At 74.1% G+C, this 55,963-nt stretch carries 51 protein-coding genes (2 of these 51 running past the window's edge); 21 read left to right on the top strand and 30 right to left on the bottom strand.

Annotated features, from left to right (window positions below; all coding sequences use genetic code 11):
- Positions 1 to 2,208: the 5' portion of a putative bifunctional diguanylate cyclase/phosphodiesterase gene (locus GA0070624_RS10915; protein ID WP_425413546.1), read on the bottom strand. The gene continues 222 nt to the left of window position 1, outside the view; only the first 2,208 of its 2,430 coding nucleotides appear in the window; the start codon lies at positions 2,206 to 2,208; its stop codon lies off the left edge, out of view.
- A 129-nt stretch (positions 2,209 to 2,337) separates the two neighbouring features.
- Between GA0070624_RS10915 and ilvD the strand changes: the two genes are divergently transcribed.
- Positions 2,338 to 4,185: a dihydroxy-acid dehydratase gene (gene ilvD / locus GA0070624_RS10910; protein WP_091339804.1), complete on the top strand. Its 1,848-nt coding sequence runs from the start codon at positions 2,338 to 2,340 to the stop codon at positions 4,183 to 4,185.
- A gap of 337 nt (positions 4,186 to 4,522) precedes the next feature.
- On the opposite strand, the gene GA0070624_RS10900 is transcribed toward ilvD, so the two are convergent.
- Positions 4,523 to 6,652, bottom strand: coding sequence for a putative bifunctional diguanylate cyclase/phosphodiesterase (locus GA0070624_RS10900; RefSeq protein WP_245718743.1), 2,130 nt, complete (start codon positions 6,650 to 6,652; stop codon positions 4,523 to 4,525).
- Between the two features lie 203 nt (positions 6,653 to 6,855).
- Between GA0070624_RS10900 and GA0070624_RS10895 the strand changes: the two genes are divergently transcribed.
- Complete coding sequence (locus GA0070624_RS10895) at positions 6,856 to 7,233, top strand: PH domain-containing protein (RefSeq protein WP_091348594.1); 378 nt, start codon at positions 6,856 to 6,858, stop codon at positions 7,231 to 7,233.
- Between the two features lie 10 nt (positions 7,234 to 7,243).
- Here GA0070624_RS10895 and GA0070624_RS10890 read toward each other — a convergent pair whose 3' ends face one another.
- The gene (locus GA0070624_RS10890; RefSeq protein ID WP_091339802.1) at positions 7,244 to 8,170 is read right to left on the bottom strand and encodes a 2-hydroxyacid dehydrogenase; all 927 of its coding nucleotides are present in this window, start codon (positions 8,168 to 8,170) and stop codon (positions 7,244 to 7,246) included.
- 79 nt (positions 8,171 to 8,249) lie between these two features.
- On the opposite strand from GA0070624_RS10890, the gene GA0070624_RS10885 reads away from it, so the two are divergent.
- Both GA0070624_RS10885 and GA0070624_RS10880 read left to right on the top strand, forming a co-directional pair.
- A complete protein-coding gene (locus GA0070624_RS10885; protein WP_091339799.1) occupies positions 8,250 to 9,425 on the top strand; it encodes a PQQ-dependent sugar dehydrogenase in 1,176 nt (391 codons plus the stop codon).
- A 99-nt stretch (positions 9,426 to 9,524) separates the two neighbouring features.
- Positions 9,525 to 11,123 carry a metallophosphoesterase gene (locus GA0070624_RS10880; protein ID WP_091339798.1) on the top strand — a complete coding sequence of 533 codons (1,599 nt, stop codon included), beginning with the start codon at positions 9,525 to 9,527 and terminating at the stop codon, positions 11,121 to 11,123.
- 220 nt (positions 11,124 to 11,343) lie between these two features.
- Here GA0070624_RS10880 and GA0070624_RS10875 read toward each other — a convergent pair whose 3' ends face one another.
- The 15 genes from GA0070624_RS10875 to GA0070624_RS10805 form a co-directional block, all read right to left on the bottom strand.
- Positions 11,344 to 13,710 (bottom strand): transketolase-like TK C-terminal-containing protein, encoded by a 2,367-nt coding sequence (locus tag GA0070624_RS10875; RefSeq protein ID WP_091339795.1) that lies wholly within the window; start codon positions 13,708 to 13,710, stop codon positions 11,344 to 11,346.
- A 114-nt stretch (positions 13,711 to 13,824) separates the two neighbouring features.
- A complete protein-coding gene (gatB, locus tag GA0070624_RS10870) occupies positions 13,825 to 15,324 on the bottom strand; it encodes an Asp-tRNA(Asn)/Glu-tRNA(Gln) amidotransferase subunit GatB (protein ID WP_091339793.1) in 1,500 nt (499 codons plus the stop codon).
- A 13-nt stretch (positions 15,325 to 15,337) separates the two neighbouring features.
- Positions 15,338 to 16,813 carry an Asp-tRNA(Asn)/Glu-tRNA(Gln) amidotransferase subunit GatA gene (gatA, locus tag GA0070624_RS10865; RefSeq protein ID WP_091339790.1) on the bottom strand — a complete coding sequence of 492 codons (1,476 nt, stop codon included), beginning with the start codon at positions 16,811 to 16,813 and terminating at the stop codon, positions 15,338 to 15,340.
- Positions 16,810 to 17,115: an Asp-tRNA(Asn)/Glu-tRNA(Gln) amidotransferase subunit GatC gene (gene gatC / locus GA0070624_RS10860; RefSeq protein WP_091339788.1), complete on the bottom strand. Its 306-nt coding sequence runs from the start codon at positions 17,113 to 17,115 to the stop codon at positions 16,810 to 16,812. The genes gatA and gatC overlap by 4 nt, the downstream gene beginning before the upstream one ends.
- Positions 17,116 to 17,319: 204 nt before the next feature.
- Complete coding sequence (locus tag GA0070624_RS10855) at positions 17,320 to 19,770, bottom strand: putative bifunctional diguanylate cyclase/phosphodiesterase (RefSeq protein WP_091339785.1); 2,451 nt, start codon at positions 19,768 to 19,770, stop codon at positions 17,320 to 17,322.
- Positions 19,771 to 19,933: 163 nt separating this feature from the next.
- Positions 19,934 to 22,069, bottom strand: a complete 2,136-nt coding sequence (gene ligA / locus GA0070624_RS10850) for an NAD-dependent DNA ligase LigA (protein WP_091339781.1) — start codon at positions 22,067 to 22,069, stop codon at positions 19,934 to 19,936.
- A 242-nt stretch (positions 22,070 to 22,311) separates the two neighbouring features.
- The gene (locus GA0070624_RS10845; protein WP_091339778.1) at positions 22,312 to 23,325 is read right to left on the bottom strand and encodes an ADP-ribosylglycohydrolase family protein; all 1,014 of its coding nucleotides are present in this window, start codon (positions 23,323 to 23,325) and stop codon (positions 22,312 to 22,314) included.
- A 47-nt stretch (positions 23,326 to 23,372) separates the two neighbouring features.
- Positions 23,373 to 23,741, bottom strand: coding sequence for a VOC family protein (locus tag GA0070624_RS10840; RefSeq protein ID WP_176731661.1), 369 nt, complete (start codon positions 23,739 to 23,741; stop codon positions 23,373 to 23,375).
- Positions 23,742 to 23,781: 40 nt separating this feature from the next.
- The gene (locus GA0070624_RS10835) at positions 23,782 to 24,786 is read right to left on the bottom strand and encodes a uroporphyrinogen decarboxylase/cobalamine-independent methonine synthase family protein (RefSeq protein WP_091339771.1); all 1,005 of its coding nucleotides are present in this window, start codon (positions 24,784 to 24,786) and stop codon (positions 23,782 to 23,784) included.
- A 45-nt stretch (positions 24,787 to 24,831) separates the two neighbouring features.
- The gene (gene mnmA / locus GA0070624_RS10830; protein ID WP_091339768.1) at positions 24,832 to 25,905 is read right to left on the bottom strand and encodes a tRNA 2-thiouridine(34) synthase MnmA; all 1,074 of its coding nucleotides are present in this window, start codon (positions 25,903 to 25,905) and stop codon (positions 24,832 to 24,834) included.
- 36 nt (positions 25,906 to 25,941) lie between these two features.
- Complete coding sequence (locus GA0070624_RS10825) at positions 25,942 to 27,117, bottom strand: cysteine desulfurase family protein (protein ID WP_091339765.1); 1,176 nt, start codon at positions 27,115 to 27,117, stop codon at positions 25,942 to 25,944.
- A gap of 365 nt (positions 27,118 to 27,482) precedes the next feature.
- Positions 27,483 to 28,442, bottom strand: coding sequence for an electron transfer flavoprotein subunit alpha/FixB family protein (locus GA0070624_RS10820; RefSeq protein ID WP_091339761.1), 960 nt, complete (start codon positions 28,440 to 28,442; stop codon positions 27,483 to 27,485).
- 11 nt (positions 28,443 to 28,453) lie between these two features.
- Entirely contained in the window at positions 28,454 to 29,233 is a 780-nt protein-coding gene (locus tag GA0070624_RS10815) for an electron transfer flavoprotein subunit beta/FixA family protein (RefSeq protein ID WP_091339757.1), read from the bottom strand.
- A 390-nt stretch (positions 29,234 to 29,623) separates the two neighbouring features.
- Positions 29,624 to 30,031 carry a hypothetical protein gene (locus tag GA0070624_RS10810; protein WP_425413500.1) on the bottom strand — a complete coding sequence of 136 codons (408 nt, stop codon included), beginning with the start codon at positions 30,029 to 30,031 and terminating at the stop codon, positions 29,624 to 29,626.
- A 2-nt stretch (positions 30,032 to 30,033) separates the two neighbouring features.
- The gene (locus GA0070624_RS10805; RefSeq protein WP_091339750.1) at positions 30,034 to 30,831 is read right to left on the bottom strand and encodes a GNAT family N-acetyltransferase; all 798 of its coding nucleotides are present in this window, start codon (positions 30,829 to 30,831) and stop codon (positions 30,034 to 30,036) included.
- A 41-nt stretch (positions 30,832 to 30,872) separates the two neighbouring features.
- Between GA0070624_RS10805 and GA0070624_RS10800 the strand changes: the two genes are divergently transcribed.
- Genes GA0070624_RS10800 through GA0070624_RS10790 form a run of 3 tightly spaced genes read left to right on the top strand, consistent with a single transcriptional unit; the run spans position 30,873 to position 32,003 of the window.
- Positions 30,873 to 31,259 carry a YidH family protein gene (locus tag GA0070624_RS10800; RefSeq protein ID WP_091339747.1) on the top strand — a complete coding sequence of 129 codons (387 nt, stop codon included), beginning with the start codon at positions 30,873 to 30,875 and terminating at the stop codon, positions 31,257 to 31,259.
- Positions 31,256 to 31,555, top strand: coding sequence for a DUF202 domain-containing protein (locus GA0070624_RS10795; protein WP_091339743.1), 300 nt, complete (start codon positions 31,256 to 31,258; stop codon positions 31,553 to 31,555). Before GA0070624_RS10800 ends, GA0070624_RS10795 begins: the two co-directional genes overlap by 4 nt.
- Before the next feature lie 28 nt (positions 31,556 to 31,583).
- On the top strand, positions 31,584 to 32,003 hold the full coding sequence (locus GA0070624_RS10790) for a PLD nuclease N-terminal domain-containing protein (RefSeq protein WP_091339739.1): 420 nt from the start codon (positions 31,584 to 31,586) through the stop codon (positions 32,001 to 32,003).
- 115 nt (positions 32,004 to 32,118) lie between these two features.
- Here GA0070624_RS10790 and GA0070624_RS10785 read toward each other — a convergent pair whose 3' ends face one another.
- The 4 genes from GA0070624_RS10785 to GA0070624_RS10770 all read right to left on the bottom strand — a co-directional run bounded on the left by GA0070624_RS10785 (position 32,119) and on the right by GA0070624_RS10770 (position 36,547).
- The gene (locus GA0070624_RS10785; protein WP_091339735.1) at positions 32,119 to 32,937 is read right to left on the bottom strand and encodes an ABC transporter permease; all 819 of its coding nucleotides are present in this window, start codon (positions 32,935 to 32,937) and stop codon (positions 32,119 to 32,121) included.
- Entirely contained in the window at positions 32,934 to 33,911 is a 978-nt protein-coding gene (locus GA0070624_RS10780; protein ID WP_091339732.1) for an ATP-binding cassette domain-containing protein, read from the bottom strand. Before GA0070624_RS10780 ends, GA0070624_RS10785 begins: the two co-directional genes overlap by 4 nt.
- 133 nt (positions 33,912 to 34,044) lie before the next feature.
- Complete coding sequence (locus tag GA0070624_RS10775) at positions 34,045 to 35,667, bottom strand: acetolactate synthase (protein WP_091339728.1); 1,623 nt, start codon at positions 35,665 to 35,667, stop codon at positions 34,045 to 34,047.
- A 106-nt stretch (positions 35,668 to 35,773) separates the two neighbouring features.
- A complete protein-coding gene (locus tag GA0070624_RS10770) occupies positions 35,774 to 36,547 on the bottom strand; it encodes an enoyl-CoA hydratase-related protein (RefSeq protein ID WP_091339724.1) in 774 nt (257 codons plus the stop codon).
- 98 nt (positions 36,548 to 36,645) lie between these two features.
- On the opposite strand from GA0070624_RS10770, the gene GA0070624_RS10765 reads away from it, so the two are divergent.
- Positions 36,646 to 37,161, top strand: coding sequence for a DUF6232 family protein (locus GA0070624_RS10765; protein WP_091339720.1), 516 nt, complete (start codon positions 36,646 to 36,648; stop codon positions 37,159 to 37,161).
- Between the two features lie 340 nt (positions 37,162 to 37,501).
- Here the strand turns inward: GA0070624_RS10765 and GA0070624_RS10760 are convergent, their stop codons facing one another.
- Complete coding sequence (locus GA0070624_RS10760; RefSeq protein ID WP_091339715.1) at positions 37,502 to 39,064, bottom strand: alpha/beta hydrolase; 1,563 nt, start codon at positions 39,062 to 39,064, stop codon at positions 37,502 to 37,504.
- 146 nt (positions 39,065 to 39,210) lie between these two features.
- Here GA0070624_RS10760 and GA0070624_RS10755 point away from each other — a divergent pair, with 146 nt between their 5' ends.
- The gene (locus tag GA0070624_RS10755; protein WP_091339710.1) at positions 39,211 to 39,981 is read left to right on the top strand and encodes a hypothetical protein; all 771 of its coding nucleotides are present in this window, start codon (positions 39,211 to 39,213) and stop codon (positions 39,979 to 39,981) included.
- 9 nt (positions 39,982 to 39,990) lie between these two features.
- Here GA0070624_RS10755 and GA0070624_RS10750 read toward each other — a convergent pair whose 3' ends face one another.
- Positions 39,991 to 40,443: a rhodanese-like domain-containing protein gene (locus GA0070624_RS10750; RefSeq protein ID WP_176731660.1), complete on the bottom strand. Its 453-nt coding sequence runs from the start codon at positions 40,441 to 40,443 to the stop codon at positions 39,991 to 39,993.
- A 72-nt stretch (positions 40,444 to 40,515) separates the two neighbouring features.
- On the opposite strand from GA0070624_RS10750, the gene GA0070624_RS10745 reads away from it, so the two are divergent.
- Complete coding sequence (locus GA0070624_RS10745; RefSeq protein ID WP_091339706.1) at positions 40,516 to 41,484, top strand: helix-turn-helix domain-containing protein; 969 nt, start codon at positions 40,516 to 40,518, stop codon at positions 41,482 to 41,484.
- Between the two features lie 9 nt (positions 41,485 to 41,493).
- On the opposite strand, the gene GA0070624_RS10740 is transcribed toward GA0070624_RS10745, so the two are convergent.
- Both GA0070624_RS10740 and GA0070624_RS10735 read right to left on the bottom strand, forming a co-directional pair.
- Positions 41,494 to 42,393 carry a ribokinase gene (locus GA0070624_RS10740; RefSeq protein WP_091339704.1) on the bottom strand — a complete coding sequence of 300 codons (900 nt, stop codon included), beginning with the start codon at positions 42,391 to 42,393 and terminating at the stop codon, positions 41,494 to 41,496.
- Positions 42,394 to 42,410: 17 nt separating this feature from the next.
- Positions 42,411 to 43,253: an ABC transporter ATP-binding protein gene (locus GA0070624_RS10735; protein WP_091339700.1), complete on the bottom strand. Its 843-nt coding sequence runs from the start codon at positions 43,251 to 43,253 to the stop codon at positions 42,411 to 42,413.
- Between the two features lie 131 nt (positions 43,254 to 43,384).
- Between GA0070624_RS10735 and GA0070624_RS10730 the strand changes: the two genes are divergently transcribed.
- Both GA0070624_RS10730 and GA0070624_RS10725 read left to right on the top strand, forming a co-directional pair.
- A complete protein-coding gene (locus GA0070624_RS10730; RefSeq protein ID WP_091339697.1) occupies positions 43,385 to 44,410 on the top strand; it encodes an ABC transporter ATP-binding protein in 1,026 nt (341 codons plus the stop codon).
- A complete protein-coding gene (locus GA0070624_RS10725) occupies positions 44,407 to 45,417 on the top strand; it encodes an ABC transporter permease subunit (protein WP_091339692.1) in 1,011 nt (336 codons plus the stop codon). Before GA0070624_RS10730 ends, GA0070624_RS10725 begins: the two co-directional genes overlap by 4 nt.
- A 103-nt stretch (positions 45,418 to 45,520) precedes the next feature.
- Here GA0070624_RS10725 and GA0070624_RS10720 read toward each other — a convergent pair whose 3' ends face one another.
- Positions 45,521 to 46,696, bottom strand: a complete 1,176-nt coding sequence (locus GA0070624_RS10720; RefSeq protein WP_091339689.1) for an ROK family transcriptional regulator — start codon at positions 46,694 to 46,696, stop codon at positions 45,521 to 45,523.
- 271 nt (positions 46,697 to 46,967) lie between these two features.
- On the opposite strand from GA0070624_RS10720, the gene GA0070624_RS10715 reads away from it, so the two are divergent.
- Both GA0070624_RS10715 and GA0070624_RS10710 read left to right on the top strand, forming a co-directional pair.
- Complete coding sequence (locus tag GA0070624_RS10715; RefSeq protein WP_091339686.1) at positions 46,968 to 48,419, top strand: glycoside hydrolase family 3 N-terminal domain-containing protein; 1,452 nt, start codon at positions 46,968 to 46,970, stop codon at positions 48,417 to 48,419.
- Positions 48,420 to 48,461: 42 nt separating this feature from the next.
- On the top strand, positions 48,462 to 49,658 hold the full coding sequence (locus tag GA0070624_RS10710) for a PP2C family protein-serine/threonine phosphatase (protein WP_091339683.1): 1,197 nt from the start codon (positions 48,462 to 48,464) through the stop codon (positions 49,656 to 49,658).
- Positions 49,659 to 49,702: 44 nt separating this feature from the next.
- Here the strand turns inward: GA0070624_RS10710 and GA0070624_RS10705 are convergent, their stop codons facing one another.
- Positions 49,703 to 50,065 (bottom strand): STAS domain-containing protein, encoded by a 363-nt coding sequence (locus GA0070624_RS10705; RefSeq protein WP_176731658.1) that lies wholly within the window; start codon positions 50,063 to 50,065, stop codon positions 49,703 to 49,705.
- Positions 50,066 to 50,216: 151 nt separating this feature from the next.
- Here GA0070624_RS10705 and GA0070624_RS10700 point away from each other — a divergent pair, with 151 nt between their 5' ends.
- From GA0070624_RS10700 to GA0070624_RS10690, 3 genes are read left to right on the top strand one after another with little or no spacing between them, the layout of a single operon-like run.
- A complete protein-coding gene (locus tag GA0070624_RS10700) occupies positions 50,217 to 50,708 on the top strand; it encodes a hypothetical protein (protein ID WP_245718742.1) in 492 nt (163 codons plus the stop codon).
- On the top strand, positions 50,705 to 51,208 hold the full coding sequence (locus GA0070624_RS10695) for a thiol-disulfide oxidoreductase DCC family protein (protein ID WP_091339678.1): 504 nt from the start codon (positions 50,705 to 50,707) through the stop codon (positions 51,206 to 51,208). The genes GA0070624_RS10700 and GA0070624_RS10695 overlap by 4 nt, the downstream gene beginning before the upstream one ends.
- Positions 51,150 to 51,848, top strand: a complete 699-nt coding sequence (locus GA0070624_RS10690; RefSeq protein WP_091339675.1) for a TetR family transcriptional regulator — start codon at positions 51,150 to 51,152, stop codon at positions 51,846 to 51,848. Before GA0070624_RS10695 ends, GA0070624_RS10690 begins: the two co-directional genes overlap by 59 nt.
- Before the next feature lie 529 nt (positions 51,849 to 52,377).
- Here GA0070624_RS10690 and GA0070624_RS10685 read toward each other — a convergent pair.
- Positions 52,378 to 53,133: a TIGR04282 family arsenosugar biosynthesis glycosyltransferase gene (locus GA0070624_RS10685; protein WP_091339673.1), complete on the bottom strand. Its 756-nt coding sequence runs from the start codon at positions 53,131 to 53,133 to the stop codon at positions 52,378 to 52,380.
- Entirely contained in the window at positions 53,130 to 53,504 is a 375-nt protein-coding gene (locus tag GA0070624_RS10680; protein ID WP_091339670.1) for a glycosyltransferase, read from the bottom strand. The genes GA0070624_RS10685 and GA0070624_RS10680 overlap by 4 nt, the downstream gene beginning before the upstream one ends.
- 235 nt (positions 53,505 to 53,739) lie before the next feature.
- Between GA0070624_RS10680 and GA0070624_RS10675 the strand changes: the two genes are divergently transcribed.
- The 4 genes from GA0070624_RS10675 to GA0070624_RS10660 all read left to right on the top strand — a co-directional run.
- A complete protein-coding gene (locus GA0070624_RS10675; protein ID WP_091339667.1) occupies positions 53,740 to 54,435 on the top strand; it encodes a response regulator transcription factor in 696 nt (231 codons plus the stop codon).
- A complete protein-coding gene (locus GA0070624_RS10670) occupies positions 54,428 to 55,456 on the top strand; it encodes a sensor histidine kinase (protein ID WP_091339664.1) in 1,029 nt (342 codons plus the stop codon). The genes GA0070624_RS10675 and GA0070624_RS10670 overlap by 8 nt, the downstream gene beginning before the upstream one ends.
- 64 nt (positions 55,457 to 55,520) lie before the next feature.
- A complete protein-coding gene (locus tag GA0070624_RS10665; protein WP_091348584.1) occupies positions 55,521 to 55,709 on the top strand; it encodes a DNA repair protein in 189 nt (62 codons plus the stop codon).
- Positions 55,710 to 55,772: 63 nt separating this feature from the next.
- Positions 55,773 to 55,963, top strand: the 5' portion of a protein-coding gene (locus tag GA0070624_RS10660) for a type II toxin-antitoxin system VapB family antitoxin (protein WP_091348580.1). 64 nt of this gene lie beyond the right edge of the window; 191 of the gene's 255 nt are visible here — the first part of the coding sequence; the start codon lies at positions 55,773 to 55,775; the stop codon falls past the right edge of the window.

The raw sequence follows: 55,963 nt of genomic DNA, 5'->3' as shown, positions 1-55,963 counted from the left end.
CGCGGGCCGCGCGCCGGGCGAGGTGGCCGCCTCCAGCATCGCCTCCAGATGCTCGGCCGGCACCCCCCAGCCGAAGAGCGCGCCCTGACCGAAGCGGCAGCCGGCGGCGACCACCGCGGCCAGCTCGGTCCGGCTGGTGACGCCCTCGGCGATCACCTCCAGCCCGAGCTGGTGGCCGAGGCGCATGACGATGTCGACCATCGGCGCGAAGGCCGGCCCGTCCTTCCCCACTGGCCGGACCGGCTCGTGCTCGGCCACCAGGCTGTGGTCGATCTTGAGGATGTCGATCGGCAGCCGGCGCAGCTGACCCAGCGAGGAGTAGCCCGCGCCGAAGTCGTCCAGGGCGATCCGAACGCCGGTGAGCCGGAGCGCGGTCAGCCGTCGGATCAGCTCGTCGAGGTCGGTGGCGACGGCGTGCTCGGTGACCTCCAGCACCAGCCGCTGAGGCGGCACGTGATGCGCGCGCAGCGCGTCGGCGACCTGGACGACGTACTCCGGGGCGTGCAGCTCGCGCGGCGAGACGTTGACCGAGACCCAGACGTCGTGGCCGTCGGCCAGCCAGCGGGAGAGCTGGTAGCAGGCCTCGTGCAGCACCCAGGCCCCCAGCTTGGCGATCATCCCACACTCCTCGGCCAGCGGGATGAACTCGTCCGGGCGGACGTTGCCCAGCTCCGGGTGGTGCCAGCGGAGCAGCGCCTCGGCGCCGACCGGACGAACCGACGGCAGCGACGCCACCGGCTGGAACGCCAGCCGCAGCTCGTCCCGCTCGATCGCGCCCCGCAGCTCGTGCTCGAGCAGGGTGCGCCGGCGCAGCAGCTGGTCGTACGCGGCGTCGTAGCGCTCGATGCGGTTCTTGCCCCGCTGCTTGGCGTAGCGCAGCGCCAGGTCGGCGTGGCGCAACAGCAGCTCCACATCCGGCTCACCGCAGTGCCCGGCCACCCCGATGCTGACCGACAGGAAGACCGGCCCGTCCGCCTCCTCGTACGGGCGACCGAGGACCCCGAGCAGCCGTTCGGCGACCCGGTCCGCGTCGGTCGCGCCGTGCAGCAGCACCGCGAACTCGTCGCCGCCGAGCCGGGCGGCCAGGTCCCCCGGCCGCAGGTTGCCACGCAGTCGCCGGCCCACCTCGGCCAGCACCGCGTCGCCGATGTCGTGGCCGCGCATGTCGTTGACGTTCTTGAAGCCGTCCAGGTCAAGACCGAGCAGTACGCAGGGCACGTCCGCCTCGGCGCAGCGGTACAGCGCGCGCAGCAGTCCGCGCCGGTTGGCCAGGCCGGTCAGCGGGTCGGTGTGCGCCAGCTCGCGGAAGTGCGCCTCCCGCTCGGCCAGCCGGCCCGCGTAGCCCCGCACGTCGTTGAGGGCCAGGTACTGCCGGGTCACCAGCGCAAAGCCCTCGACGCTGCCGGCGATGATGCCGAACGCGTCGAACCGGCCGCCCTCGACCAGGTGGTACATCGCCGAGGCGGCCATGGCGAACATCGGCACGAAGGCGTACTCGCCGTCCCGGCGGATCAGATCGACGTCCACCTGCCAGGGTGGGTCGACCCGCCGCACGGCGAGGGCGGCGGCGAGCAGCCCCACCGCCAGCACGGCCGCCCCGGTCAGGCCCATGGCCGGTCCGCCCTGGCAGAGCCCCGCGGCGAGGCCGAGCCCGCCGCAGGTCACCGCGGTGGCACCGGCGCCGAGCAGGACGAGCCGGTGCCGTGGCGGGGCGGTCCGCAGCACCATGATCAGGGTCAGCCCGGCGGTGAGCGCCGCGCTCACCGTGGGCAGCAGGATCGGTACGCAGGCCACCGGGGTGGCCGCGCCGAGCAGCAGGGTCGGCTCGGAGAAGAGCACCCAGCCGACGAACCAGAGCGCGGTCCCCATGATCACGCCGTCGAGGAGCAGCCGGGCGGTGGCGGCCGGGGTGGCCGCCGCGCCGGGCAGCCGGAGCAGGGCGGCACCGAGGGCCAGCCCGCTGATCGTCGTGCCGATCGAGACCACGGTCGCCCAGCCGGTGCGCTGCCCCTGCTGGTGCGCCCAGTGGTCCCCGCTGGCGAACACGGCGGTCACCCCGACGAGGAGGCTGAGCAGCGCCGCCCCGGCGGCTGCGGCGAGCAGCACGTGGGCCTGCCGGTGCGGTCCGACCCGGCGGCGGGCCGACGCGGCCAGCAGCGCGCCGCCGGTGGCGGCGACGAGCCCGCTCAGCAGCGCGACGACGACCATGCCCGGGGGGAAGTGCACGACCTCAACTGTGCCGGATCGGCGCCGCCCGTGGGGCACCGGGTGTGCAACTGTTGGGACACGGCGCGCGCGCCCGGGGGTCTCCGCGAGGACAGTGCCAGACTGGTAGCCATGCCTGAGCTGCGGTCGAAGACCTCCACGCACGGTCGGACGATGGCCGGCGCCCGGGCCCTGTGGCGGGCCACCGGGATGACCGACGACGACTTCGGCAAGCCGATCGTCGCCATCGCCAACAGTTTCACCCAGTTCGTACCCGGGCACGTCCACCTCAAGGACCTCGGCGGCCTGGTCGCCGACGCGGTGGCCGAGGCCGGCGGGGTGGGTCGGGAGTTCAACACCATCGCGGTGGACGACGGCATCGCCATGGGCCATGGCGGCATGCTCTACTCGCTGCCCAGCCGTGAGCTGATCGCCGACGCGGTGGAGTACATGGTCAACGCGCACTGCGCGGACGCCCTGGTCTGCATCTCGAACTGCGACAAGATCACCCCGGGCATGCTGCTGGCCGCGCTGCGGCTGAACATCCCGACCGTCTTCGTCTCCGGCGGCCCGATGGAGGCCGGCAAGACGGTGGCGATCGAGGGCGTGGTCCACTCCAAGATCGACCTGATCGACGCGATGATCGCCGCGTCCAACGAGGCGGTCAGCGAGGACCAGCTCGGCGCCATCGAGCGCTCCGCGTGCCCGACCTGCGGCTCCTGCTCCGGCATGTTCACCGCCAACTCGATGAACTGCCTCACCGAGGCGATCGGCCTGGCGCTGCCGGGCAACGGCTCGACGCTGGCCACCCACGCCGCGCGCCGGTCGCTCTTCGTCGAGGCCGGCCGCACCGTCGTGGAGATCGCCAAGCGGTGGTACGACGGCGACGACGCCTCGGTGCTGCCCCGCTCGATCGCCAGCCGCGCCGCGTTCGAGAACGCGGTCGCCCTGGACGTGGCGATGGGCGGCTCGACCAACACCGTGCTGCACCTGCTCGCCGCGGCCCGCGAGGCCGAGCTGGACTTCGGCGTCACCGACATCGACGCGATCTCCCGCCGGGTGCCCTGCCTGGCGAAGGTCGCCCCGAACTCGCCGCAGTACCACATGGAGGACGTGCACCGGGCCGGCGGCATCCCGGCCATCCTCGGCGAGCTGGACCGCGCCGGCCTGCTCAACCGGGACGTGCACGCCGTGCACTCCCCGAGCCTGGAGCGCTGGCTCGCCGACTGGGACGTCCGCGGCGGCAAGGCCACGCCGGAGGCGGCCGAGCTGTTCCACGCCGCCCCGGGCGGGGTGCGCACCACCGAGCCGTTCTCCACCACCAACCGCTGGTCGTCGCTGGACACCGACGCGGCCGGCGGCTGCATCCGGGACCGGGAGCACGCGTACTCGGCCGACGGCGGGCTGGCCATCCTGCACGGCAACCTGGCGCCGGACGGCTGCGTGGTGAAGACCGCCGGGGTGCCCGAGGAGTGCCTGACCTTCCGCGGACCGGCCCGGGTCTTCGAGTCCCAGGAGGCCGCCGTCGAGGGCATCCTCAACAAGTCCGTCGTCGCCGGGGACGTGGTGGTGATCCGGTACGAGGGGCCGAAGGGCGGCCCGGGCATGCAGGAGATGCTCTACCCCACCTCGTTCCTCAAGGGCCGGGGGCTGGGCCGCTCCTGTGCGCTGCTCACCGACGGGCGGTTCTCCGGCGGCACCTCCGGGCTGTCGATCGGGCACGTCTCCCCCGAGGCGGCCTCCGGCGGCCTGATCGCGCTGGTCCAGGAGGGTGACGAGATCGTCATCGACATCCCGGCCCGGTCCATCCAGCTCAACGTGCCGGAGGACGTGCTCCAGGCCCGCCGGGTCGCCGAGGAGAAGCGAGACCGGCCGTACACCCCGCTGGACCGGCAACGCCCGGTGTCCGCGGCGCTTCGCGCGTACGCCTCGATGGCCACCTCGGCCAGCGACGGCGCCTACCGCCGCGTGCCGGAGTAGGCGACCCCCACGTCGCGCCCCGACGCCGGTATCGTCCGGCGTCGGGGAGGCGATCATGATGCCGGGCTAGCGGCCGGTTGCCGGCGCGTCCGCGAGGGCGACCGTGCGGGCGTGCCGGATGGCGGCGGGGGTGTCGGGGAAGACCAGTCCTTCGCGGCGCAACTCGTCGGCGACCCCGAGAGCGCCCAGGACCTGGTCGTGGCCGGGAGTGATGCCGGAAAGCAGGACGGTGATCCCCCTCGCCCGCAGCCGGGTGATGGCGTCGCCGAGGACCTGCGCGCCGGTGGCATCCTGCGGACAGCAACCGGCCCAGGACCACCAGGACGGCGGCCATCCCTTACCGGGACACCGACCGGGACTCCGCGAACCAGGCCTCCACCCGCTCGGCGGTCGCCGGCCCGGCCAGCGCGAAACCCTGGCCGTACCGGCAGCCGGACCGGCGCGCCCCGGCCACCTGGACGTCGGACTCCAGGCCCTCGACCACCACCTCCAAGCCGAGCCGGCCGCCGAGGCTGACCACCACGTCGATCAGCAGGCGCTGCGGGTCCCCGGCCGGCCCGACCAGGTCCGGGCCGACCTTGAGCAGGTCGATCGGGAGCCGGCGGAGCTGGGCCAGGGAGGCGTGCTCGGCGCGGAAGTCGTCCAGCGCGGTCCGCACGCCCAGGGACCGCAGCCCGGCCAGCCGGGCCACCACTGTGGGCAGCTCGGCGCCGACGCGCGACTCGGCCACCTCGACCACCAGCCGCTCCGGCGACACGCCGTGTGCGGCGAGGGCGGTCGCGGTACGCGGCACGAAGTCCGGCGCGGCCAGCTCCCGCGGCGTGACGTTGACCGACAACCAGAGCTCGCGCCCGCCACCCGACCAGTCGGCGAGCTGTCGGCAGGCCCGGTCCAGCACCCAGCGGCCCACCTCGCCGACGAGGTCCAGGTCCTCCGCCACCGGCAGCAGCTCGGCCGGGAGCACGGTGCCCAGCACCGGGCTGCGCCAGCGCAGCAGCGCCTCGACACCCACCGGCAGCCGGTCGCTCAGGGCGAGCACCGGCTGGTAGACCAGGTCCAGTTCGCCCCGGGCCACCGCACCGGGCAGCTCGCGTTCCAGGTCGAGCCGCCGGACCAGCTGCTCCTCGAGGTACGCGTCGTACCACTCGACCCGGTCCCGGCCGAGCTGCACCGCCCGCCGCCGGGCCAGGTCCGCCTGCCGGAACACGTCCTCCGGGTCCCCGCCGGCCGTCTCGGCCAGCCCGATGCTGACCTGCAGCCGCGCCGCCCCGACCGGGAGCGGATACGGCTCGGTCAACGCGGCCAGCAGCCGGGTGCCCAGCGCGTACGCCAGCACCGGCCCGACGTCGGTGAGCACCGCGAACTCGTCGCCGACCAGCCGGGCCACCAGATCCCGGGGGCCGCAGCCGGCACGCAACCGGCGGGCCACCTCGACCAGCACGTCGTCCCCGATTGCCGGACCGGGCCCGTCGTCGGCCACGGCGTGCCCGTGCAGATCGACGACGAGCAGCGCGCCGGTCGGCGACCCCGCTCGACGGCCCAGCTCGCGCAGCAGCTCCCGCCGGCCGGCCAGCCCGGTGAGCTGGTCGGTGTCGAGGAGCCGGTGCACCGTCCGGTCCCGCTCGTCGACGTCGCCGAGCAGGTCGCGCAGCCGCGCCTCGCGGGCGGCGAGCCGCTCGGCACGCCGGCGGTGGTCGGCGGCGGCCAACAGCTCCTTTAGCACCATCGGCGGGATCACCGCCAGGCCGAGCGCGACGGCGGGGGCGCTGAACTCCCCCACCGCCCAGAGGTGGTGGCCGGCGGCGAGCGCGGCGATGCCCGCGGGCGCGGTGACCCGGGGCCAGGCCGCCGCCCGCCCGCCGGCGCGGGGCGGGTCCCCCGTCAACACCCGCCGGGCGCCGACCGCGGTGACGAACGCTCCGGCCAGCATCGGTGGCGGGACGGCCAGGCTGGCCCACTCCGGCGCCCGGTAGGCCAGCAGCAGCACGAGGGCCACCAGCCCGGACAGGGTGGCCGCCGCGCCGACCCGGCAGAGCGCCGCGCCCGGGCGCCGCCGCCGGTCGGCCAGCGCGGCGACCGTGAGCACGGCGAGCCCGAGGGCACCGGCCACGGCGGCCGTACGGGCCGGCGGGGGCACCGCGCCGGGCGGGAGGAGCACCCAGCTCGCGAAGACCAGGCTGGTGCCGAGGCCGACCACGTCCACCGCGCGGCGCAACCGCTCGGGCACGGAGAGCCGCGACCGTCCGGGCAAGCGCAGCAGGCCCACCGCGTACAGGGTCGCGGTGACGGCCAGACCGGCCTGCGCGACCGACGGCCGGTGCGCCGGATCCGCCAGCGGCAGCATGGCCGCGGTGAGCCCGGCCGTCAGCACGGCACCGGCGAGGGCGAGCAGCGCCCCGACGGCCGGCACGACAACATGGGGAAGCGGCGGGCGGCGCTGATCGCCGGAGGGGTACGCGACGGGCACGGCGGTCGCCTTCGTGAGGGGACACGGGGCGGTGCGGTTGCGGAGCGACGGGCGGCTGTCAGCCGGAGGTGCGGGTCGGACGAAGAAACGACTTCCGGCGCGGGCGGTTACGGGGTCGGCGAGGTGACCCCCATCACATACGCGACCGGTCAGTTACCGCCCCGGGCGGAGTGGGGCCGCGCCGGGGGTGCGATCATCGGGTGGTGAGTCGCGTCCACACCGTCCGCTTCCGGCACAACCAGGCGATCGTGGTCGCCGCGATCGTCGCGTTCATCGGCGCCCTGCCGCTGGCCACCGCCCGCTGGTGGCTGCTCTGGGTGCTGCTGATCCCGCTGGCCGTCCTGGTCTGGGCGTGGCGGTCGGGCACCGACGCCGACCCGCGGGAGCTGCGGCTGCGGGCGCTCGCCGGGCAGCGCCGGATCACCTGGGACCGGGTCGCCGAGCTGACCGCCGACCCGCGTGGGCGGGCGGTCGTCCGGCTCGACGACGGCGAGCAGCTGGTGCTGCCCGCCGTCCGGGCCGCCGATCTGCCCCGGCTGATCTCCGCCACCGGGCAGGAGCTCCCCGAGAGCAGCCGCTGAGCACGCTTGGTCAGTAGCCGTCCACCACTCTGTTCACCAGCGGCTCCCCCGCCGCGAACCGCCGCACCTGCTCGCCCACCAGCCGGTACGCCCGCGGCAGCAGGCCGCGTACCGAGCCGGCGACGTGCGGGGTGAGCAGCACGTTCGGCAACTCCCACAGGGGATGGTCGGCGGGCAGCGGCTCGGGGTCGGTGACGTCCAGCGCGGCCCGGAGCCGGCCGGAGGTCAGCTCGGCGACCAGCGCGGACGTCCTGGCTACCGGGCCCCGGGCGGCGTTGACCAGCAGCGCGCCGTCGGGCATCGCGGCGAGGAACTTCTCGTCCACCAGACCGCGGGTCTGCTCGGTCAGCGGCACCAGCAGCACCACCACGTCCGCCTCCGGGAGCAGGGAGGGCAGCTCGTCCACCCCGTGCACGCCTTCGGCGGGCCGGGCGGTGCGGGCGACCAGTGTGAAGGTCACCTCGAACGGGGCCAGTCGGGCCTGCAGGGCCGCGCCGATCGAGCCCGCCCCGACGATCAGCACCCGCTTGCCGGCCAGCTCGTCGGTCGGGGCCACCTCGTCGTACGCCCACTCGCGACGGGCCTGCGCCCGGGCCAGCGGTCCGAAGCCGCGCAGCTGGGACAGGATCGCGGCGGCCGCCCACTCGGCGGTGGCCGAGTCGTGCACGCCTCGCGCGTCGCAGAGGGTCACCCCATCGGGTATCCGGCTCACCCAGGCATCCGCCCCGGCGGAGAGCAGCTGCACCACCTCCAGGTCGGGCAGCTCGGCCAGCAGCGCGGTGGCACCGGGTTTGGCGAGGAACGGCGGCACCCAGAACCGCACGTCGGCCGGGGGCGAGGGGAGCCGGGCGGGGTCCTCCATCAGCTCCACGGTCACGCCCGGCGGCAGCTCACCGAGGAGGGCGTGCCCGGCGCGGTGCGGAATCCATACCTTCACGACCGCCGACGATAGCCGCCGGACGGGTGGTCGGTTCGTCGCGCCCGGACACTCGCCCGTCCGGACTACGCTGGGCCGGGTGAGCGCCCGTCCCCCGTACCCTCGCACCGGCCGCCTCCGCGCGGCGCTCGTGGCGTCCTGCGCGGCGCTGCTGCTGGCCAGCGGCGGCTGCGCCTTCGGCGAGCCGGATCCCGACCCGGCCGGCGAGCCGCCGAACCTCCCGACTCCGTCCGCGACCGCCACCACGGGCGGTGCGGGTCAGCAGGTGGTGGCCACGGTGCTGGCCAAGGGGCTGGACGTGCCGTGGGCCATCGCCTTCCTTCCCGACGGCGGCGCGCTGGTCACCGAGCGGGACAGCGGCCGGATCCTTCAGGTCGGCCCCGGGTCGGGGCCCGAGGGACTGAACGTCACCGTCGTGCAGACCGTGCCCGACGTGGCGGCGGGCGGCGAGGGCGGGCTGCTCGGCATCGCGGTCTCCCCGTCCTATGCGAAGGACCGCACGCTCTTCGTCTACTACACGACCAGGCAGGACAACCGGATCGCCCGGCTGCAGCTGGGCGAGCGGCCCACCCCGATCCTCACCGGCATCCCGGCCGCCGGCAACCACAATGGCGGCGGCCTGGGCTTCGGCCCGGACGGCTACCTCTACGCCAGCACTGGAGACGCCGGGCGGCAGGCGACGGCACAGGACCAGAAGAGCCTCGGCGGCAAGATCCTCCGGCTCACCCGGGACGGGAAACCGGCGCCCGGCAACCCCTTCCCCGGCTCCCCGGTCTGGTCGTTGGGCCATCGCAACGTCCAGGGCTTCAGCTGGGACGGCGCCAAGCGGATGTACGCCGTCGAGTTCGGCCAGAACACCTGGGACGAGATCAACCAGATCACCAGGGGCGCCAACTACGGCTGGCCACGGGTCGAGGGACGGGCCGACGACGGACGGCACGTGGACCCGATCGTGCAGTGGCGGACCCCGGAGGCTTCCTGCTCCGGGCTGGCCTCGGTGCAGCGGCTGCTGATCACCGCGTGCCTGCGCGGCGAGCGGCTCTGGCTGGTTGAGCTGACCGACAAGGGCACGGTGCTCGGTCAGCCCCGCGAGCTGCTGAACGGCAGGTACGGCCGGCTGCGGGCCGCGGTGGCCGCCCCGGACGGCTCGATCTGGGTCACCACCTCCAACCGGGACGGCCGGGGTAAACCGGCGCCGGAGGACGACCGGATCCTGCGGCTGGTCTTCGCCGACGGCGGGGCCGGACGCAGCTGACCCGGTCGAGGCGGCCGACACGCCGACCGGACCGGTGGAGAACGCGCGGGCTTCCGTCGGGTTTAACAAGATCTTCAGCGGGCAGGTCAGAATTTCAGCATGGACGGCCAGGAGAACGAGCAGCGGAGGACCGGGGACGAGACCACCCCGGCGACCGGGCGCACCCGACGCTGGATGCCCCGGCTACGCCCGGGCCGGACCAGCTGGCTGCGGCGGTCCGGGATGGTGCTGGCCGTCCTCGCGGTCGCCCTGGCCGGGGTGGTCATCGGCACCTACGCCGGCGGTCACGTCGGTACCGATATCGGCCCGTTCCGCGCCGAGCTGAACCTGACCCCGGCCCTCACCGGCGGCACCACCGTCGACGTCCCGCCGCTGGGCGCGCTGCAGCTGGACAGCCACGACGGGCCCACCCACCTCACCGTGGAGCTGGGGGCGCTGGACCAGCGGCGTACCCAGGCGCTCATCAACGATCCGGCGAGCATCAGCCGGGCCAGCCAGTCGGCCGTCGAGGACGTCCGCGCCGGAGTTATGCGCCTCGGCGTGCGTACGCTGGCCTGCGCCGTGCTGGCCACCCTGCTGCTGGCCGCGCTGGTGTTCCGCGACGTCCGCCGGACGGCCTGGTCCGGCGGGCTGGCGCTGGCGGTCGCCGGCGGCAGTCTCGGGCTGTCCGCCGCCACCCTGCGCCCGCAGGCGATCGAGGAGCCCCGCTACGAGGGGCTGCTGGTCAACGCCCCGGCGATCGTCGGCGACGCGCGCCGGATCGCCAACGACTACAGCAGGTACGCCGAGCAGCTCCAGCGGCTGGTCGGCAACGTCAGCAAGCTCTACACCACCGTCTCGGCGCTGCCGGTCTACGCGCCGGCGCCCGGCACCACCCGGGTGCTGCACGTCTCCGACATGCACCTCAACCCGACCGGGTGGTCGCTGATCCAGACCGTGGTGGATCAGTTCGACATCGACGTGGTGATCGACACCGGGGACATCACTGACTGGGGCAGCGAGCCGGAGGCGTCCTTCGTGGGCTCGATCGCGCTGCTCAAGAAGCCGTACGTCTACGTCCGGGGCAACCACGACTCGGGCAGGACGGCGGCGGCGGTGGCCCGGCAGCCGAACGCGATCGTGCTGGACAACACGACCACCACCGTGGCCGGGCTGACCATCGCCGGGATCGGGGACCCGCGGTTCACGCCGGACAAGAACACCTCGCCGGCCGGCAGCGGGCTCACCAAGCAGGTCGCCGAGCGGGTCATCGGGGCCGGCGAACAGCTCGCCATGACCGTACGGAACTCGCCGCAGAAGGTGAGCATCGCGCTGGTGCACGACCCCGCCTCGGCCGGCCCGCTCTCCGGCACCTGCCCGCTGGTGCTCGCCGGGCACACCCACGCCCGGCAGGTGTCGAAGCTGCCGCAGCTGCCCGGGCAGCAGCCCACGCAGCTCATGGTGGAGGGCTCCACGGGCGGCGCCGGGCTACGCGGCCTGGAGGGCGAGAAACCCACTCCGCTGTCGATGTCGGTGCTCTACTTCGACCGGCAGAAGCTGCTCCAGGCGTACGACGACATCACGGTCGGCGGCACCGGCCAGTCGCAGGTCAACCTGGAGCGGCACGTGATCAAGGAACCGGCCAGAGGGGAACAGGTGCCGGTCACCCCCACTCCCACCGTCGGGCCCGGGCCGGTCACCCCGACACCCACCCGCTGACCCGCGCCCCGGTCCGAGTTGGCCGGCTGCTCGGGGCCGGCCAGCCGGGCGGCGTTGGGCTGGCGCGGACAACGAGGGGCGACCCGCCAGGACGCGGCATAAGCATGACCGCCGGTCACCAAGAGTGACCGGGCCGGTGGCCGGCGCGCCGGCGGCGGCCACCGCCCGGCACACCGGAAGCGATCGCGCCCCGCCCGTCACAGAGGGGCGGGGTGGGCGCTCAGCGCAGCGACAGGGCCGCCAGGGCGGCGTTGACGATGCTGCCCGGGAGCAGGTCGTGCAGCTCGTACAGCTCCTGGACGCTGCCGGACTGGCCGAACTCGTCCACGCCGAGCGGGACCGCCGGGGCGCCGAGGGCCGAGCCGAGCCAGGCCATCGCGTGCGAGGCAGCATCGTGCACGGTCACCACCGGAACCCGGTCCGCGAAGGCCGACCGCAGCGCGCCCGGCACGCTCGGCACCGTCGCCGTGCGGACGCCCTGGCGCAGCGTGCGCTGCCAGGCCCGGTAGAGCCGGTCGAGCGAGGTGACGTCCACGACGTGCGCGGCCACCCCCTCCTCCGCCAACTCGGCCGCCGCCGCCAGCACCTCCGGCAGCACCGCGCCGGAGGCGGCCAGCTGCACGACCGGGGCGTCGGCCAGGTGTGGATGCGCCTCGTGCGCGTCCACCAGCCGGTACGCCCCGGCGACCACCTGCCGCCGCAGCACCGCGTCGCCGATCCGGGCCCGGGCCGCCTCGAAGGGCGCCTGGTCGATCGGGCGGGTGCTGAGCCGGAAGTAGTAGGCCCCGTCCTCGGCCGGTGCCGCGGTGGCGGCCAGCGCCGATCCGCCGGCGATCTGCCCGAGCGCGTCGCAGAGCAGCCAGTCCAGGCTGGCCGCGTACGCCGGCTCGATGAAGGTGACGCCGGGCAGTTCCAGCCCCACCGAGGCGGTGATGGTGGACTGGTGGGCGCCGCCCTCGGGGGCCAGGGTGATGCCGGACGGGGTGCCGGCGACCACGAAGCGGGAGCCGGAGTAGGTGCCGTAGAGGAAGGCGTCGAGCCCGCGCAGCACGAACGGGTCGTAGACCGTGCCGACCGGCAGCAGCGGCTGCCCCGACAGGTCCCACGACAGGCCGAGCTGGCCGAGCAGCAGGAACAGGTTCATCTCCGAGATGCCCAGCTCGATGTGCTGGCCGGCGGGGCTCTCCGTCCAGCGCAGCATCCGGTCCTCGGACCAGGAGCGCTGCTCGGTGGGGGCGAAGACACCGGTCTTGTTGATGAAGCCGGCGAGGTTGGTCGAGGTGGCCACGTCCGGCGCGGTGGTGACCAGGTAGGGCGCCACCCGCTCGTCCCGGGCCAGGTCCACCAGCACCCGGCCGAAGACCTCCTGCGTCGAGATGGGCTTGTTCGCGCGTACCTTGGTGGTCTCCGGGACGGCGACCCCCAGCGCCCGCTCGCGGGGCGGGCGGGACAGCGCCTCCCGACGCTCGCCGGCCCGGATGCCGGCCGGGGACGCCGGGTCGAGGCGGTCCCACTCGGTCTCCCGGGTCAGGCCGTGCGCGGCGCGCAGGGCGTCGACCTGCTCGGTGGTGAGCAGCGCCGAGTGGTTGCGCGGGTTGCCGGCGATCGGCAGCCCCCACCCCTTGACCGTGTACGCGAAGACCACGCTGGGCCGGTCGGTCACCGCGTCGCACTCGGCGTACGCGTCGAGCAACGCCTGAAGATCGTGCCCGCCCAGGTCGGTCACCAGCGGGCCCAGCTCGTCGTCGGGGATGTCGGCGATGAACTCCTCGATCCCGGCCGGCGCGCCGTCGAGGAACTGCTTGCGCAGCGCCGGCCCGGTCAGCCCGAACAGCGACTGGTACTGCTCGTTCGGCATCAGGTCGATCCAGTCGCGTAGCGCCGCTCCGCCCGGCCGGGCGTACGCCTCGGCGAGCTTGCGGCCGTACTTGACCTCGACCACGTGCCAGCCGGCGGCCTCGAACTGGCCGCGCCACTGGTTGATCCGCACGCCCGGGACGACCCGGTCCAGCGACTGTCGGTTGAAGTCGACCAGCCACATCACGTTGCCCAGGCCAGTGGTGGCCGGGTCGGCGACCGCCTCCCAGATGTTCCCCTCGTCCAGCTCGGCGTCGCCGATCAGCGCGATGAACCGGGCGTGCGGACGCGCGCCGAAGTGCGCGTCGACGTAGCGGCGGGTGACGGCGGCGAAGAGCGGCGCGGCCGCGCCGAGGCCGACGGAGCCGGTGGAGAAGTCCACCCCGTCCGGGTCCTTGGTCCGCGACGGGTACGACTGGAGCCCGCCGCGGGCCCGCAGCTTCGGCAGGTACGACCGGTCCAGGTTGCCGAGCAGGTACTGGATGGCGTGGAAGACCGGCGAGGCGTGCGGCTTGACCGCGACCCGGTCCTCGGCGTTCAGGTGGGCGAACCAGAGCGCGGTCATCGCGGTGACCAGCGAGGCGCTGGACGCCTGGTGCCCGCCGACCTTCACCCCGTCGCCGGTGTTCCGGTCGTGGTTGGCCGCGTCCACGATCCGGGTGGCGAGCCAGAGCACCCGCCGCTGGATCTCGTCGAGAACCTCGAGGTCGTGGTGGGGACGGTCGTTCACGGTGGCTCCATCCGGGCGTCGCCGTTGACGCCCTCGCGAGGGGTGCGGGGTTGCCGCGTACTCGAAAAAGCGGGAAGGCCGCCGCCGGTCGGACGGCGGCCTTCCCGGTGGGACTCAGCCCTGGGCGCCGAGGCGCTCCAGGATCAGCTCGCGGACGGTCTTGGCGTCGGCCTGGCCGCGGGTGGCCTTCATGACCGCGCCGACCAGCGCGCCGGCCGCGGCGACCTTGCCGCTGCGGACCTTGTCCGCGACGTCCGGGTTGGCGGCGATCGCCTCGTCCACGGCGGCGGTGAGCGCGCCGGTGTCGGAGACGACCTCCAGGTTGCGGTTGGTCATGATCTCGGTCGGCGAGCCCTCGCCGGCCACCACGCCCTCCAGCACGGTCCGGGCCAGCTTGTCGTTGAGCTTGCCGGCGTCGACCAGGCCCTGCAGCTCGGCGACCTGCTCCGGGGTGGCCCCGACGTCGGCCAGCTCCACGCCGGTCTCGTTGGCCCGCCGGGACAGCTCGCCCAGCCACCACTTGCGCGCGGCGGCCGGGGTGGCGCCGGCGGCCACGGTCTGCTCGATCAGCTCGACCGCGCCGGCGTTCAGCACCGACTGCATGTCCAGGTCGGACAGGCCCCACTGCTCCTGCAGCCGGCGGCGGTGCAGCCGGGGCAGCTCCGGCAGGGCGGCCTTCAGCTCAGCCACCCAGGCCGGGTCCGGCGCGAGCGGCACCAGGTCCGGCTCCGGAAAGTACCGGTAGTCGGTGGCGGTCTCCTTGGACCGGCCGGGGGTGGTGTCGCCGGTGTCCTCGTGGAAGTGCCGGGTCTCCTGGGTGATCTTCCCGCCGGCGTCGAGCACCGACGCCTGGCGCAGCATCTCCGAGCGGACCGCCCGCTCGACCGAGCGCAGCGAGTTGACGTTCTTGGTCTCGGTGCGGGTGCCCCACTCCTGGCCGGGCAGGTTCAGCGACGTGTTGACGTCGCAGCGCAGCGAGCCCTCCTCCATCCGGACGTCGGAGACGCCGAGCGAGCGGATCACGTCGCGCAGCTCGGTGACGTACGCCCGGGCCACCTCCGGCGCCATCGCGCCGGTGCCGGGGACCGGCTTGGTGACGATCTCCACCAGCGGGATGCCGGCCCGGTTGTAGTCGACCAGCGACTCGGTCGCCCCGTGGATGCGGCCAGTGGCGCCACCGACGTGCAGCGTCTTGCCGGTGTCCTCCTCCAGGTGCACCCGCTCGATGCCGATCCGGACCAGCTCGCCGTTGACCTCGACGTCCAGGTAGCCGTCGACGCAGAGCGGCTCGTCGTACTGGCTGATCTGGAAGTTCTTCGGCATGTCCGGGTAGAAGTAGTTCTTCCGGGCGAACCGGCACCACTCGGCGATCGAGCAGTTCAACGCCAGGCCGATCCGGATCGTCGCCTCGATGGCCGCCTTGTTGGCCACCGGCAGCGAGCCGGGCAGGCCCAGGCAGACCGGGCAGACCCGGGTGTTCGGCTCGCCGCCGAAGTCGGTCGGGCAGCCGCAGAACATCTTGGTCTTCGTGCCCAGCTCGACGTGCGTCTCCAGACCGATCACCGGTTCGTAGCGCGCGACAACCTCGTCGTACGCGGGCAGTGTCGTCGTCATCGGTGCTCCTGCCTCACAGTGCCGGTGGGGTGAACGTGCCGACCGTGGACTCCAGCGCGGCGGCGACCCGGTACATCCGGTCGTCGGCCATCGTCGGGGCCATGATCTGCAGGCCGACCGGGAGCCCGTCGGAGAGCCCGCACGGCACCGAGATCGCCGGTCCGCCGTACAGGTTGGTCGGGATGGTGAACAGGTCGGCCAGATACATCTGGTACGGGTCGGCGGTGCGCGCCCCGATCGGGAAGGCCACGAACGGCGTGGTCGGCGAGATCAGCGCGTCCACCTGCTCGAACGCCGAGGTGAAGTCCCGGGTGATCAGCGTACGGACCTTCTGCGCCTGCCCGTAGTAGGCGTCGTAGTAGCCCGAGGAGAGCGCGTACGTGCCGATCATGATGCGCCGCTTGACCTCGGGGCCGAAGCCGGCCTCCCGGGTCAGCGACATGACCTCCTCCAGCGACCGGTTGCCGTCGTCGCCGACCCGCAGGCCGAACCGGACCCCGTCGAAGCGGGCCAGGTTGGAGGAGCACTCGCTCGGCGCGATCAGGTAGTAGGCCGGCAGGGCGTACTTGAAGTGCGGGCAGGAGATCTCGACGATCTCGGCGCCCAGCTTCGCCAGCGCCTCCACCGACTCGCGGAACGCGGCCATCACGCCCGGCTCCGCGCCCTCGCCGGTGAACTCGGTCACCACACCGAGCTTCACCCCGGTCAGGTCGCCGGTCGCGCCCAGCCTCGCGGCGCCCACCACGTCCGGCACCGGCTGCGGGATCGAGGTGGAGTCGCGTGGGTCGTGGCCGCCGATCACCTGGTGCAGCAGCGCGGCGTCCAGCACCGTACGGGCGCACGGGCCGGGGGTGTCCAGCGACGAGGAGAACGCCACCAGGCCGTACCGGGAGGTGCCGCCGTAGGTGGGCTTCGCGCCGACGGTGCCGGTGACCGCGCCGGGCTGGCGGATCGACCCGCCGGTGTCCGAGCCGATCGCCAGCGGCGCCTCGTACGCGGCCAGCGCGGCCGCGCTGCCACCACCCGAGCCGCCCGGGATCCGACTCAGGTCCCACGGGTTGTGAGTCGGCCCGTACGCGGAGTATTCGGTGGAGGAGCCCATGGCGAACTCGTCCATGTTGGTCTTGCCGAGCATCACCGTGCCGGCGTCGCGCAGCCGCTGCACGATCGTCGAGTCGTACGGCGGGCGCCAGCCCTCCAGGATCTTCGACCCTACGGTGGTCGGCACGCCCTTGGTGGTGAGCACGTCCTTGACCGCGACCGGCACGCCGGCCAGCGGGCCCAACTCCGCGCCGGCGGCCCGGCGCTCGTCCAGCGCACGGGCGGCGGCCAGCGCGCCCTCGGTGTCGACGTGCAGGAAGGCGTGCACCCGGTCCTCGACCGCGGCGATCCGGTCCAGGTGGGCCTGCGTCACCTCGACGGCCGAGGTCTCTCCACCGGCCACGAGCCCGGCGATCTCCGCCGCGCTGAGCTTGGTCAGGTCGCTCATGAAGCCACATCCTCGTCCAGGATCCGCGGTACGCGGAACCGCTGCTCCTCGGCGTCGGGCGCACCCGACAGCGCCTCCTCGGGGGTCAGGCACGGCGTCACCACGTCCTCCCGGAGGACGTTGGTCAGCGGTACCGAGTGGGAGGTCGGCGGGATGTCCGCCGCGGCGACCTCGCCGACCTGGGCGACCGACTGGAGGATCACGTCGAGTTGGCCGGCGAAGGTGTCCAACTCCTCCTCGGTGACGGCGAGCCGCGACAGTCGCGCCAGGTGCGCGACCTCCTCGCGGGAGATGGCGGCCATCGGTGCCCCCTTCGTGGCTGTCCTGCTGCCTCTGCGTGTGCCGGCCGCGCGGGGTCGAGATGACGCGCGGTGACCGGAGCGAGTCTATTGTCCTGCGCTCGCCCCGACGCCTCCGACTCCCCCCTCCGCCCGGGACGCTGAGTCGTTCACGACATCAGCTCCACCGCGCCCATCCGCCAGTCCCGCCGCCGGCCGGCGAACCGCTCAGCGCGTCGGGCGGCGGGAATGCTCCGCGTCGCCGGACACCGCGGGGCGGACCGGCCGATACCGGGACAGCCAGGTCCCCAGTTCCTCGGCCGGCATGGGACGGGCGTAGAACCAGCCCTGCGCCACATCGCAGCCGGCCGCGTGCAGCAGCCGCCAGGTCCGCTCGTCCTCCACGCCCTCGGCCACCACCCGCAGCCCGAGCGCCCCGGCCAGCTCGATCATCGACCGGACGATCGCCGCGTCGTCCGGGTCGTCGGCCATCCCCAGCACGAACGACCGGTCCACCTTCACCTCCGACAGCGGCAGCCGGCGCAGGTGTTGCAACGACGAGTAGCCGGTGCCGAAGTCGTCCAGCGCGATGCCGACGCCGGTCCGGTTGAGCTGGGAGATGCTGGCCAGCACCCGCCGGGGATCCATCAGCGCCCCCTCGGTGATCTCCACCTGCAGCCGGTCCGGGTGTACCCCGTAGCGGGCGAGCCGGTCGGCGATCTGGTCGGCGATCTCCCCGGTGTGCAGGTCCCGGACGCTGACGTTGAGCGCGGCGCGCAAACTGATCCCGGCCGCCGACCACTTGGCGAGCTGCTCGACCACGTCGTCGACCACCCGGCGGGTGAGCAGGCGCATCACCGCGCTCTGCTCGGCGACCTGGATCAGCTCCCCCGGGTCGACCATGCCGCGGCGGGGATGCCGCCAGCGCAGCAACGCCTCGACCCCGACGACCTCCCCGGTGGCGATGGCGATCTGCGGTTGGTAGTACATGGTGATCTCGCCCGCATCGGCAGCCGGCTCGGCCTCGGCGTCGTCGGCCGGCGGGGCCGGGACGGGCGCCTCGTCCGGCTCGTCGACCGCCTCGGGCAGGACGGCGTCGGGAAGCGGCTCCTCGGTCGGACGGGCGGCCCGCCGACGGATCGGGTCGGCGCCGGTGACGATCCGGTTGATCAGCTCGTCGCCGTGCGGGATCCGCGACCGCTCGCGGCGGCGGCGCAGCCGCCACCGGCTGGGCGCACCGTTGCCGCGGACGTCGTCGCCGTCGAGCGGTACGCCGCCGGCGGGCAGCGCGGCGCCGTCACCGCCGCGCACCCCCCGGTCCGCCACCCCGGCGACGCCGGGCCGACCGGGGCGGTCCGCCGGGTCAGCGCGTGGGCCGGCCTCGAGTACGCGGCGCAGGTCGGCCAGGAGGCTCAGCCGCTCGGCCGAGTTGTGGTCGGACTCGGCGGCGTAGACCGCGACGGTGTCGTTGCGGTGCTTCGCGTCGTACATGGCCACGTCGGCGTGGCGCATCAGGGTGGTGAAGTCCTCGCCGTGCTCGGGGAAGATGGCGATACCGATCGAGCCCCCGACGTCCAGCGGCAGGCCATCCATCAGGACCGGCTCGGCGAGCGCGCCGGCCACCCGGTCGGCCAGCTCCCGGGCCGCGTCGGTGCCGGTGAGCCGGGTGACCACGATCGCGAACTCGTCCCCACCGAGCCGGGCGACCAGGTCCCCGTCGGGCACCACGTCGGTCAGCCGGGCGCTCACCTCGACCAGCAGCCGGTCCCCCACCGCGTGCCCGAGGGCGTCGTTGACGTGCTTGAACCGGTCCAGGTCGATCAGCAGCAGGGCCAGGTGGAAGTCGGGCTCACCCCGCGCGGCCCGCTCGGCGTGCAGGTGCACCTGCTCGGCGACCTCGGCCAGCAGCGCCTTGCGGTTGGGCAGGCCGGTGAGCGGGTCCAGCGCGGCGAGTTGCTCCTGCTCGGCGGAGAGCCGGGCCATCCGGTAGACGGCGAAGAGCGGCACCAGCACCAGCGGGATCAGGGCCGCGCTGGCCCGGGCGGCGGCGACCAGCACCGGGGCGAGCAGCAGCAGGGAGCCGGTGGAGATCAGCTCGTACGGCAGCCCCTGCCGCAGGCTCGGCCACCACCGGTCGCCGAAGCGCAACCGGACCGCGGTGCTGACCAGGCCGTAGTTGACCGCAAACCAGGCCGCGGTGGCGCCGCCCATCGCCGCGACGTCCATCCAGCGCAACCGTCCGTCGTCGAAGATGCCGCCGGGGCCGAGCCGGGTGATCACGTACGCGGCGCCGAGGGCGCAGGCGTACTGGGCGGCGTTGAAGCCGGTCCGCCACACGGCGTGCCCCATCCGCCAGCCCGAGACGACCACCGCCACCGCCTGCACCGCGACCGCCGGGCCCAGCCCCCAGCCGAGCAGGATGGCGAAGGTGAAACAGGTCGACGGGAAGACCGCCGAGGTCTGCCGCCGACCGGGCGGGACGAACGGACGCGCGTCGCAGGCGACGGCGAGCGCCGCCATGGTCCAGAACGCCGCCGGCAGCTCGGGCAGCCGCTCGGCGAGCCTGGCCAGCGGCTCGGCCGAGACCAGCGCGGCCAGGACGAAGACCGCGGCGATGAAGCCGAAGAACGGCGCCACCCGTCCGGGAGGGACGGAGTTTCGCGGATCGGCGGCCTCCATCGCACCTCCCGGGAAACGGCCGTGGCATGCTCGGCGCACGCCGTGCATCAATGAAACGCCCTTGGCCCCGGTTTCCCCCGCAGGACAGTCATGAAGCGGTCACAGTCGTAACGAAGTTGGTATCGGCGGCGAGGACCGCTGCCGATTCACGTTGAGCCGGGCCTCAGCCCTCGGTGCGGGCGACCTCCCGGGCCGCCTCCGGGCCGGACTCGAGCAGCACCCGGAAGCCGTCCTCGTCGAGGATCGGGAGCTTGAGGCTGGCCGCCTTGTCGGCCTTGGAGCCGGGGTTGTCCCCCACCACCACGAAGCTCGTCTTCTTGGAGACCGAACCGGTGACCTTGCCGCCGCGGCTCTGGATCGCCTCGGACGCCTGGTCCCGGCTGAACCCGGCGAGCGTGCCGGTCACCACCACGGTGACCCCCTCCAGCGGGCGGGGCCCCTCGTCGACCGCTTCCTCGGCCATCCGGACGCCCGCCTCGGCCCACTTGCGCACCACCTCGCGGTGCCAGTCGACGGCGAACCACTCCTTGATGCTGGCGGCGATGGTCGGGCCGACACCGTCCACCGAGGACAGCTCCTCCTCGCTGGCCCGGTCGATGGCCTCGATCGAGCGGAAGTGTCGCGCGAGGGCCTGCGCCGCGGTGGGACCGACATGCCGGACGGAGAGCGCGACCAGCACCCGCCAGAGGTCGCGCTCCTTGGCCACGGCGAGGTTGTCCAGCAGCTTGGTGGCGTTGGTGCCCAGGCTGCCGTCCTTGTTGACGAAGAACGGCGAGCGGGCGAGCTGTTCGGCGTCGAGCTGGAACAGGTCACCCTCGTCGGAGATGATCTGCGCGTCGAGCAGGGCCGCGGCGCCCTTGTAGCCCAGCACCTCGATGTCGAAGGCGCCCCGGCCGGCCAGGTGGAAGACCCGCTCGCGCAGCTGCGCCGGACAGCTGCGGCTGTTGGGGCAGCGGATGTCGACGTCGGCCTCCTTGGCGGGGGCGAGGGGGGTGCCGCAGGCCGGGCAGGTGGTGGGCATGACGAACGGCCGGGCGTCGGCGGGCCGCAGGTCGACCACCGGGCCGAGCACCTCGGGGATCACGTCGCCGGCCTTGCGCAGCACCACCGTGTCGCCGATCAGCACCCCCTTGCGCTCGACCTCCCGGGCGTTGTGCAGGGTGGCCAGAGCGACGGTGGAGCCGGCCACGCGCACCGGCTCCAGCACTGCGAACGGGGTGACCCGGCCGGTGCGCCCCACGTTCACGTCGATGTCGATCAGCTTGGTGGTCACCTCCTCCGGCGGGTACTTGAAGGCGATCGCCCAGCGCGGAGCCCGGCTGGTGGAGCCGAGCCGCCCCTGGATGGAGACCGGATCGACCTTGACCACCACGCCGTCGATCTCGTGCTCGACGTCGTGCCGGTGCTGGGCGTAGTACGCGACGTACTCGGCGACGCCGGCCAGGTCGGGGACCACCCGCCACCGGTCGCTGGTCGGCAGCCCCCACGCCTTCAGCGCCGCGTACGACTCGGACTGGGCGGCCGGCTGGAAGCCGCGGCGGGCGCCGATGCCGTGCACCACCAGGCGCAGCGGCCGGGAGGCGGTGACCCGCGGGTCCTTCTGCCGCAGGCTGCCGGCGGCCGCGTTGCGCGGGTTCGCGAACGGCGCCTTGCCCTGCTCGACGAGGCCGGCGTTGAGGTCGGCGAAGGCGGCGACCGGGAAGTAGACCTCGCCGCGGACCTCGAGAAACTCCGGCACGTCGGGGAAATCCTCGGTGCCGGTCAGCCGGCTCGGCACGTCCCGGATGCTGCGGACGTTGGCGGTGACGTCCTCGCCGGTGCGCCCGTCGCCCCGGGTGGCGGCCCGGACCAGGCGGCCGCGCTCGTAGGTGAGGTTGATCGCCAGGCCGTCGACCTTGAGCTCGCAGAGGTACGGCACCGGGCCGCCGGCGTCCCGCTCGACCCGCTCGGCCCAGGCGGCCAGCTCCTCGTCGGCGAAGGCGTTGTCCAGCGAGAGCATCCGCTCGGCGTGGGTCACCGGCGTGAAGTCGGTGGAGAAGGTGCCACCGACCCGCTGGGTCGGCGAGTCGGGCGTGCGCAGCGCGGGGAACTCCGCCTCCAACGCCTCCAGCTCGCGCAGCTGCTTGTCGAACTCGGCGTCGGAGATGGTCGGCGCGTCGAGCACGTAGTAGCGGTACTGGTGCTCGGTGAGCTCCTGGCTCAGCGTGGCGTGCCGCTCCCGCGCCTCCGGGGTCGGCTCGGCGCCCGCCGCCGCCTCCTGCGCCGGGCTGACCTGCTGGGGAATCGCTTCCTCGGACACCCTGCCGCCTTCCGACACCGCTGCTGACCTCCTCTGATCCTGCTACCCCACGAACGTTAGCCCCGGGGTGGGACAACCGTCCCCCCACACCCGCCCCGCCCCCCGACCAATCCGGTCGATCATGAAGTTATTGCCCTCGATTCCGGCGTGTCCATGACAACAACTTCATGATCAACCAGCACAGGGGGCGGGCGGGGAGGGGCGGGCGGGGAGGGGCGGTGGGGGTGGGGGTGGGGTGGGGGTCAGTCGTGGGGGGTGGCTAGGGCGGTGAGCTGGTCGGCGTACTCGATGCGGGTGGACCAGTCCGACGGCCAGGCAGCCATGCCGTGGGCGGCGCCGACGAAGGCGCCGGCGAGGGCGGCGATCGAGTCGGAGTCGCCGGCGGTGGTCGCCCCGCGGGCCAGCGCGCCGACCGGGTCGTCGGCGTGCCGGAGGGCGCAGAGCAGCGCGGTCGCCAGCGCCTCCTCGGCGATCCAGCCCTCGCCGGTGTGCCGGCAAGGATCGCCGCCGTCGTCGGGACGGGCCAGCGCCGCGTCGAGGCGGGCCAGCGCCTGCAGGCACTCGTCCCAGCCCCGGGCGATGAACTCCGCCGGCGTCTCCGCCCGCGAACGCTGCCAGAGGTCGCCGAGCCAGTCGGCGCGGTAGACCAGGCGCTGCTCGCGTGCCCGCGCGGTGAGCAGGCCGGGCAGCTCGGCCAGCCCGGCGCCGTCGCGCAACAGCCGCACCGCGTACGCGGTGAGCTCGCTGGCCGCCAGGCCGGTGGGGTGGCCGTGGGTCAGGCCGGCCTGGAGCTGGGCCAGCCCGGCGAGCGTGTCCAGGTCGACGTCGAGCAGCCCGACCGGGGTGACCCGCATGTTGGCGCCGCAGCCCTTCGAGTCGGCCACGGTCGCCTCCTGCCAGCGGGTGCCCCGGGACAGCTCGGCGCAGGCCCGTAGGCAGGTCATGCCGGGCGCGCGATTGTTGTCGGGGCTGACCGACCAGTCGAGGAAGCGCCGCCGCAGCAGCGGCTCCACCCCCGCCGGGGTGAACGCGGGCGCGTCGTGCAGCGCCCAACCCACGGCGAGCCCCATCTGGGTGTCGTCGGTGACCAGCGCGGGATCACCGACCAGCTCCCGGGGCCCGGTCGGGCCGTACCGGCGCTCGATCTCGGCGACGGTGAGGAATTCGGTCGGCTTGCCCAGGGCGTCACCGTAGGCGAGACCGAAGAGCGAGCCGGAGGCCCGCCGGAGCGAGGTGTCGATCACGGTGGCGATCATGCACCGTGGCCGCACCCCCCGCCAGGCTGGCCTCCCGCCCCTCCCGGTCAGTCCCAGCAGAGGCAGAACGGGTGCCCGGCCGGGTCAGCGTAGACCCGGAAGCCGTCACCCTCGCCCGGCAACCGCCGGGCGCCCAGGGCCAGGGCCGCCTTCTCCGCGGTCTCGATGTCGTCGACGGTGACGTCGAGGTGGAACTGCTGGGGCCGCTCCGGGTCGGGCCAGGCCGGCGCCCGCAGGTTGGGCGCCTTCTGGAACGCGATCCGCGGCTGATGTCCGGGCGGGCCACCGAGGATGACCCAGTCGTCGCCGTCGGAGTTGTCCTCGATCAGCGGCAGGCCGAGCAGCTCGGCGTAGAAGCCGGCCAGGGCGCGCGGATCCGGGCAGTCGATCACCACTGAACGCAGCTGTCCAATCATGCCCGTCATCCTGCCCTGGGGGTACGACCGGAAACCTCACTCACTCCTCGTACAGCCGGCGGCCGGCGTCCCGGCAGGCGGTGAGGACGGCGCGGGCGTACTGCGGGGTGGCCGCCGCGAGGCCGCAGGCCGGGGTGACCACCACCTGCTCGGCGAGGCGGCGACGCGGGAAGCCGAGGCGGTCCCAGAGCTCGCGTACCCGGTCGGCGACCTGGGCGGACGTCGGCGCGCGACCGGCGGACGGCGGCAGGGCCGGCGCGGCGCCGGCCAGCAGCCCGAGCCCGGCGTCGATCGCCTCGCCGAGCGGGTCCAGGTCGGTGACCAGGCTGAGGTCCAGCGCGACCCCGACCGCCCCGGCCGAGCGGATCAGCTCCAACGGCACGTCCGGAGCACAGCAGTGCACCACGGTCGGGACGCCGGCCGCCTCGATCACCGTGCCCAGCAGGGAACCGGCGACGCTGGACTCCACCGGCCGGTGGGTGCCGAAGCCGCTCTCGGTGGGCACCCGGCCGGCGAGCACCGCCGGCAGGGACGGCTCGTCGAGCTGGAGCAGCACCGAGGCCCGGGGCAGGCGGCGGGCCACCGCCTCGACGTGCCCGCGCAGCCCCTCGGCGAGCGAGCCGGTGAGATCGCGCACCGCGCCCGGGTCGCGCAGCATCCGGCCGCCGATCGGCAGCTCCAGCGAGGCGGCCAGGGTGAGTGGACCACCGGCCTGCACCTTGATCGGCCCGGCGTACTCCTCGGCCTGCTCGGCGAGCTGGTCCAGGTCCCGTTCCATCAGGTCGCGGGCCCGGCGCAGGTCCCGCCCCGGGCGCGCGGCGATCCGCCAGCGGGCCGCGTACAGCTCGACCGGCAGTTCGACGAGGAGGCCGCCGGTGCGGCCGATCAGGTCGGCGCCGGGGCCCCGGGCGGGCAGCTCCGCCAGGTGCGGCAGGGCGGGCAGCTCACCGAGGACGACCCGCTGGGCCTCGGCGATGTCGGTGCCGGGCAGCGAGCCGATGCCGGTCGCCGCCCCGGCGGGCCAGGGCCAGGGCTGATCAGTCACGGCCGAAGATTATCCGTTGCGCCCGGTGGCCGGGGCGCGGAGCGGTCAGCCGGTGATGGTGGCCGAGCCGAGCACCACGTCCCCGGCCGGGTCCGGCCGGTACGCCACGATCGCCTGGCCGGCGGCGACCCCGCGCACCGGTCGGCGCAGCTCGGCGGAGAGCCCGTCGCCGCGGAGCTCGACGGTGGCCGGCACCACGTCGCCGTGCGCCCGCAGCTGCACCTCGCACTCGACCGGCGCGGTCGGTCGCTCGCCGCCGGTCCAGACCGGGCGGGTCGCCCGCACCTGGGAGACCTCCAGCGCCTCGGCCGGGCCGACGGTCACCGTGTTGGTCTTCGGGGTGATGGAGAGCACGTAGCGGGGGCGGCCGTCCGGGGCGGGCCGGTCCAGGTGCAGGCCGCGCCGCTGGCCGACGGTGTACGCGTAAGCGCCGGTGTGACTGCCGACCACCGCGCCGGTGAGCGCGTCGACCACGTCGCCGGGCGTCTCGCCGAGCCGCTCGGCGAGGAAGCCACGGGTGTCACCGTCGGCGATGAAGCAGATGTCGTGCGAGTCCGGCTTGTCGGCCACCGCGAGCCCGCGCCGGGCCGCCTCCTCGCGTACCTGCGCCTTGGTGGAGTCGCCGAGCGGGAAGATCGACCGGTCCAGCTGCTCGCGGGTCAGCACCGCCAGGACGTACGACTGGTCCTTGGCGAGGTCGACGCTGCGCCGCAGCAGGCCGTCGGGGCCGAGCCGGGCGTGGTGACCGGTGACCACCGCGTCGAAGCCCAGAGCCACGGCCCGGTCCAGCACCGCGGCGAACTTGATCTTCTCGTTGCAGCGCAGGCAGGGGTTCGGGGTACGGCCGGCCGCGTACTCGGCGACGAAGTCGTCCACCACATCCTCGTGGAAGCGGTCCGCCATGTCCCAGACGTAGAACGGGATGCCGATCACGTCGGCGGCCCGCCGGGCGTCCCGGGAGTCCTCGAGCGTGCAGCAGCCGCGGGCCCCGGTGCGGTAGGTCTGCGGGTTGCGGGCCAGCGCCAGGTGCACCCCGGTCACGTCGTGCCCGGCCTCCACCGCGCGCGCCGCCGCCACGGCGGAGTCCACCCCGCCCGACATCGCCGCCAGAACCCTCACCAGTCCACTCCCCTCATCCCACCGAGCGTATCCGGGTCAGCGGGGGGTACGGAGGGCGGCCGCGCGGCGGGCCCGGTCGACAGCCGCCGGGAGGGCGGCGATGAGGGCGTCGACGTCGGCGCGGGTGCTGGTGTGGCCGAGGGTGAAGCGCAGCGAGGAGCGGGCGCGGTCGTCGTCGGCACCCATCGCCAGCAACACGTGCGAGGGCTGGGCCACCCCGGCCGAGCACGCCGAGCCGGTCGAGCAGGCGATGCCCTGGGCGTCCAGGAGCAGCAGCAGTGCGTCCCCCTCGCAGCCGGGGAAGGAGAAGTGGGCGTTGCCGGGGAGCCGATCGACCGGGTCGCCGTTGAAGACCACCTCGGGCACCGCCTGCCGGACCCGTTCGACCAGCTCGTCGCGGAGGGCGGCGACTCGGGCGGCGTACTCCTGCTGGCCCTTCACCGCGGTCTCGACGGCGACCGCGAAGGCTACGATGCCGGCGGTGTCGAGGGTGCCGGAGCGGACGTCGCGCTCCTGGCCGCCGCCGTGCAACAGCGGGGTGGCCGCCACGTCCCGGGCCAGCAGCAGGGCGCCGACCCCGGTCGGCCCGCCGAGCTTGTGCCCGGTCACGGTGAGCGCGGCAACGCCGCTGGCGGCGAAGTCGACCGGCACCTGGCCGACCGCCTGGATCGCGTCGGTGTGGAAGGGCACGCCGTGCTCGGCAGCGACCGCCGCCAGCTCGGCCACCGGCTGCACGGTGCCGACCTCGTTGTTGGCCCACATCGCGGTGGCCAGGGCGACCCGCTCGCCGTGCTCGGCCAGCTCGGCGCGGAGCCGGTCCGGGTCGAGCCGACCGGCGGCGTCGACCCGCAACCAGCCGACCTCGATGCCCTCGTGTCGGGCCAGCCAGTCCACCGCGTCCAGCACCGCGTGGTGCTCGACGGCGCTGGCGACGACCCGGACCCGGTGGGGCCGGGCGGCGCGGCGGGCCCAGAAGATGCCCTTCACCGCGAGGTTGTCGCTCTCCGTGCCGCCGCCGGTGAAGATCACCTCAGACGGGCGGGCGCCGAGCGCGGCGGCCACCCGTTCCCGGGACTCCTCCACCCGCCGCCGGGCACGCCGGCCCGCAGCGTGCAGCGACGACGCGTTGCCGACCTCGCGGGCGGTGGCGACGTACGCCTCGAGTGCCTCGTCGAGCATCGGGGTCGTCGCCGCATGATCCAGGTATGCCATCACCCTTAAGCCTATCGGCCGGGAGCTGACCCGCCGGATGCCGCAGTGCCGGTCTGCGCCGGGCCGGGCGGCAGCGAATCTCTCGCGGAGTCCGGGGTACTACGGGGTCGGGCTGATCGATCCCCAGGAGCATGCAGATCCTCCCGGCCGGTACGCTCGCCCCGGGCTCTCGCGCCCCCCTGAACGGGCTGATCGGCGGGCCGGCTCAGCTCCCCGGCTCGCCGATCAGCTCCCATCGTCGCCCGCCCGCTGCGGAATACGGGCAGACAGATACCGAGAAAGAGTGGCCATCCACCACGGAATGGCCACTCTTTCTCGGTATCTGCTCCCAGGGGCCGGGGCGCCGGCGGCGCCCGCCCCCTGTCTCACTTGCGCTTGCGGATCTCCTCGGCGGCCTGCGGCACGACCTTGAACAGATCGCCCACCACACCGAAGTCGGCCAGCTCGAAGATCGGGGCCTCGCCGTCCTTGTTCACCGCGACGATGGTCTTCGAGGTCTGCATGCCGGCCCGGTGCTGGATCGCGCCGGAGATGCCGAGCGCGATGTACAGCTGCGGGGAGACGGTCTTGCCGGTCTGACCGACCTGGAACTGGTGCGGGTAGAAGCCGGAGTCGACGGCCGCGCGGGACGCGCCCACGGCGCCGCCGAGCAGGTCGGCCAGCTCCTCGACCAGCTTGAAGTTGTCGGCGTTGCCGACACCGCGACCGCCGGAGACGACGACCGACGCCTCGGTGAGCTCGGGACGGGTGCCCTTCTGCTCGGCGACCCGGTTGACGACCTTGGCCAGCTTGTCGGCGTCGGTGACCGCGACGGTGAGCTGCTCGACCGCCGGGGTGGCCGCGGCGGGCGCCGGGTTGATCGAGTTCGGCCGGACGGTGACCAGCGGCAGGCCCTTGGTGACCTTGGACTTGACGATGGTGGAGCCGGCGAAGGCCACCTGGGTCGCGGTGCCGTCGGCCTCGAGGCCGACCACGTCGGTCAGGATGCCGTTGTCCAGCTTGACCGCCAGGCGGGCGGCGATCTCCTTGCCCTCCTGCGAGGAGGCGAGCAGCACGGCGGCCGGCTGCACTCGGTTGACCAGCTCGGCCAGCACGGTGGCCTTCGGGGCCACCAGGTAGCCGTCGATCTCCTCGCTCTCGGCCGCGTAGACCTTCTCCGCGCCGTACTCGCCCAGCTTGGCGCTCAGCGCCTCGGCGGCGCCGGGGCCGCCGAGCACGACCGCGCTGGGCGTGCCCAGCTCGCGGGCGAGGGTGAGCATCTCCAGGGTGACCTTCTTGACGCCGAATTCCCGGGTGGCTTCGACGACGACGAGAACCTCAGACATGTCCAGACCTCTCACACGAACTTCTCGGTGGCGAGGAACTCGACCAGCTTCGCGCCGCCGTCGCCCTCGTCGGTGATCTTGGCGCCGCCGGAGCGCGGCGGGCGCTTGGTGTGCTCCAGCACGGCGCTGGTCGCGCCGTCGAAGCCCACCTCGGCCGGGGCGACGCCGAGGTCACCCAGGGAGAGCGTCTGCACCGGCTTCTTCTTGGCGGCCATGATGCCCTTGAAGGACGGGTAGCGCGGCTCGTTGATGGTGTCCCAGACGGAGACCACGGCCGGGGTCGAGGCGGTGACCACCTCGTAGCCCTCCTCGGTCTGCCGCTCGACGGTCAGCGTGGCGCCGTCCACGGTGAGCTTGCGCGCACCGGTCAGCGCGGCGACGCCCAGCCGCTCGGCGATCATGTGCGGCATCACCTGGACCCGACCGTCGGTCGACTCGGCGCCGCAGATCACCAGGTCCGCGTTGAGCTGACCGAGCGCGGCGGCGAGCACCTTCGAGGTGGCCACGGCGCAGGACCCGTGCAGGGCGTCGTCCACCACGTGCACGGCCTTGTCCGGGCCCATGGACAGCGCCTTGCGGATCGACTCGGTCGCCCGGTCCGGACCCATGGTCAGGATGGTGACCTCGCCGCCGTGCGCCTCCTTGATCTTCAACGCCTCTTCGATGGCGTACTCGTCCATCTCGTTGATGACGTTGTTCGCCGAACCGCGGTCGACGGTGTTGTCGTCAGAACGCAGGTTGCGGTCCGCGCCCGAATCGGGCACCTGCTTGACGAGTACGACGATGTTCATCGCGCTTCGACGACCCTCCTGTTTGGTGTTGCGATCGCTCGCCCGGTCACGGGCGCAGCCTCCCGCGTGACTTAACGCTCGGTCAACCGCGGGCTGCTGTGCAGTTGCCCACGGGCGCCATGTTACCCGCAAGTAGCATGGCCGCTTCGGGACCTCGGAGTGACACAGGTCACCGCGAGTCGCCCGGCGCGGGTAAGCTCGCAAATCGGGAGGTGACGTACATGTCGGAAATTAGCAGTTCGGCGGCGACAGGTCGGGCCGCGGGAGACGTGGCCGCCTCCCGCCGGCCCTGCCGCCGGATCAGCCCCGACACCTACCGGTGCGCCTGCGGGCGGGTCCGCGACCGCTGCGTCCGGACCAGCGTCCGGGCGCTCTGGTCGGTCGGCGCGGTCAGGCCGGCTCGGCCAGCGCGGTCCTGATCCGGTCGATCATCGCCGCCTCGGCCGGCGCCACCCCCCGGTCCGCCCCGGCCACCCGGTCCACCGCGGCCAGCACCACCGACCGGTACGTCTCCAACTCGTCCGGAGCCTTCTCCCGCAGGATCTGCAGCGCCCGGGTCAGCGCCGGCAGCACCACCGATTCGATCTCCAGCGTCGAGTCCCGGGGCAGCTTCGGCAGCGGGCCGGTGGTGAGCGCCTCCCTCACCACGCCGCTGGCGTCCGCCATCACCCCGGACGCGGCCATGCTCTCCCTGATCATGGCGAGCATCCCGGGCTCGACGTTCGACACCAGGAAGACGGCGCCGAACGCCCCCGTCTTCAGGATGAGTCGCTCCTCCTCCGTCAACCGCTGCTCCATGATCACGGAGTGTAGACGTACGGGGTGGTCGTGGTGACCGGGACGAGGCCGAGCCGCTCCAGGATCGGCCGACTGTCCGGCGAGCAGTCCACCTGGAGCAGCGTCTTCCCGCGCTGCTCGGCCAGCCGCGCCCGGTACGCGACCAACGCCCGGTAGATGCCCCGGCCACGCCACTCGGGCAGCGTCGAGCCGCCCCAGAGGGTCGCGAAGCCGGTGTTGCGCAGGTAGCGGACCCAGCCCGCGCTGACCACCGTCTCCCCCGTCTCGGCCACCACCACGGTGATGGACTGCGGGTCGGCGTCGATCTCCTTCGCCAGCCCGGTCACCAGGTGGCTCCGGTCGTCGTGCCAGACCGCCTCCTCCATCGCGGCGATCCGCTCCAGGTCGGCGCGGGCGGTGACCTCACGCAGGCGTACCCCGTCGGGCAGGACCGGGACGGCGGCGGCCAGCGCCGCGACCGGACCGACCACCACGGTCTCCAGGTCCTCGGGGACGAACCCGGCGGCACGCAGCCGATCGCCCAGGTCGGCCGGCTCGTCGTGGCCGTTGAGCTTCCACTCCACCGCCTCGCCCCGGCGCCGGAAGAGCTCCACCTGCCGGGCGATCAGCTCGTCCAGTTCCGCGCCGGCCAGCCCGCCCAGGTCCCGGTACGTCAGGAAGCCGCGTTGGTCCAGGCCGAGGATGCGGACCAGGGGGCCGTCCCGTTCCACGGTCACCCCGGCCGGCAGCGGGTCGGGGATCTCCGGACGGATCTGGGTGTCGTAGGCGTCCCGCAGCGTGCGGGTGTCAAGATCGGTCATCCTCTCAGGCTATGCATCGGACAAAGCGGATAATCGACGGCGTGTGGGAGGCGATCAGGCGGTGGTTCGATCCCCGTGAGCTGCGGTCGGTCGGAAGCCGGCCCGACTACCGGTTCTCGCTGGCGAACGAGCGGACCTTCCTGGCCTGGCTGCGGACCGGGCTGGCGCTGATCGCCGGCGGGCTGGCCGCCGCGCAGTTCCTGCCGCCGCTGCCCCTGACCCACCTGCGCGAGGCGATCGCCATCGCGCTGCTGCTGTTGGGCGGCACGGTCGCGGTGCGGGCGGTGGACCACTGGGCGCGTACCGAGCGGGCCATCCGGCTCGGCGAGGAACTGCCGGCGTCGCGCTTCCCGGCGGTGCTGGCGCTCGCCGTCGCCCTCGGCGCGCTGCTGCTGGTGGCCGCGGTGCTGGCCCGGGCGATCGGATGACCGGCGACCCGGGCCTCCAGCCGGAACGGACCCGGCTGGCCTGGCGACGCACCCTGCTGGCGTTCGCCGCGGTGGTCGTACTGCTGGTCCGGCTGGCGCTCACCGGCGACCTCACCGACGCCCTGCTGGCGGCGGTCGCGGTGGTGGGTTGGCTCGGCGCGCTCGCGTTGAACTGGCGGCGGGCCACCGGCACCGGACCACGTCGCGCCCAGCGCTGGTCGTTCCCCCTGACCGCGCTGACCGCCGCCGGGCTCGCGCTGCTCGGTGTGCTTTTGGTGCTACGCGGGCTGCGCTGAACGGCATCCGTGGGCCATGATGTCCGACATGGTTCGCCTGTACGGGCTTCTCTTCCTGGTCGAGATCGTTCTCGCCATCTGCGCGCTGATCAGCTGCCTCTCCGCAGAGGAGGGCGAGATCCGGGCGCTGCCCCGGATCGCCTGGGTGCTGATCATCCTGTTCTTCCCGCTGCTCGGGTCGATCGCCTGGTTCGCCGTCGGCCGGGAGACCGGCCCGGGCCGGCCGCGGACCGCGTGGCCGATGGGGAACGGGTTCTCCGAAGTGGACCGCCGCCGGCAGGTCGCGCCGGACGACGACCCGGCGTTCCTGCAGTCCATCGGGGACCGCCCCCGGCAGCAGGACCAGGAGCTCTTCCGCCGCTGGGAGGAGGACCTGCGCCGCCGCGAGGAGGAGCTGCGCCGCCGCGAGGCGGACCCGCGGCGCGAGCAGGACCGGCCCGAGGTCTAGGCGCTGGGCCGGTGCGCCGGCTCTCCCGCCGACCCCGCCGTGCGGCTGGGCCGCCCGGCCGTCGCCGCGCGGCTGCGCGGCGCGGCGACGGGGGTGCGGGCGGAGGCGGCGCGGGTCACACTCGACGCCTGAGCGCCCGGACCGCCAGCGGGGCGAACACGGCGGCGAGGGCGGCGGCCCAGATCAGCGACTGGACGACCGGCCCGGCCACCGGACCGCCGACCAGCAGGCCGCGCAGCGCGTCGGCCAGGATGGTGACCGGGTTGACCTCGACCCAGTTCTGGAGCCAGCCCGGCATCCGGTCGGTAGGTACGAAGACGTTGCTGGTGAAGGTCAGCGGGAAGATCACCATGAAGCCGAAGATCTGCACCTTCTCCGGCTCGCTGACCAGCACCCCGACCAGCACCGAGATCCACGACGCGGCCAGCGAGAAGCCGAGCAGCAGGGCGAACGCGCCGAGCAGCCCAACCACTCCGTTGCCCAGCCGGAAGCCGAGGATCGCACCGACCCCGACCAGCAGCGACACCGACCACGCCTGCTTGACCGTGTCGGCGAGGATCCGGCCGGCCAGCGGCGACCAGCGGGCGATCGGCAGCGCGCGCAGCCGGTCGAAGACACCCTTGGTGAGGTCGTTGTTCAGCCCGAACCCGGTGGTCATGGTGGCGAAGAGGGCGTTCTGCACGATGATCCCGGGCAACGCGAACTGCAGGTAGTCGCCCGGGGAGCCGGAGATCGCCGTGCCGAAGACGTACGTGAAGAGCAGCACGAACATCACCGGCTGGATGCTCAGGTCGAGCAGCTCCATCGGGTTGTGCTTGATCTGCACCAGGCTGCGCCAAGCGAGGGTGAGGGTGTGCCGCAGCCCGGCGGCGAGGCTGAGCCGGCGGGCCGGGGCCAGCGGCGTGGCGGTGGCGGTGGTGACGGCGGCGGTCATGCCAGGCTCCCTTCGAACGTGCCGGCATCGGTGCGGGCGTCCTGCTCGGCCCGGTGGCCGGTCAGGGAGAGGAAGACCTCGTCCAGGCTGGAGCCGCGCAGGGCCAGCTCGGCGATCGTGATCTCGGCCTGGTCGAGCCGGCGGACCATGGCGGGCAGCACCCCGGGGTCGTTCACGGGCACGGTCACGGTGGTCTGGGCGACCTCGGGGGTCGCCCCGGCGACCTCGGCGGCGATGGACACCACGGTCGGCAGGTCGCTGGCGTCCGCCGGCCGGACGGCCAGGATCTGTCCGCCGGTCTTCGCCTTCAGCTCCTCGGGCGTGCCCTGCGCGATGACCCGGCCGTGGTCGACCACGGCGATCTCGCCCGCCAACTGGTCCGCCTCCTCCAGGTACTGCGTGGTCAGCAGCACGGTCACCCCGTCGGCGACCAGGCCGCGGACCATGTCCCACAGCTCGTTGCGGCTGCGCGGGTCCAGCCCGGTGGTCGGCTCGTCGAGGAAGAGCACCTGCGGCCGACCGACCAGGCTGGCGGCCAGGTCGAGACGGCGGCGCATGCCGCCCGAGTAGGTCTTTGCCGCCCGATCTGCGGCGTCCGTGAGCTGAAAGTCGGCGAGCAGCTGGCGGGCGCGGACCCGGGCGTCGGCCCGGCGCATCCCGAGCAGCCGGCCGATCAGCAGCAGGTTCTCGGTGCCGGTGAGCGTCTCGTCGACCGAGGCGTACTGCCCGGTCAGGCCGATCAGCTGGCGCACCCGGTGTGCGTCGCGGCGGACGTCGTACCCGCCCACGGTGGCGTGCCCCTCGTCGGCGCCAATCAGGGTGGCGAGCACCCGGACCGCCGTGGTCTTGCCCGCGCCGTTCGGCCCGAGCAGGCCGAAGACCGTGCCGGTGGGGACGGCCAGGTCCACTCCGGCGAGGGCGGTCGTGGCGCCGAACCGGCGTACCAGGCCCTCCGCGCGGATCGCGTATTCCATCGCAACTCCTGTCGTCGTCTCTGGTCACCCCACCCTGACCGACGGCACTGACATTCCGTCGACCCGGCGCTGACGTTACGACGACAGGCGCTGACAATCCGCTGATTTTGCTGCCGGAAGAATTTGAACCGGCTCAGGCCAGGTTGGACGAGCGGGGGTACGCGTCGGCCGGGTCGGTCAGCACGTTGACCAGGTACGGCACGCCGGCGTCGAAGGCGCGGGTCAGCGCCGGGCCGAGGTCGGCGGCCTTCTCCACCGTCTCGCCGGCACCGCCGAGCGCCTCGACCACCTTGTCGTAGCGCAGCCCCGGCTGGAGGTCGGCGGCGACGTCGTAGCCGTACATGGCCCGCATCGGGTGCTTCTCCAGGCCCCAGATGCCGTTGTTGCCGACCACGATGACCACCGGCAGCTGCTGGCGGACCAGCGACTCCACGTCCATCAGCGAGAAGCCGGCGGCGCCGTCGCCCATCAGCACGCAGATCTGCCGGTCCGGGTGGCTGACCCGGGCCCCCATCGCGTAGCCCATGCCGGTGCCGAGGCAGCCGTACGGGCCGGGGTCGAGCCAGGTGCCGGGCTGGGCCGGCTCCAGGTAGCGGCCGGCGTACGAGACGAAGTCGCCGCCGTCGCCGATGGTGATGGCGTCGCGGGCGAGGACCTTGCGCAGCTCGCCGTAGACCCGGGCCGGGCGGATCGGGTCGGTCTCGGCGGCCATCTCCTCGGCGTCCCGGGCCTTCGCCGCGTCCTCGGCGACCCGCAGCTGCGCGATCCAGTCGGCGTGGTCGGCCCGGTCGCCGGGGTGCTCGGCCAGCGCGGTGAGAATGAGCCGCAGGTCGCCGGCGGGGGCGGCGGCGGGCCGCACGTGCCCGGCACGCTGGCTGGGGGCGTCGACGATGTGCACGACCTTCGCCTCGCCGAAGTCGCCGAAGCCGAGCCGGAAGTCCAGCGGGGTGCCGATCACCGCCACCACGTCGGCGCCCTTGAGCGCGACCCGGCGGGCCTTGGCGAAGGCGAGTGGGTGCTCGGGCGGCAGCGCTCCCCGGCCCATCCCGTTGGTGAAGACCGGCACCTGCAGCGCCTCGGCCGCGGCCCGCAGGGCGTCGACGGCGTCCCCGACGTAGACGTCGGAGCCGGCGATGACCACCGGCCGGCTCGCCCCGGCGAGGAGGGCGGCCGCCGTGGCGACCTCGTCGGGGTCGGCCTCGATCGGCGCGATGGCGGACGCCGGCGGGAGCTGCGCGTCGCCCACGGAGAAGACCGCCTCGAGCGGGAAGTCGAGGAAGGCCGGCCCGCGGTGCGGGGTGAGCGCGGCGGTGAGCGCCGCGGTCACCGCGCGTGGGATGTCGTCCGCGCTGAACACCGTCTCGGCGTGCTTGGTGACGGGGGCGACCAACGGCAGGTGGTCCATCTCCTGCAGACTGCCGGAGCCCCAGCGGAACTGCGGTGCCCGCCCGCCGAGCACCAGCACCGGGGAGGCGTTGAAGAAGGCACTGGTCAGCCCGGAGACGCCGTTGGTGACGCCGGGGCCGGCGGTGAGCACGGCCAGACCGGGTCGGCGCTGCAGCTTGGCCACCGCCTCGGCGGCGAAGACGGCGGACTGCTCGTGCCGGACGTCGTAGATGGGGAAGTCGTTCTTGTGCGCGGCGTCGTAGAGCGGGAAGACGTGGCCGCCGGAGAGGGTGAACATCTCCCGTATGCCGTGGGCGCGCAGCGCCGCCAGCGCCAGTTCTCCGCCGTGACCCTCGACCCGTTCCGTCATCGCCGCTCCCCTCGTCACAGATGCGGAGTCATACGCTACTGGCCGGTAGGAAGAATGTGAACCGTTCTCGGGTCGGCGACGGGGCGCGCCGCCGACCCGGGCCGGCTCAGCGGCCGGTGAAGTTCGGCTTGCGCTTCTCGACGAACGCGGCCATGCCCTCCCGCCGGTCGTCGGTGGCGAAGAGCGCCGCGAAAAGCTGACTCTCCCAGGCCAGACCGGAGTTGAGGTCCATGTCCAGGCCGCCGTCGACGGCCAGCTTGGCCGCCCGCAGCGCCTGCACCGGGCCGGTCAGGAACGGCTTCACCAGCGCGACCGCGGCGTCGTAGACCTGGGCCGCCGGAACGACGCGGTCGGCCAGGCCGATCCGCAGCGCCTCCTGGGCGTCGACCATCCGGCCGGACATGATCAGGTCCTTGGCCCGGGCCGGGCCGACCAGGCGGGCGAGCCGCTGGGTGCCGCCGGCACCGGGGATGATGCCGAGCTTGATCTCGGGCTGGCCGAGCTTGGCGTCCTCGGCCACCACCCGCCAGTCACAGGCGAGGGCCAGCTCGCAGCCGCCACCGAGGGCGTACCCGGTGATGGCGGCGACCACCGGCTTCGGGATCCGGGCGATGGCGCCCAGCGCGCTGGAGAGGTCGGCGGCCCGCTCCGCCATGTCCACGTAGGACATGTCGGCCATCTCCTTGATGTCCGCGCCAGCGGCGAAGACCTTCTCCCCGCCGTACACGATGACCGCGCGGACCTCGGGGTCGGCGGTGGCCGCCGCCGCGGCGGCCCGCAACTCCTCCTGCACCTGGGTGTTGAGCGCGTTCATCGGCGGCCGCTCCAGCCGGATGGTGCCGATGCCGTCCTTGGTCTCCAGCCGAACGAACTCGCTCACACTGCCCTCACTTCCTCGTCGAAGTCGCGTGCCAACCTTACGGCCCGGGTCGTTGGGGAAAGTAGTCTGGTGTCAGCCCCGCCACCGGGAGTCAGACCATGATCACGTACTACGACGACAGGTCCGTGCAGGTCACCTCCACCGCCGTCCGGGTGGACGGCCGGACGTATCCGCTGGCGGAGATCAGCATGCTGTGGCACCGGCGGGGCAGCCGTTCCTGGCGGGTGCTCGCCGGCCGGGGCGCGATCGGCGCCGCGCTGGCCGGACCGCTGGTGGCCGCCGTGCTCGGCGTCGGGCTGGCGGTCTGGCTGCACCGCTCACTGACCGTCACGGTTGCCATCGTTGGCGTGTCGGTGCTGGTCGGGCTCGGTGTCGGCCCGCTGGCCGACTTCCTCTTCGAGCACCTGGACCGCTCGTACGCCCGCGGAAGTCGGCAGTTGGAGATGTGGGCCCGCTGGCGGGGCCAGCCGGTGCGGCTGCTGCGCACCGGCGACGCGCTGCGTTTCGGCCAGATCTACCGGGCGGTGCAGCGCGCGATGGAGAGCGGGCAGGCGCCGGGTCAGAACTCGATCGGCTCGTCCGGCAGCATCGCCAAGCCGCGCAGCAGGCCGTAGAGGTCCTGCTCGCCCCAGAACTGGACGCCTGAAGCGCTCGGCGACCAGCAGGATCGCGGCTCCGGCACCGCTCGCCGCCGACAGCCGAACGTCACTCTCAGCTCCGCCGGCTCGAGGTCCAGGAGCCCGCACCACCGCCTTTGCTCTGCTGCAGCGGAGGCAACAGTCACCGATGGTCACTGTTGCCTCAGTTAGCCCGACCGGAGTTTCCGGTGGTCAGAAACGGTGTTGCCGGGAGTGCAGCAGAGCAAAGGAGGGAACCGGGCCATCGAAGGTGCCACCCGGCATCACACACCGTGGAGGCGGCCGTCAGTTACCGTCAGGGCGTGGGCAGGTCGGGTCAGGTCAGCGGCAGGGTGGTGGTCAGCGGCCAGGCCAGCAGCACCGCCCCGACCAGCGCGGGCAGCCAGCGGGGCGCGCCCGCGCGGCGCAGGGTCACCGCCCAGGCCGCCTGCCAACCGAGCAGCAGCGCGAACAGCGGCACCACCAGCACCACGAACCCGGGCGCCAGACCGACCATGGCGGAGGCGGTGAGCGCCAGCACGGCGGTCGCGCCGACGGCCGCGTGCACCCAGGCGCGGCCGCGGGCGGCCAACTCGGCGCCGAGCAGGAAGACCAGGCAGCCGAGCGCGACCAGCGGCAGCAGCCACCAGCGGGCACCGACCGGCAGCGCCGAGGTGAGTCCGAGGTGGATCGGAACGGCGACCGCGACCAGCGCGTATCCGCTGAGCACGGCCACCGCGACAACGGTCCGCACGGGTGGGCATTGCGCGACGGGCTCGTCGGGTGGGCACTCGACCGCCGCGGCCGGCCCCGTCGCCGCACGTCGAGTCCGCCATCGGTGCGCCGCCGCCAACAGCAGACCGGTGACCAGCAGGAATCCGGTCACGTAGCCGCCGACCGCCAGCGGCAACCGGGCGGTCGGCAGCGCGCCGGCGACGACCGCGCCCGGCCCGGCGGCCAGCACGGCCAGACTGAGCGAACTCCAGGCTGGCACGACACGCGATCCCCGGGGGCCGCTGCCAGCGGTCCCGCCGCCACCCGACGGGCGGCGGAACAGCAGGGCCACCAGCGGGACGAAGCCCAGCCCGAAGCCGACTAGCAGCAGGCCGCCGCCGACCAACCGGGCGGCCGGCTCCGGGCGCGGGTCGTCCGGCGCGCCGGGCAGCGCGCCAAGGACGGCGTCATGGGTACGGCCGGCGAAGAGCACCGAGATGTGCTCCGTCCCCGGCACCACGACCAGCCTCCGCGCACCGGCTGGGGCCCGCCGCACCGCCTCCTCTGCGGTGCGTCGGAAGTCGGGGAACTCGGCGTCCCCGACGACCAGCACCAGCGATCGGGGCCGCCCGTACGGCAGGTCGGCCGCGTCCGGCAGGGAAATGGCGACGGTGCCGGCGATCTCGGGGTGACCGCCGGCGTACCGGGTCACCGCCCCGGCACCCATCGAGTGTCCGACCAGGACGATCCGATCCGGGTCCACGTCGGGCAGGGTGCGCAGGTGCGCGACGGCGACGTCGAGGTCGCGTTCCAGGGTGTCCCGGCCGGCGGCAGCGTCCCGGCCCGCACCGGGCAGCCGGGCCGGGTTGGCGCCGTGGCCGGCGAAGTCGAGCAGCACCGCGACGCCGCCGTGCCGGGCCACGGTGTCGGCGATCGGTCGCATCAGCCGGGCGGAGCCCGCGAACCCGTGCGCGATCACCACTCCGGGCCGCCGGGTGTCCGCCGACGCCGGGGTGGCGCGTATCTCGGTGAGCGGCACACCGGCGACCGTGACCTGTCGGGTGGTCAGCCCGGATCCGGCCCGGACCAGCACCAGTCCGCCGAGCGCCACCGCGAGCAGGGCGAGGACGGCGAGCACCGGGGTGCGCCGGACGGCCGGGCGTACGCCGGGCGAGGGGGCCGACATGCCGGCACCCTACCGTCGCGGCCAGCCGCGCCGACCGTGGCCGGCACCGGCCCGGCGACCCGGTGCTCCCTCCCGCTCGCGGTCGTGAAGACGACCGCGCCGCCGCCAACCGGCGGTCCTGGCGGACCCGACGCACACTGGTTCCCATGGCGATTCCCCTCCCCCGGCCGCGCGCCGTCGCCGGGCTCACCCGCTCCGCCCTGGACCAGGCGCTCGGCTCGGCCGCCTCGTTCGCCGCCGTACCGGCCCGCGCCTTCGGGGTGCTGGACGGGGTGGAGGCGCTGCTGCGCCGGATCAACGGGGTGGTGGACCGGATCGAGGGCACCCTGGACCGCACCGACCGGGTGCTCACCGCCGCCGAGGCGGCGGTCCGCGAGGTCGCGGTGATCAGCGCGCCCGCCACCACCGCGATCGAGAACGCCACCGAGGTCGCCGCGGCGGCCGCCGTGGTGGTCGGCGAGGCCGAGCGGGTCTCCGCCGCGGCGTCCGTCGTGGTCGGCGAGGCCGAGCGGGTAGCCCGGGCGGCCGGCACGGTGGTCGCCGAGGTGGACGCGGTGGCCGGCCGGGCGGCCGGGACCGTGGTCGCCGCGGAGGAGGCCGCCGGCTCGGCGGCCGGGCTGCTGGCGGCGTACGAGCCGGCGCTGCGCCGGGCCGCGCCGATGGCCACCCGCTTCGTCGCGCAGCTCAGCCACGAGGAGGTGACCGCGGCGATCCGGCTCGTCGACGAGCTGCCCAAGCTCAAGGAGCACCTGACCTCGGACATCCTGCCGATCCTGGCCACCCTGGACCGGGTCGGCCCGGACCTGCACGACCTGCTCGAGGTCACCCGCGACCTGAAGCTGGCGGTCGCCGGCATCCCCGGCCTCGGCATGCTGCGCCGCCGGGGCGAACGTCTCACCGACGAGCCAGCCGACTGACCGGGCCCGTCAGCAGTCGCACACGACGGCCGATCGAGGCGCGGTGAGCTCGTCCACCTGCCGGCGGACCACCCCGGCCGGCGTGGCCACCGGCAGCCCCTCCCGGGCCCAGTACTCGAAGCCGCCGATCATCTCCTTGACCGGGTGGCCGAGCCGGGCGAACTGCAGCGCCGCCCGGGTCGCCCCGTTGCAGCCCGGCCCCCAGCAGTACGTCACCACGGTCGACCCGACCGGCACCACCTCCCGGGCCCGAGCGGCGATCTCGGCGGTGGGCAGGTGCACGGCGCCCGGCAGGTGCCCCTGCCGCCAGGCGGCGATGCCGCGGGAGTCCACCACCACCAGTGCCGGCGTGCCCGCCGCCAGGTCGGCGTGCACGTCGCTGACGTCGGTCTCGAAGCTGAGCCGGGCGAGGAAGTGGGCGGCGGCGGTCGCCGGATCGGCCGGCGGTACGGAGAGCGTCATGTCCCCGATCCTGCAGCCCGCGCCGATCGGCAAGGGAGTGGCGGGAACGCCGTCCTCCGCTAACATCCCGCCATGTCGCCAGTCGAGCGAACCGTCGCCGTGCTCGCGTTCCCGGGGATGTCGGTCTTCGAGACCGGCATCGTGTCCGAGGTGTTCGGGCTGCCCCGCCCGGAGCTGAACGTCGACTGGTACCGGCTCACCGTCTGCACGGAACGCCCGGGGTCGGTGCCGGTCGTCGGCGGCGCTGCCCTGCACACCCCGTACGGCCTGGACGCCCTCGCCGAGGCGGGCACCGTGGTCCTGCCCGGGGTGCCCGACGTCACCGCCGACCCGTCGCCGGAGCTGGTCACCGCGCTGCGCCGAGCGCACCGCCGGGGCGCCCGACTCATGTCCATCTGCTCCGGCGCGTTCGCCCTGGCCGGCGCGGGCCTGCTCGACGGCCGCCGGGTCACCACCCACTGGCGGTACGCGGACCTGCTGGCCCGCCGCCACCCCGCGGTGACGGTCGACCCCGACGTGCTCTACCTCGACGACGGCGACATCCTCACCAGCGCCGGCAGCGCCGCCGGCCTCGACCTCTGCGTGCACGTCGTCCGGCGCGATTTCGGCGCCGCGATCGCCAACGCGGTCGCCCGCCGGCTGGTGATCCCGCCGAACCGCGACGGCGGGCAGGCCCAGTTCATCGAGGCGCCGGTCAGCGTCGATCCCGACGACGACCGGATCGCCGGCAGCATGGCCTGGGCGATGGCCCACCTGTCCCAGCCCGTCACCGTGGCGGCGTTGGCCAGGCGGGCCCACATGTCACCCCGGACCTACCTGCGGCACTTCTCCCGGGCCACCGGGACCAGCCCGATCCGCTGGCTGATCGACCAGCGGGTCCGGGCGAGTTTGGCCCTGTTGGAGACGACGGACGCCGGGGTGGAGGAGATCGCGACGGCGGTGGGCTTCGACAGCCCGGTCACCTACCGGCACCACTTCGGCCGGGCGATGCGCACCTCGCCGTCGGCGTACCGGCGGGCGTTCCGGACCGGCGGGGCGTAACGCCCGCGGTCAGGCCGGTGGGGCGTACAGCTCGTCGATCTCGACCCGGCGGGGTAGCGCCACGGAAGCGCCAAGCCGCCGTACGCAGGCCGCCCCGGCCGCCGCCGCCCAGTGCACCGCGTCGACCAGCTCCCGGCCCTCGCCCCAGGCGACCGCCAGCGCGGCGGTGAAGGCGTCACCGGCGGCGGTGGAGTCGACCGCGTCGATCTTGACCGCGGGGACGTGCACCGCGGTCCCGTCCCGGTCGCCGTACCAGGCGCCCTGGGCGCCGAGGGTCAGCACCGCCCGGGGCACCAGGGCGAGCAGCGCCTCCGGCTCGTCCCGGCCCCGGCCGGTGAGCGCCAGTGCCTCGGTCTCGTTGACCACGAGCAGGTCCACCGCGGCGAGCAGGTCGGCCGGCACCTGCCGGGCCGGCGCCGCGTTGAGGACCACCCGGGTGCCGGCGGCCCGGGCCGCGAGCGCCGCCTCGGTCACCGTCTCGACCGGCACCTCCAGCTGCGCGACCAGCACGTCCGCCTCGCGTACGGCGTGCAGCTCGCCCTCGGTCAGCCCGGTGAACGCCCCGTTCGCGCCGGGCGTCACCAGGATCGCGTTCTCCCCCTCGGCGTTGACCATGACCAGCGCCACCCCGGAGGTCCCGTACACCACCCGAAGGTGACTGGTGTCCACGCCGGCGGCGGTGATCCGGGCTCTGAGGGTGACCCCGAAGGCGTCCGAGCCGATCGCGCCGAGGAAGGCGCAGGACGCCCCGGCACGGACCGCGGCGATCGCCTGGTTCGCGCCCTTGCCGCCGGGGACCATGACGAAGTCGCTGCCGAGGACGGTCTCCCCCGGTCGGGGCAGCGCGGCCGCGGTGCCGACCAGGTCCATGTTCGCGCTGCCCACCACGGCCACCCGGGTCTGCTGCATGGTGGTTCCTGTCCGCCTCAGGCGGCGCGGGCGGTCCAGCGCTCGCCGGAGCGCTCGACGACGAGGGGCAGGCCGAAGGTCTTCGACAGGTTGTCGGCGGTGAGGGTGTCCGCGAGCACGCCCTGCGCCACCACGCCCCCGTCGCGCAGCAGCAGCGCGTGGGTGAAGCCGGGCGGGATCTCCTCGACGTGATGGGTGACCAGCACCAGGGCCGGCGCGTCCGGGTCGTACGCCAGCTCGGCCAGCCGGGCGACCAGGTCCTCGCGCCCGCCCAGGTCGAGCCCGGCGGCCGGTTCGTCGAGCAGCAGCAGCTCGGGGTCGGTCATCAGCGCCCGGGCGATCTGCACCCGCTTGCGCTCCCCCTCCGACAGCGTGCCGTACGCCCGGTCGGCGAGGTGCCCGGCGCCGAGCTGCCCGAGCAGGGCCCGGGCGCGGGCCTCGTCGGTGCGGTCGTAGCTCTCCCGCCAGCGGCCGACCACCGACCAGGCCGCGGTCACCACGACGTCGCTGACGCGCTCCTCGACGGGGAGCCGCTCGGCCAGGGCGGCGGTGGAGAGGCCGATGCGCATCCGCAGCTCGTTGACGTCGGTGCGGCCGATCCGCTCACCCAGCACGTGCGCGGTGCCGGTGGTCGGGTGCAGCCGGCCGGCGGCCAGGCTGAGCAGGGTCGTCTTTCCGGCACCGTTCGGCCCGAGCACCACCCAGCGCTCGTCCAGCTCGACCCGCCAGTCGACGTCTTGCAGCAGCGCCGTGCCGGAGCGCCTGACGCCGACCCCGTGGAGGCTGACCACCAGATCCGCGTCCACGGTGGAGGGGGCGGCAGGGGCGCCGGCGGCGCCGGGGATCAGGTCACCAGTCACCGGTCCATCCAACCACGCACCGCCGCGGTGCCCCCCACGGGCGGCGCCGCGGCCCTACGCTGAGGCGCCGTGTCGTTGGTCACCACACCCGGAGGACAGTTCATGCCCGACCGCTGTCAGGAGCCGCGCGGATGAGCGCGGTCATCGAGATCGACGGCCTCCGCAAGACGTTCCACACCCTGCGCCAGGGGCGCCGGGTCGCCGTCGACGGCTTCGACCTGCGGGTCGACGCCGGGCAGATCCACGGTTTCCTCGGGCCCAACGGCTCGGGCAAGACCACCACGCTGCGTGCCCTGCTCGGGCTGGTCCGCGCGGACGGTGGCCGGATGAGCATGCTCGGAGCGCCCTCACCGCAGCGACTGCCCGAGGTCGCCGGGCGGGTCGGCGCGATCGTGGAGAGCCCGCAGTTCTTCGGCAACTTCACCGCGCGCCGCACGCTACGGCTGCTCGCCCTGGCCGGCGGCGTGCCGACCGGCCGGGTGGACGAGGTGCTCGAGCAGGTCGGTCTGCGCGACCGGGGTGACGAGCGGGTCAAGGGCTACTCGCTGGGCATGAAGCAGCGGCTGGCGGTCGCCTCGGCGCTGCTCAAGAGCCCGGAGCTGCTGATCCTCGACGAGCCGGCGAACGGGCTGGACCCGGCCGGGATCCGGGAGATGCGGGACCTGATGCGGTCGCTGGCGGAGGCCGGGGTGACCGTGCTGCTCTCCAGCCACATCCTGGCCGAGATCCAGCTGATCTGCGACCACGTGACGATCATCTCCCACGGCCGCCGGGTCGCGGCCGGCCCGGTCGACGAGGTGCTCGCCGGCTTCGACCAGCATGAGTACGCCGTCCGGGTGGCCGAGCCGGAGCGCGCCGGGGAGCTGCTGCGGGCGCTCGGCCTGTCCGTCACCGCACAGCCCGACCGCCTGGTGGTCGGCGGGGTGGACGAGCCGGAGCTGATCACCCGAACGCTGGGCGAGCAGGGCGTCTGGGTACGCGAACTGGTCCCGCTCCGGCCCGACCTGGAGAGCGTCTTCCTGGAGCTGACCGGGACCGGGCCGCACCCGACGATCCCGCGCCAGGTGGACGACTCGTTGCTGCCCGAGCAGACGCAGAAGGACGCGGCGATCGACCTCGACGCACGCGTTGGTGACTCCCGGGAGGTGGGGGCGTGAACCTGGTCCGCGCCGAGCTGGAGCGGCTGACCGCGCGCCGCTTCGTGCAGCTCATGGTGGTACTGCTGGTCCTGGCGTTCGCGGTGACGGCGGCGACCACGCTGGCCGGTTCCCACCGGCCGACCCCTGCCGAACTGAGCCAGGCCCAGGCCCAGGCCGCCGCGGAGCGGGGCCGTCTGGAGGAAGCGCATGACCGGTGCCTGCAGATCAAGGCTGGCCAGTCGGCGCCGGAGGAGAGCGACTACATCCCCGGCGACTGCAGCGAGATCGATCCGGCCCGGATGGAGCGGGTGCCGGTGGCGGCGGACTTCCTCCCCGGGGTGTTCAACTTCGCCACCCAGGCCCGGCCGCTGCTCTACTTCCTGGTCGCCTTCCTGGTGCTCTTCGGGTTCCTCGTCGGCGCGTCCTACATCGGCGCCGACCTGAACTCCGGCGGTGTCGTCAACCTGCTGCTGTGGCGACCGCGCCGGCTGGCGGTGCTCGGCGCCAAGCTCGGCACGCTGCTCGGTGCGCTGCTGGTCCTCTCCGCGGTGGCGTCGGCGGCCTACCTGGCCGTGTTCTGGCTGATCGGGCAGACGGCGGGGCTGCCGGGCCACCTGGACGGCGAGTTCTGGCGGTCGCTGGGGGCCACGTACGGGCGCGGGCTGGTGCTGGTGCTGCTCGCCGCCACGCTGGGCTTCGCGATCGCCACGCTGGGCCGGCACACGGCGGCGGCGCTCGGCACGGTGGCCGCGTACCTGGTGGTCTGGGAGCTGGGCGCCCGGCTGGTGCTGCAGATCCTCGACGCGGCCCGGCCGGACCAGTGGATGATTTCCAGCTATCTCATCGCCTGGCTGAGCGGAGAGGCCCGTTTCTGGGACAACCACGCCTGCCGGGGCGATGTGGCCGGCTACTGCGACGGCATGTACACGCTGAGCTGGGCCCCGGGGCTGGCGGTGCTGCTCAGCATCACGGTGCTGCTGGCGGTGGCCGCCTTCGGCGCGTTCCGCCGCCGCGACCTGATCTGAGTGGGGAGCGGAGGACCCGGGTGCGGCAAGACCTTGCAGCACCCGGGTCCGTGGTGAAAGATTCCTTCGCGTGGGAGACCGAGGTGGACCGGCGCGCGCCGGGTCAGCCGACCGTCGAGCCGAAGACCTCGTCCCGGACCGCGTCCAGCGCGGTCCGCAGCGCACCCCGCAGGATCGGCTCCTCGGTGAGCCCGGTGGGCACCACCCGCGGGCGGACCAGCGTGATCGCGGCGACCTCGTGCTGCACCCGCTCGGCCAGCGCGGCGCCGCCGGCCTGACCCACCTCGCCGGCGAGCACCACCAGCGGCGGGTCGAGCACGACGCAGGTGCTGGCCACCCCGAGGGCCAGCCGCCGGGCCAGCTCGTCGAGCATCGGGTCGCCTTCCGTGCCGGCGGCGATGGCCGCGCGCACCGCGTCGGCCGCGCTGTCGCCGGCGAAGCCGTGCTCGGCGGCCACCGCCTGGACCGCGTCGGCGCCGGCGAGCTGCTGAAACGCCGGCTTCGCCCGCTTGGAGACGTCCCGCGGAATCGGCACCCCGGGCACCGGCAGGTAGCCGATCTCACCGGCCGCGCCGCTGCTGCCATGGTGCAGCCGGCCGCCGAGCATGATCGCCAGGCCGACGCCGGCCCCCAACCAGACCAGGACGAAGTCCTGCACCCCCTGCGCGGCGCCGGACTGCGCCTCGGCGACGGCGGCGAGGTTGACGTCGTTCTCGAAGACCACCGGCGTGTGCAGGTCCTCGCGGAGCGCGGCGAGCAGTCCGCGGTGCCAGCGCGGCAGGTTGAAGGCGAAGGTGATGTCGCCGGTGCCGGGGTCGACCAGACCGGGGGTGCCCAGCACGATCCGCCGTACGCTCGACAGCTCCGCGCCGGCACTGCTCGCCGCCTGGACCACGGCGTTGTGCACCACGCCGACCGGGTCGTCGGTGTCCCGGGTGGACTGCTCGACCCGGCCGATCACCGCACCGGTGATGTCGGCGCAGGCCGCCACCACCCGCTCCGCGCCGACGTCCACGCCGACGACGTGGGCGCTGTCCGGCCGGACGGCGTAGAGCTGCGCGTTCGGGCCCCGCCCGCCGGCCTGCTCACCGACCCGGGTGACCAGGCCCCGCTCCTCGAGCCGTTCCACCAGCTGGGAGGCGGTGACCTTGGACAGCCCGGTCAGCTCGCCGAGCCGGGCGCGGGTGAGCGGGCCCCGCTCGAGGAGCAGCTCCAGCGCCGCGCGGTCGTTGAGCGCCCGCAACAGGCGGGGGGTGCCGGGCAGCCGGGTCGTACTCATGGCACGTCCTCTATTTTCAGTAAACTTTGCTAATCACAAAAGGGCCTGCGGACGGGTGTCCGCAAGCGTATCGGCCACCGGGGTCCGGGGTCTTCGGACGGCCCGGTGGCAACGCGGCCCCGGGGCCGCCACCTCCGGTGCGACACTCGTGCCGTCCGGCACCGAACGGGGAGACCAGAGCCGTTTCGGCACCGTAAGGGGGGAGACCAGTGCCGTCGCGGCACCGTAAGGGGGGAGACCAGTGCCGTCGCGGCACCGAAAGGGGAAACAGGTGGGGCTGGATCCAGGACTTCGTCGGCTCGCGCTGAGCACGCTGCTCGCCGCGTACCCGGGGCCGGTCCCGCCCGACTGGGCGGTGGACCTGCTGGCCGAGGGGCTCGCCGGGCACACCCTGTTCGGCACCAACATCCACAGCCCGGCCCAGGTGGCGGCGAGCACCTCGGCCCTGCGCGCCGGCCGGTCCGACGTGATCATCGCGATCGACGAGGAGGGCGGCGACGTCACCCGGCTGGCCCACGCCACCGGCAGCCCGTACCCGGGCAACGCCGCCCTCGGTGCAGTGGACGATGTGGCGCTGACCCGCGAGGTGTACGGGGCGATCGGCGCGGAGCTGGCCGCGCTGGGCATCACCGTCGACCTGGCGCCCACCGTCGACGTCAACAGCTCGGACGACAACCCCGTCATCGGCACCCGGTCGTTCGGCGCCGACCCGGCCCGGGTGGCCCGCCACTCGGCCGCGGCGGTGGCCGGGCTCCAGGCGGCCGGGGTGGCCGCCTGCGCCAAGCACTTCCCCGGCCACGGGGCGACCGTCGCCGACTCCCACTACGAGCTGCCCACCGTTGACGTGCCGCCGGCCGTGCTGCGAGAACGGGACCTGCCGCCCTTCGCCGCGGTCGTCGGCGCCGGCGTCCGGGCGATCATGACCGCGCACATCCGGGTGCCGGCGCTCACCGGCGACGGGCCGGCCACCTTCAGCCGAGCGGTCCTGGTCGACCTGCTGCGCGGCGAGTACGGCTTCACCGGCACGGTGATCACCGATGCGCTGGAGATGAAGGGCGCGGCACTGGCCGCCGGCGGCGTCGGCCCGGCCGCCGTGCGGGCCCTCGCCGCCGGGGCCGACCTGCTCTGCATCGGCGCCCGGGTCGACGCCGGCCTGGTCGAGTTGGTCGTCGCGGAGATCGTCGACGCGCTCGCCGACGGCCGGCTGGAGCGGGCCCGGGTCGAGCAGGCCGCCGGCCGGGCCGCCGAGCTCGCCGGCTGGGCCCGGGCCGCCGGCACGCCCGCCCCGGTCACCGAACGACTCGGGTACGCCGCCGCGCTCCGCGCGGTACGCGTCGAAGGCGATGTGACCGGCCTGGCCAAGCCCCTCGTCGTGCAGCTGCACGCCGCCTCCACCATCGCCGAGGGGCGGGTGCCGTGGGGGCTGGGTCCGCACCTGGCCGACGCCGAGGAGGTCCGGGTTGTGGCCGGCGAGACCGACCCGGAGGCACTGCGGCGGCTGGCCGGGGCGCGGCCGATCGTGCTGGTCGGCCGCCACCTGCACCGGCTGGCGGGCGGTCCCGAGCTGGTCGACGCGCTCGCCGCCACCCATCCGGTGACCGTGGTCGAGATGGGCTGGCCCGGGCGCTGGCGGCCGACCAACGCCCGGGCGTTCGTCACCACGTACGGCGCCAGCCACGCCAACGGCCGGGCGGCGGCGGAGGTGCTCGGCCTCGCCGGCTGAGCGGCCGGTCTGAGCTGGCCCGGTTCCGGGTATGCGCGGAGGATGAGCGCCACCGAGCCCTGGCACCGGGCCCTCGCCGACCTCGCCGCCCGGTCGCACCGGTTGCTGCCGGATTCGCTGCCGGGCGGGGTGAACGCGGCACTGCGCGAACTCGGCGTCACGGTGACCATCTACCTGGTGGACGTGGAGCAGGACCGGCTGCGCCCGCTGCCCGAGCCGGGCCGATCGACGGCCGACCCGCTGCCGATCGACACCAGCCTGCCCGGCCGCGCCTACACGGAGGTGCGGGTCCGCGCCGGGCAGGACGGCCGGCTCTGGGTGCCGGTGGTGGACGGCACGGACCGGCTCGGGCTGCTGGAGGTGTCGCTCCCGGTCAACCTCGACCCGGACGACCACGCCGTCCGCCACGGCTGCCGCCTGATCGCCGGCATGGTCGGCCATCTGGTCGTGGCCAAATCGACGTACGGCGACCCCCTGCACCGGGTCCGGCGCAGCGGCCCCATGGCGGTCTCCGCCGAGCTGCTCTGGCAGCTGCTGCCGCCGCTGACCCTGGCCACCGACCGGGTGGCCGTGAGCGCGATCCTGGAACCCTGCTACGAGGTGGGCGGGGACGCCTTCGACTACGCGCTGGACGGTGCGACGCTCGCGCTGGCGATCCTGGACGGGGTCGGGCACGGCCTGCCCGCGGTGCTCACCACCTCCGTCGCGCTGGCCGCGCTCCGGGCGGCCCGGCGGATCGGCGCCGACCTGCCCGAGCTGGCCGCGGCGATCGACGCGGGGCTGCGCAGCCAGTGGACGGACGGGCGCTTCGTGACCGGGGTGCTCGCCGGATTCGACACCGTCGGCGGCCGGCTCCGCTACGTCAACGCCGGGCACCCCGCGCCGGTGCTGCTGCGTCGCGGCCGCGCCGTACGGGCGCTCACCGGCGGACGCCGGCTGCCGCTGGGCCTGACCGCGGGCGGGGCGTCGGTCGCCGAGATCCGGCTGGAGCCGGGCGACCGGCTGCTGCTGTACACCGACGGGGTGACCGAGGCCCGGAACGCGGCCGGGGAGATGTTCGGGCTGCGCCGACTGGCCGATCTCGCCGAGCGGCACATCGGATCCGGCCGCCCCACCCCCGAGACGCTGCGTCGGTTGAGCCGGGCCGTGGCGGACCACCGGGCCGCCGCGTCCCGCGACGACGCGACCCTGGTGCTGGTGGAGTGGTCGGACCAGGCGGCGGCACGTCCGGAGCCGTGACGCCGGTCCGGCAACCTGCCGGCCCGGCACCGACGCCCGGGAGGTCAGCGGAGCCGGCGCCAGCCCGGCTCGACCGTCGAGGTGCCGTCGGCGTCGCCGCCGGGGAGGCCCAGCAGGATGTCGACCGCGGTGATCCGCAGGACCCGGGCCACCACCGGCCGCGGGTTGGTCACCCGTAGGGTCGCGCCGCGGCCGACCGCTTCGGCCGCGGCGCGCAGCAGGGTCGCCACCCCGCTCGAGTCGAGGAACGCAACCTCGGCGAGGTCGACCACGACCTCCACCACTCCGGGCCGGTCGAGGACGGCGTCCAGCGCCCGCTCGAGCTGGCGGACGCCGGCCATGTCGATCTCGCCGACCGGTGCCAGGACCACGCGCCCGGGCTCCGCGTCCCGCGTACCGACCTGCATGACTCGCTCCAATGGGGAATCCGGCCTTCGTCGGCGGCCGCCCGTCGCCGACGCGACCATACCGGTCCGGACGGGAGCCAGCCAGGCACGGACGGACCACTTCGTACTTGAACGTGTTCAGAATCTGCCCTAAGCTGAGGCGCACCTCATTTTGAACGCGTTCAAGAAGGGCGACGAGATGGACGTCAAGGTCTGGATGTACCTGGCCTACCTGGTGGTCAGCATCGGACTGACCGTGTGGGTGGCCCGGGCGCTCTCCCGCAACGGACTGGTCTTCCTGGAGGACGTCTTCGCCGACCAGCGGCTGGCGAACGCGGTCAACAGCCTCCTGGTGGTCGGCTTCTACCTGCTCAACCTCGGCTACGTGACAGTGGCGATGAAGGACACGGACCCGGTGCACACCACCAGCCAGGCGTTGGAGGAGCTCTCCATGAAGGTCGGCCTGGTGCTGCTGGTGCTCGGGGCGCTGCACTTCTTCAATGTCTTCGCGCTCGGCCGGTACCGCCGCGGCCGGCTCCGGCAGCTCGCCACCCACCCGCCGATCTCACCGGTGGGTCACCTGCCGATCCAGCCCGGGTCGCGGCTGGCCGGCCCGCCCGAGCCGGCGACGGGCGGCCCGACTGCGTTCCCGCCAGCGCAATGAGCGCACCGCCGGGCGGCGGGGCGCAGGTGCCCCCGTCGGACCCCACCGGGCACGGGGCCGATGGGGTCCGCGGGTTCACCGTCCTCTACGACGCACACTGTCCGCTGTGCCGGGCTGCCCGGCGGTGGCTGGCATCGCGCGCCCAGCTCGTGCCCCTGGAGTTCGTGCCGGCCGGCTCCGCCGAGGCCCGGCGGCGCTTCCCCGGCCTCGACCACGACGCGACGCTGCGGGAGCTGACCGTGGTGGCCGACACCGGCGAGGTGTACGCCGGGGACGGCGCCTGGTTCGCCTGCCTCTGGGCGCTGGCCGACCACCGGTCGACCGCCGAACGCCTGGCCCGCCCGCACCTGCTGCCGCTGGCCCGGCGGGTGGTGGCGACCGCCTCCTCGGTACGCGAGCTGGTCCGGGAACCTTGGCCGGACCCGGGATACGGTGACGACGATGACCGAGCAGACTGCGCCGACGACCAGTGCGGGCGAACCGGCGACCGCCCGGGGTGAGCAGACCCGCCAGCTGATCCTGGACACCGCGATGCGGCTGTTCCGCGAGCGCGGCTACGCCCGGACCACGATGCGCGCGATCGCCCAGGAGGCGGGCGTGGCGGTGGGCAACGCCTACTACTACTTCGGCTCGAAGGACCACCTGATCCAGGAGTTCTACGCGGACACCCAGGTCGAACACCGGGCCGCGACCGCACCGGTACTCGACCGGGAACGCGAGTTCGCCGCCCGGCTGGCCGGGGTGCTGTACGCCGGCGTGGACGTGCTCACGCCGTACCACTCGTTCGCCGCGAGCTTCTTCAAGACGGCGGCCGAGCCGACCTCGCCGATGAGCCCGTTCTCCACCGAGTCGTCCGCTCCGCGGGAGGCGTCGATCACGCTCTTCCGCGAGGTGCTGGAGGGTTCCACCGCCCGGGTCGACCCGGAGCTGCGTCCGGCGCTGCCGGAGCTGCTCTGGCTCGCCTACATGGGGGTGGTCCTCTACTGGGTGCACGACCGGTCGCCGGAGCAGGTCAAGACCCGGCAGCTGATCGACTTGGCGGTGCCGCTGATCGACCGGCTGGTCGGGCTCTCCCGGCTGCGGGTGCTGCGGCCGGTGACCCGCCAGGTGCTCACCCTGATCCACACTCTCCGGCACTGACGACGGTTCCCGCCGGCTGGACGGTCCTCAAATTGGATACACCCCGCACGACCGCCAGCCCCGGTCCGGGAAGCCGGCCGCCTCGGCCACTCGACGCCCACCCGTGTCCAGCGGAACGAGGGCCCCCGCTCCGCCCCGGCGTCGCGCCCGGAGCTGACGTGCGCGCGGCCCCGCCACAGGCCCGACCCGGGCGGCGCCAGCTCCACCAGGGCCGTACCGCCGGAGCGCAGCAGGTCGGCACAGCGACGCAGCAGCCGTGCCGGGTCCCCGCCGATGCCGATGTGGCCGTCGACCAGCACGGCGTGCGCCCAGCGCCCCTCCCCCGGCAGCGGCGCGGGGACGTCCCGGCGCAGCACCACCGCGCCCCGCCCCGGGGCCAGCCGGACGGCGGCGGCCGAGACGTCCACGCCGAGGGCGACGATGCGGCGCTCGGCCAGCGCTGCGGTGAGCCGGCGGGGCTGCAGCCCAGGTCGATCGGCGGGACCGGCCAGTGCCGCCTCGAACCCACCGGGGAGCACGGCCGGATGACTCACCGGCCGCCTCCGAGCCCGATCCGCTCGCGGGCCGGCCCAGCGACGACCGTACGGTCCGGACCCACGCCTGTCCGGCGAGCCAAGCCCTCGGCCAGTCCGGCGGCGATCCGGCCTACCGCCTGGCGGAACCGGCCATCGGGCGCGGCGGTGGCGACGGCGAGCGCGGCCGCCCAGTCGTCCACGTCGGACAGGGTCGGCAAGCTGTCGGCCGCCAGGCCCCGGTCCAGCAGAGCCGCCCGGGTCAGGCGGCCGGTCTCGCGGGTCGACATCGGCACCTCGCGGAGCACGCTGGCGGCCCCGGGATCCCGCATGCCCAGCGCCCACCAGCCACCGTCCACGGCGGGGCCAAGCACCGCATCCGCCTCGGCCAGCGTCCGCACGGCCGCGCCGAGCAGCTCGGCATCGAGCTGCGGGGTATCCATGCCGATCTGGAGCACCGGTCGGCCGGGAAACGCTGCGCCGACGTCGCCGTGCGCGGCGGCCAGTCGGTCGCCGAGATCCTTACCGCGCTGCGGCAGCAGGCACCAGCCGGCCAGCGCCGCCCGGATCTCCGCACCGCGTACCGCGTCGGCGAGCCGGCCGGCCAGGGCCAGCACCGGCACCACGCCGGGCACCGCGCCGACCGCGTCCAGGGTGTCCAGCAGCGCGGCGGCGGCCACCTCGGCGGCCTGGGCGGGGCTCGCCGGCGGGCAGAGCCGGGTCTTCACCCGGCCCGGCACCGGTGCCTTCGCCATCACCAGCAGCACCGTCATGAGCCCACCCCGGCGCGGAGGACCGCCGTCATGTCCCGGACCGCGCGGGCGGTGCCGCGGACCGAACCGGAGACCTTGGAGCGGGTGCCGGCGGCGCGCGGCGCGTACGTGACGTCCAGTTCGACGATCCGCCAACCGGCGGCGGCCGCGCGGAGCAGCAGCTCCAGCGGGTAGCCGAAGGCCCGCCCGGAGCCGCGCCGGGGCTCGTGCACTACCCGCGCGCCGTGCGCGGCGGCCATCTCCGGCGAGCCGTCGGTAGAGCCGCTGTCCACCACGATGGCGCGGTACCCCGGCGGCAGCCCAGCAAGCACGCCCGGCAGGGCGGCCGCCTCGTCCAGGCACGGCAGCACCACGTCGACCGCTGTCTCCATGACCGGCACGCTAGGCGGCAGCGGCCCTGTGCGGACCGCCCGTCGCGGTTACGGAACCCTTACGCCACAAGGGTTCTTACGAGACGCTGACGTACCCGCCGCACCGCTTCCGGACCCGGTCCCACCGCCGTAACCTGCACTGGCCACCGGACGGTACGGCCGGGCCGTAAGGAGCTCGAAATAGATCAACCACCCCACCCGTCGATACGCTGGGAGCCAGGAGGGGAGGTCGCCGGTGGCGCAGCGGGTGCTGGTGGTCGACGACGACCGGACGGTCAGTGACGTGGTCTGCCGGTACCTGGAGCACGCCGGCTACGAGGTCAGTCACGTCGGCGACGGGGCGGCCGCGCTCGCCGCCGTGGCGCGGCAGCCGCCCCACCTGGTCGTGCTCGACCTGATGCTGCCGGTGCTGGACGGGTTGGCGGTCTGCCGGCGGCTGCGGGAGCGGCCGGATGGCGTACCCATCATCATGCTGACCGCACGCGGCGACGAGGCCGACCGGATCCTCGGCCTGCAACTCGGCGCGGACGACTACCTGAGCAAGCCGTTCTCCCCGCGCGAGCTGGTGCTGCGGGTCCGCTCGGTGCTGCGGCGAGCGGGCGGCGAGCCGTTCGGCGCGGTGCCGGAGGTGCTGGCGGACGACGGCCTGGAGCTGGAGACCGGGCCCCGGGTGGCCCGGCTGCACGGCCGGGAGCTGACCCTCACCCTGCGCGAGTTCGACCTGCTCGCCCATCTGATGCGGCATCCCGCGCGGGCGTTCCGCCGGGCGGAGCTGCTGGACCGGGTCTGGGGTTGGAGCTTCGGCGACCAGTCCACGGTGACCGTCCACGTACGACGGCTACGGGAGAAGATCGAGGCCGACCCGGCGAACCCCCGACGGATCGTCACCGTCTGGGGCGTCGGCTACCGGTACGAGCCGGCCGATGCGTGACTTGGCGCTGATCTTCGGGGCCGCGCTCGGCGCGGCGCTCTGCGTCGGGCTGGTCGGTGCGGCCGCGCTGCGGCTGCTGCGCGGCCGGTCGATCACCGTGCACATCTTCGTGCTGCTGACCATGACGGTGACCGCGGTGGTGGCCGGGGTGGCGGTGATCGCCGAGGCGATGTTCCTCTCCCCGCACGACCTCGAGGTGGTGCTGATCACCGTCTCCGCCGCGGCCGTGGTGAGCCTCGCGGTCGGCTGGCTCTTCGGGCGCCGGCTGGCCGCCGCCGCGGTCTGGGCCGATCAGGCGCGGGAACGGGAGCGACGGATCGAGAAGGGTCGCCGCGACCTGGTCGCCTGGGTCTCGCACGACCTGCGGACGCCGCTGGCCGGGCTGCGGGCGATGGCCGAGGCGCTGGAGGACCGGGTGGTCCGCGACCCGGAGACGGTCGACGAGTACCACCGCCGGATCCGGGTGGAGACCGACCGGATGACCCGGCTGGTCGACGACCTGTTCGAGCTCTCCCGGATCAACGCCGGCGCGGTGCGGCTGTCGCTGTCCGCGGTGCCGCTCGGTGACGTGGTCTCCGACGCCCTGGCCAGCACCGCGCCGCTCGCCGCCGCCCGGCGGATCCGGCTGGTCGCCGGCGAGTCGGGCTGGCCGACGGTGACCGCGAGCGAGCCGGAGCTGGCCCGGGTGGTGGGCAACCTGCTGCTCAACGCGGTCCGCTACACCCCGCAGGACGGCACGGTCCGGGTGGATGCGGGCCGGGACTCGGACACCGCCTGGCTGGCGGTGGCGGACACCTGCGGCGGCATCCCCGAGGCCGACCTGCCCCGCCTCTTCGACGTGGCGTTCCGGGGCGAGCCGGCGCGCACCCCGCGCCCGGGCAACGGCGGCGGGGAGGGATCCGGCGGTCTGGGACTGGCGATCGTGCGCGGGCTGATCGAGGCGCACGGCGGGCGGGTAGACGTACAGAACATCGCCGATGGCTGCCGTTTCGTGGTCCGGTTACCGGCGGCGGGAACCTGAGGCACGGATCCCGCGTCATACCTATTTCCATGCATGTACAACTTTCTCTGGGATGGTAATGGTCATGCCGAATCAGCCGAATGACCGGTACCAGCAGGACACCGAGCGGAGCTGGCCGACCACGGCGGCCGCCGGACGGTTCCCGGCGCAGCCGCCGTACCGGGAGGCACGGACGCGCGGTCCGCTCTCCTGGGCCGAACTGAACGCGCTGCCGGCCAGCGCCTCCACCCGGCGCGCCCTCAACGCTCGCTGACGCACCAAGATCCCGCAAGAAGTGGTGCGCCTGGCAGCCAGGATATGATGTACGGTGATGGACATGACGCGCATCACCGTGGATGTCAACGATGAGTGGCTGGACGCAGCCCGGGAGGTCCTGGGTACCGACACCAAGGTGGCGACCATCAACGCGGCGCTCCACGCGTTCGCCGTCCGTCGTCAGGCCAGGGAGATTCTGGCGGCCTTCGACCAGGTGGAGATGGACTTCGCCGAGTCATCCGAGGCGTGGCG

This window comes from Micromonospora rhizosphaerae (genome assembly GCF_900091465.1).
GTDB lineage: Bacteria > Actinomycetota > Actinomycetes > Mycobacteriales > Micromonosporaceae > Micromonospora > Micromonospora rhizosphaerae.
Note: the sequence above shows the minus strand (reverse complement) of the source record. Positions and strands in the feature narration are given on the sequence as shown.

Coding starts and splice junctions, on each gene's coding strand:
- ilvD (WP_091339804.1), top strand. CDS start 2,338: ATGCCTGAGCTGCGGTCGAAGACCTCCACGCACGGTCGGACGATGGCC.
- GA0070624_RS10880 (WP_091339798.1), top strand. CDS start 9,525: ATGGACGGCCAGGAGAACGAGCAGCGGAGGACCGGGGACGAGACCACC.
- gatB (WP_091339793.1), bottom strand. CDS start 15,324: ATGACGACGACACTGCCCGCGTACGACGAGGTTGTCGCGCGCTACGAA.
- gatA (WP_091339790.1), bottom strand. CDS start 16,813: ATGAGCGACCTGACCAAGCTCAGCGCGGCGGAGATCGCCGGGCTCGTG.
- gatC (WP_091339788.1), bottom strand. CDS start 17,115: ATGGCCGCCATCTCCCGCGAGGAGGTCGCGCACCTGGCGCGACTGTCG.
- GA0070624_RS10855 (WP_091339785.1), bottom strand. CDS start 19,770: ATGGAGGCCGCCGATCCGCGAAACTCCGTCCCTCCCGGACGGGTGGCG.
- GA0070624_RS10845 (WP_091339778.1), bottom strand. CDS start 23,325: ATGATCGCCACCGTGATCGACACCTCGCTCCGGCGGGCCTCCGGCTCG.
- GA0070624_RS10840 (WP_176731661.1), bottom strand. CDS start 23,741: ATGATTGGACAGCTGCGTTCAGTGGTGATCGACTGCCCGGATCCGCGC.
- GA0070624_RS10825 (WP_091339765.1), bottom strand. CDS start 27,117: ATGGCATACCTGGATCATGCGGCGACGACCCCGATGCTCGACGAGGCA.
- GA0070624_RS10820 (WP_091339761.1), bottom strand. CDS start 28,442: ATGTCTGAGGTTCTCGTCGTCGTCGAAGCCACCCGGGAATTCGGCGTC.
- GA0070624_RS10815 (WP_091339757.1), bottom strand. CDS start 29,233: ATGAACATCGTCGTACTCGTCAAGCAGGTGCCCGATTCGGGCGCGGAC.
- GA0070624_RS10810 (WP_425413500.1), bottom strand. CDS start 30,031: ATGGAGCAGCGGTTGACGGAGGAGGAGCGACTCATCCTGAAGACGGGG.
- GA0070624_RS10805 (WP_091339750.1), bottom strand. CDS start 30,831: ATGACCGATCTTGACACCCGCACGCTGCGGGACGCCTACGACACCCAG.
- GA0070624_RS10795 (WP_091339743.1), top strand. CDS start 31,256: ATGACCGGCGACCCGGGCCTCCAGCCGGAACGGACCCGGCTGGCCTGG.
- GA0070624_RS10790 (WP_091339739.1), top strand. CDS start 31,584: ATGGTTCGCCTGTACGGGCTTCTCTTCCTGGTCGAGATCGTTCTCGCC.
- GA0070624_RS10785 (WP_091339735.1), bottom strand. CDS start 32,937: ATGACCGCCGCCGTCACCACCGCCACCGCCACGCCGCTGGCCCCGGCC.
- GA0070624_RS10780 (WP_091339732.1), bottom strand. CDS start 33,911: ATGGAATACGCGATCCGCGCGGAGGGCCTGGTACGCCGGTTCGGCGCC.
- GA0070624_RS10775 (WP_091339728.1), bottom strand. CDS start 35,667: ATGACGGAACGGGTCGAGGGTCACGGCGGAGAACTGGCGCTGGCGGCG.
- GA0070624_RS10765 (WP_091339720.1), top strand. CDS start 36,646: ATGATCACGTACTACGACGACAGGTCCGTGCAGGTCACCTCCACCGCC.
- GA0070624_RS10760 (WP_091339715.1), bottom strand. CDS start 39,064: ATGTCGGCCCCCTCGCCCGGCGTACGCCCGGCCGTCCGGCGCACCCCG.
- GA0070624_RS10755 (WP_091339710.1), top strand. CDS start 39,211: ATGGCGATTCCCCTCCCCCGGCCGCGCGCCGTCGCCGGGCTCACCCGC.
- GA0070624_RS10750 (WP_176731660.1), bottom strand. CDS start 40,443: ATGACGCTCTCCGTACCGCCGGCCGATCCGGCGACCGCCGCCGCCCAC.
- GA0070624_RS10745 (WP_091339706.1), top strand. CDS start 40,516: ATGTCGCCAGTCGAGCGAACCGTCGCCGTGCTCGCGTTCCCGGGGATG.
- GA0070624_RS10740 (WP_091339704.1), bottom strand. CDS start 42,393: ATGCAGCAGACCCGGGTGGCCGTGGTGGGCAGCGCGAACATGGACCTG.
- GA0070624_RS10730 (WP_091339697.1), top strand. CDS start 43,385: ATGAGCGCGGTCATCGAGATCGACGGCCTCCGCAAGACGTTCCACACC.
- GA0070624_RS10720 (WP_091339689.1), bottom strand. CDS start 46,696: ATGAGTACGACCCGGCTGCCCGGCACCCCCCGCCTGTTGCGGGCGCTC.
- GA0070624_RS10710 (WP_091339683.1), top strand. CDS start 48,462: ATGAGCGCCACCGAGCCCTGGCACCGGGCCCTCGCCGACCTCGCCGCC.
- GA0070624_RS10705 (WP_176731658.1), bottom strand. CDS start 50,065: ATGCAGGTCGGTACGCGGGACGCGGAGCCCGGGCGCGTGGTCCTGGCA.
- GA0070624_RS10695 (WP_091339678.1), top strand. CDS start 50,705: ATGAGCGCACCGCCGGGCGGCGGGGCGCAGGTGCCCCCGTCGGACCCC.
- GA0070624_RS10690 (WP_091339675.1), top strand. CDS start 51,150: ATGACCGAGCAGACTGCGCCGACGACCAGTGCGGGCGAACCGGCGACC.
- GA0070624_RS10685 (WP_091339673.1), bottom strand. CDS start 53,133: ATGACGGTGCTGCTGGTGATGGCGAAGGCACCGGTGCCGGGCCGGGTG.
- GA0070624_RS10680 (WP_091339670.1), bottom strand. CDS start 53,504: ATGGAGACAGCGGTCGACGTGGTGCTGCCGTGCCTGGACGAGGCGGCC.
- GA0070624_RS10670 (WP_091339664.1), top strand. CDS start 54,428: ATGCGTGACTTGGCGCTGATCTTCGGGGCCGCGCTCGGCGCGGCGCTC.
- GA0070624_RS10665 (WP_091348584.1), top strand. CDS start 55,521: ATGCCGAATCAGCCGAATGACCGGTACCAGCAGGACACCGAGCGGAGC.